This is a genomic window from Pseudomonas sp. MF6755 (assembly GCF_016405635.1).
GTDB classification, from domain to species: domain Bacteria; phylum Pseudomonadota; class Gammaproteobacteria; order Pseudomonadales; family Pseudomonadaceae; genus Aquipseudomonas; species Aquipseudomonas haemolytica.
Genome location: NZ_JAEKDA010000009.1, coordinates 1 through 57,671 on the forward strand (window position 1 = coordinate 1; position 57,671 = coordinate 57,671).

General features: G+C 59.4%; 46 protein-coding genes. 21 read left to right on the forward strand and 25 right to left on the reverse strand.

Features of this window, described 5'->3' with window-relative positions; translation table 11 throughout:
• Positions 1–272: 272 nt before the first annotated feature.
• Entirely contained in the window at positions 273–2,165 is a 1,893-nt protein-coding gene (gene mrdA / locus JFT66_RS13315; RefSeq protein ID WP_153838506.1) for a penicillin-binding protein 2, read from the forward strand.
• Here mrdA and JFT66_RS13320 read toward each other — a convergent pair.
• The gene (locus tag JFT66_RS13320; protein ID WP_034118965.1) at positions 2,162–2,569 is read right to left on the reverse strand and encodes a GFA family protein; all 408 of its coding nucleotides are present in this window, start codon (positions 2,567–2,569) and stop codon (positions 2,162–2,164) included. The two genes, mrdA and JFT66_RS13320, sit on opposite strands and share 4 nt — an antisense overlap.
• Positions 2,570–2,668: 99 nt before the next feature.
• On the opposite strand from JFT66_RS13320, the gene JFT66_RS13325 reads away from it, so the two are divergent.
• Positions 2,669–3,136, forward strand: a complete 468-nt coding sequence (locus JFT66_RS13325) for an SRPBCC family protein (RefSeq protein WP_034118966.1) — start codon at positions 2,669–2,671, stop codon at positions 3,134–3,136.
• 40 nt (positions 3,137–3,176) lie between these two features.
• Here the strand turns inward: JFT66_RS13325 and JFT66_RS13330 are convergent, their stop codons facing one another.
• Entirely contained in the window at positions 3,177–5,390 is a 2,214-nt protein-coding gene (locus JFT66_RS13330) for a TonB-dependent receptor (protein ID WP_153838504.1), read from the reverse strand.
• Positions 5,391–5,608: 218 nt separating this feature from the next.
• Here JFT66_RS13330 and JFT66_RS13335 point away from each other — a divergent pair, with 218 nt between their 5' ends.
• The 3 genes from JFT66_RS13335 (at position 5,609) to JFT66_RS13345 (ending at position 9,406) form a co-directional block, all read left to right on the forward strand.
• A complete protein-coding gene (locus JFT66_RS13335; protein ID WP_034118968.1) occupies positions 5,609–7,966 on the forward strand; it encodes a DNA polymerase II in 2,358 nt (785 codons plus the stop codon).
• A gap of 87 nt (positions 7,967–8,053) precedes the next feature.
• Positions 8,054–8,686: a glutathione S-transferase family protein gene (locus tag JFT66_RS13340; RefSeq protein WP_034118969.1), complete on the forward strand. Its 633-nt coding sequence runs from the start codon at positions 8,054–8,056 to the stop codon at positions 8,684–8,686.
• Positions 8,687–8,839: 153 nt separating this feature from the next.
• Positions 8,840–9,406: a DUF4174 domain-containing protein gene (locus JFT66_RS13345; protein WP_198859393.1), complete on the forward strand. Its 567-nt coding sequence runs from the start codon at positions 8,840–8,842 to the stop codon at positions 9,404–9,406.
• Between the two features lie 71 nt (positions 9,407–9,477).
• On the opposite strand, the gene JFT66_RS13350 is transcribed toward JFT66_RS13345, so the two are convergent.
• From JFT66_RS13350 to JFT66_RS13420, 15 genes are all read right to left on the reverse strand, one after another.
• Complete coding sequence (locus JFT66_RS13350; protein WP_198859394.1) at positions 9,478–10,884, reverse strand: lipid II flippase MurJ; 1,407 nt, start codon at positions 10,882–10,884, stop codon at positions 9,478–9,480.
• The gene (locus tag JFT66_RS13355; RefSeq protein ID WP_198859395.1) at positions 10,884–11,705 is read right to left on the reverse strand and encodes an acyltransferase; all 822 of its coding nucleotides are present in this window, start codon (positions 11,703–11,705) and stop codon (positions 10,884–10,886) included. The genes JFT66_RS13350 and JFT66_RS13355 overlap by 1 nt, the downstream gene beginning before the upstream one ends.
• Positions 11,702–13,105, reverse strand: coding sequence for an O-antigen ligase family protein (locus JFT66_RS13360; protein WP_198859396.1), 1,404 nt, complete (start codon positions 13,103–13,105; stop codon positions 11,702–11,704). Before JFT66_RS13360 ends, JFT66_RS13355 begins: the two co-directional genes overlap by 4 nt.
• Positions 13,105–14,208 (reverse strand): glycosyltransferase family 4 protein, encoded by a 1,104-nt coding sequence (locus JFT66_RS13365; RefSeq protein ID WP_198859397.1) that lies wholly within the window; start codon positions 14,206–14,208, stop codon positions 13,105–13,107. The genes JFT66_RS13360 and JFT66_RS13365 overlap by 1 nt, the downstream gene beginning before the upstream one ends.
• Positions 14,199–15,413, reverse strand: coding sequence for a glycosyltransferase family 4 protein (locus JFT66_RS13370; protein ID WP_198859398.1), 1,215 nt, complete (start codon positions 15,411–15,413; stop codon positions 14,199–14,201). Before JFT66_RS13370 ends, JFT66_RS13365 begins: the two co-directional genes overlap by 10 nt.
• Positions 15,414–15,435: 22 nt before the next feature.
• A complete protein-coding gene (locus tag JFT66_RS13375) occupies positions 15,436–16,776 on the reverse strand; it encodes a beta-xylosidase (protein ID WP_198859399.1) in 1,341 nt (446 codons plus the stop codon).
• Positions 16,773–17,954: a glycosyltransferase gene (locus tag JFT66_RS13380; protein WP_198859400.1), complete on the reverse strand. Its 1,182-nt coding sequence runs from the start codon at positions 17,952–17,954 to the stop codon at positions 16,773–16,775. Before JFT66_RS13380 ends, JFT66_RS13375 begins: the two co-directional genes overlap by 4 nt.
• On the reverse strand, positions 17,954–19,933 hold the full coding sequence (locus JFT66_RS13385; RefSeq protein WP_034118978.1) for an exopolysaccharide transport family protein: 1,980 nt from the start codon (positions 19,931–19,933) through the stop codon (positions 17,954–17,956). Before JFT66_RS13385 ends, JFT66_RS13380 begins: the two co-directional genes overlap by 1 nt.
• 76 nt (positions 19,934–20,009) lie before the next feature.
• Positions 20,010–20,831 (reverse strand): polysaccharide biosynthesis/export family protein, encoded by an 822-nt coding sequence (locus tag JFT66_RS13390; RefSeq protein WP_153838494.1) that lies wholly within the window; start codon positions 20,829–20,831, stop codon positions 20,010–20,012.
• Positions 20,832–20,837: 6 nt separating this feature from the next.
• Entirely contained in the window at positions 20,838–21,749 is a 912-nt protein-coding gene (locus tag JFT66_RS13395; RefSeq protein WP_034118980.1) for a glycosyltransferase family 2 protein, read from the reverse strand.
• The gene (locus tag JFT66_RS13400) at positions 21,749–23,209 is read right to left on the reverse strand and encodes a mannose-1-phosphate guanylyltransferase/mannose-6-phosphate isomerase (protein WP_198859401.1); all 1,461 of its coding nucleotides are present in this window, start codon (positions 23,207–23,209) and stop codon (positions 21,749–21,751) included. The genes JFT66_RS13395 and JFT66_RS13400 overlap by 1 nt, the downstream gene beginning before the upstream one ends.
• Complete coding sequence (locus tag JFT66_RS13405) at positions 23,209–24,648, reverse strand: undecaprenyl-phosphate glucose phosphotransferase (protein ID WP_153872746.1); 1,440 nt, start codon at positions 24,646–24,648, stop codon at positions 23,209–23,211. Before JFT66_RS13405 ends, JFT66_RS13400 begins: the two co-directional genes overlap by 1 nt.
• 426 nt (positions 24,649–25,074) lie before the next feature.
• Positions 25,075–27,561, reverse strand: coding sequence for a TonB-dependent siderophore receptor (locus JFT66_RS13410; RefSeq protein ID WP_198859402.1), 2,487 nt, complete (start codon positions 27,559–27,561; stop codon positions 25,075–25,077).
• Positions 27,562–27,666: 105 nt separating this feature from the next.
• The gene (locus JFT66_RS13415; RefSeq protein WP_198859403.1) at positions 27,667–28,617 is read right to left on the reverse strand and encodes a FecR domain-containing protein; all 951 of its coding nucleotides are present in this window, start codon (positions 28,615–28,617) and stop codon (positions 27,667–27,669) included.
• Entirely contained in the window at positions 28,604–29,119 is a 516-nt protein-coding gene (locus JFT66_RS13420) for a sigma-70 family RNA polymerase sigma factor (protein ID WP_153838492.1), read from the reverse strand. The genes JFT66_RS13415 and JFT66_RS13420 overlap by 14 nt, the downstream gene beginning before the upstream one ends.
• Before the next feature lie 179 nt (positions 29,120–29,298).
• On the opposite strand from JFT66_RS13420, the gene JFT66_RS13425 reads away from it, so the two are divergent.
• From JFT66_RS13425 to JFT66_RS13435, 3 genes are all read left to right on the forward strand, one after another.
• Positions 29,299–29,931, forward strand: a complete 633-nt coding sequence (locus tag JFT66_RS13425; RefSeq protein WP_153838491.1) for a LysE family translocator — start codon at positions 29,299–29,301, stop codon at positions 29,929–29,931.
• A 508-nt stretch (positions 29,932–30,439) separates the two neighbouring features.
• Positions 30,440–31,450 (forward strand): L-tyrosine/L-tryptophan isonitrile synthase family protein, encoded by a 1,011-nt coding sequence (locus tag JFT66_RS13430; protein WP_198859404.1) that lies wholly within the window; start codon positions 30,440–30,442, stop codon positions 31,448–31,450.
• Positions 31,447–32,319: a TauD/TfdA dioxygenase family protein gene (locus tag JFT66_RS13435; RefSeq protein WP_198859405.1), complete on the forward strand. Its 873-nt coding sequence runs from the start codon at positions 31,447–31,449 to the stop codon at positions 32,317–32,319. Before JFT66_RS13430 ends, JFT66_RS13435 begins: the two co-directional genes overlap by 4 nt.
• A 2-nt stretch (positions 32,320–32,321) precedes the next feature.
• Here JFT66_RS13435 and JFT66_RS13440 read toward each other — a convergent pair whose 3' ends face one another.
• On the reverse strand, positions 32,322–33,323 hold the full coding sequence (locus tag JFT66_RS13440) for a GlxA family transcriptional regulator (RefSeq protein WP_198859406.1): 1,002 nt from the start codon (positions 33,321–33,323) through the stop codon (positions 32,322–32,324).
• 88 nt (positions 33,324–33,411) lie between these two features.
• Here JFT66_RS13440 and JFT66_RS13445 point away from each other — a divergent pair, with 88 nt between their 5' ends.
• Both JFT66_RS13445 and JFT66_RS13450 read left to right on the forward strand, forming a co-directional pair.
• Complete coding sequence (locus tag JFT66_RS13445) at positions 33,412–34,095, forward strand: DJ-1/PfpI family protein (RefSeq protein ID WP_198859407.1); 684 nt, start codon at positions 33,412–33,414, stop codon at positions 34,093–34,095.
• Between the two features lie 442 nt (positions 34,096–34,537).
• Entirely contained in the window at positions 34,538–35,986 is a 1,449-nt protein-coding gene (locus tag JFT66_RS13450) for an FAD-binding protein (RefSeq protein ID WP_034118991.1), read from the forward strand.
• A 49-nt stretch (positions 35,987–36,035) separates the two neighbouring features.
• Here JFT66_RS13450 and JFT66_RS13455 read toward each other — a convergent pair whose 3' ends face one another.
• The 4 genes from JFT66_RS13455 to JFT66_RS13470 form a co-directional block, all read right to left on the reverse strand.
• A complete protein-coding gene (locus JFT66_RS13455; RefSeq protein WP_198859408.1) occupies positions 36,036–36,944 on the reverse strand; it encodes an alpha/beta fold hydrolase in 909 nt (302 codons plus the stop codon).
• Positions 36,932–38,758, reverse strand: coding sequence for a glycoside hydrolase family 15 protein (locus JFT66_RS13460; RefSeq protein ID WP_198859409.1), 1,827 nt, complete (start codon positions 38,756–38,758; stop codon positions 36,932–36,934). The genes JFT66_RS13455 and JFT66_RS13460 overlap by 13 nt, the downstream gene beginning before the upstream one ends.
• On the reverse strand, positions 38,751–39,551 hold the full coding sequence (locus JFT66_RS13465) for a glucose 1-dehydrogenase (RefSeq protein WP_034118995.1): 801 nt from the start codon (positions 39,549–39,551) through the stop codon (positions 38,751–38,753). Before JFT66_RS13465 ends, JFT66_RS13460 begins: the two co-directional genes overlap by 8 nt.
• Positions 39,552–39,621: 70 nt before the next feature.
• A complete protein-coding gene (locus JFT66_RS13470) occupies positions 39,622–41,316 on the reverse strand; it encodes a hypothetical protein (protein WP_198859410.1) in 1,695 nt (564 codons plus the stop codon).
• 80 nt (positions 41,317–41,396) lie between these two features.
• Between JFT66_RS13470 and JFT66_RS13475 the strand changes: the two genes are divergently transcribed.
• The 4 genes from JFT66_RS13475 to JFT66_RS13490 all read left to right on the forward strand — a co-directional run bounded on the left by JFT66_RS13475 (position 41,397) and on the right by JFT66_RS13490 (position 45,870).
• Entirely contained in the window at positions 41,397–41,792 is a 396-nt protein-coding gene (locus JFT66_RS13475) for a c-type cytochrome (protein ID WP_152612340.1), read from the forward strand.
• Between the two features lie 97 nt (positions 41,793–41,889).
• A complete protein-coding gene (locus tag JFT66_RS13480) occupies positions 41,890–42,390 on the forward strand; it encodes a sigma-70 family RNA polymerase sigma factor (protein ID WP_034118997.1) in 501 nt (166 codons plus the stop codon).
• A gap of 26 nt (positions 42,391–42,416) precedes the next feature.
• On the forward strand, positions 42,417–43,367 hold the full coding sequence (locus tag JFT66_RS13485) for a FecR family protein (RefSeq protein ID WP_198859411.1): 951 nt from the start codon (positions 42,417–42,419) through the stop codon (positions 43,365–43,367).
• A 97-nt stretch (positions 43,368–43,464) separates the two neighbouring features.
• Positions 43,465–45,870 (forward strand): TonB-dependent siderophore receptor, encoded by a 2,406-nt coding sequence (locus tag JFT66_RS13490; protein ID WP_198859412.1) that lies wholly within the window; start codon positions 43,465–43,467, stop codon positions 45,868–45,870.
• Positions 45,871–46,404: 534 nt separating this feature from the next.
• Here JFT66_RS13490 and JFT66_RS30025 read toward each other — a convergent pair.
• Positions 46,405–46,686, reverse strand: a complete 282-nt coding sequence (locus JFT66_RS30025; RefSeq protein ID WP_198859413.1) for a hypothetical protein — start codon at positions 46,684–46,686, stop codon at positions 46,405–46,407.
• A gap of 29 nt (positions 46,687–46,715) precedes the next feature.
• Between JFT66_RS30025 and JFT66_RS13500 the strand changes: the two genes are divergently transcribed.
• The 3 genes from JFT66_RS13500 to JFT66_RS13510 all read left to right on the forward strand — a co-directional run bounded on the left by JFT66_RS13500 (position 46,716) and on the right by JFT66_RS13510 (position 48,750).
• Positions 46,716–47,213 (forward strand): hypothetical protein, encoded by a 498-nt coding sequence (locus tag JFT66_RS13500; protein ID WP_152612342.1) that lies wholly within the window; start codon positions 46,716–46,718, stop codon positions 47,211–47,213.
• A gap of 289 nt (positions 47,214–47,502) precedes the next feature.
• Positions 47,503–47,667, forward strand: a complete 165-nt coding sequence (locus JFT66_RS29755; RefSeq protein ID WP_080752957.1) for a type III secretion effector protein — start codon at positions 47,503–47,505, stop codon at positions 47,665–47,667.
• Positions 47,668–48,201: 534 nt separating this feature from the next.
• Positions 48,202–48,750: a hypothetical protein gene (locus JFT66_RS13510; protein WP_034119002.1), complete on the forward strand. Its 549-nt coding sequence runs from the start codon at positions 48,202–48,204 to the stop codon at positions 48,748–48,750.
• Between the two features lie 24 nt (positions 48,751–48,774).
• Here JFT66_RS13510 and JFT66_RS13515 read toward each other — a convergent pair whose 3' ends face one another.
• Positions 48,775–49,926, reverse strand: a complete 1,152-nt coding sequence (locus JFT66_RS13515; protein ID WP_034119003.1) for an MFS transporter — start codon at positions 49,924–49,926, stop codon at positions 48,775–48,777.
• A 668-nt stretch (positions 49,927–50,594) separates the two neighbouring features.
• On the opposite strand from JFT66_RS13515, the gene JFT66_RS13520 reads away from it, so the two are divergent.
• From JFT66_RS13520 to JFT66_RS13530, 4 genes are read left to right on the forward strand one after another with little or no spacing between them, the layout of a single operon-like run.
• On the forward strand, positions 50,595–52,610 hold the full coding sequence (locus JFT66_RS13520) for a type VI secretion system Vgr family protein (RefSeq protein WP_198859414.1): 2,016 nt from the start codon (positions 50,595–50,597) through the stop codon (positions 52,608–52,610).
• Positions 52,610–53,446 carry a DUF4123 domain-containing protein gene (locus JFT66_RS13525; RefSeq protein ID WP_198859415.1) on the forward strand — a complete coding sequence of 279 codons (837 nt, stop codon included), beginning with the start codon at positions 52,610–52,612 and terminating at the stop codon, positions 53,444–53,446. The genes JFT66_RS13520 and JFT66_RS13525 overlap by 1 nt, the downstream gene beginning before the upstream one ends.
• Positions 53,447–53,450: 4 nt before the next feature.
• Positions 53,451–54,218 (forward strand): hypothetical protein, encoded by a 768-nt coding sequence (locus JFT66_RS29760; RefSeq protein ID WP_442963606.1) that lies wholly within the window; start codon positions 53,451–53,453, stop codon positions 54,216–54,218.
• Between the two features lie 13 nt (positions 54,219–54,231).
• A complete protein-coding gene (locus tag JFT66_RS13530; RefSeq protein ID WP_198859416.1) occupies positions 54,232–56,382 on the forward strand; it encodes a lipase family protein in 2,151 nt (716 codons plus the stop codon).
• 9 nt (positions 56,383–56,391) lie between these two features.
• Here the strand turns inward: JFT66_RS13530 and codA are convergent, their stop codons facing one another.
• Complete coding sequence (gene codA / locus JFT66_RS13535; RefSeq protein ID WP_198859417.1) at positions 56,392–57,627, reverse strand: cytosine deaminase; 1,236 nt, start codon at positions 57,625–57,627, stop codon at positions 56,392–56,394.
• Positions 57,628–57,671: the final 44 nt, after the last annotated feature.

The following is a 57,671-nucleotide window of genomic DNA, read 5'->3' on the forward strand; positions in this document are numbered from 1 at the left end:
AGTGAAACGATGCATCGCCGATGGTAGTGTGGGGTTTCCCCATGTGAGAGTAGGTCATCGTCAAGATTAAATTCCGAAACCCCAATTGCGAAAGCAGTTGGGGTTTTGTTTTGGGCGCTTGAAAAGTCGGCAGCCTCGCCTAAATAGCGTGCCGTTGGGGAAATCAATGCAAAGTGTTTCTGCATTTTTGGTATGGTGCAGCACATTTTCACAAGGATTGATCTTTATCCGCAGGAAGTGGCGTCGACCTTTTTCAACGAGATGCTGTAGAAATGCCTGAACCAATACCTATCAAGGATCACGAAAAAGAAAACCGCCTGGTCAACAAGCGCTTGCTCGCCTGTGCGCTGCTGGTGATTGGTATCACCTGCGCCCTGGTGGGGCGCATGTATTTCCTGCAGGTGGTGCAGTACGACTACCACTCCACGATCTCGGAAAACAACCGAGTCCATGTGTTGCCTATCACACCGACTCGCGGCTTGATCTACGACCGCAATGGTGTGGTCCTGGCCGACAACCGCCCGAGTTACAACCTGACTATCACCCGTGAGCGCACCACCGACCTGAAGGGTGAACTGGACGCAATCGTGAATCTTCTGCACTTGCCTGCCGAAGACCGCGCCGTCTTCGATAAGGCGCTTAAACAGGCCCGTCACCCGTTTGTCCCCGTCACGTTGTTCTATGAGTTGACCGAAGAGCAGATCGCTGTGTTGGCCGTCAACGAGTTCCGCCTACCTGGCGTGGACGTCGAGCCACAATTCGTCCGCCACTATCCGCTGGGCGCCCACTTTGCCCACTCCATCGGCTACGTCGGCCGTATTAACGAAAAAGAATCCAAGACCCTCGACTCCGTGGAATACCGCGGTACCCAATCCATCGGTAAAACCGGGATCGAGCGCTTTTACGAGTCTGAGCTGCACGGCCATGTCGGTTATGAAGAGGTCGAGACCAACGCCCAGGGTCGCGTATTACGGGTGCTCAAGCACACTGATCCGGTTCCTGGCAAAAACATCGTCCTGAGCCTCGACGTCAAGTTACAGGAAGCCGCCGAAGAGGCCTTGGGCGACCGTCGTGGTTCGGTGGTTGCCCTGGACCCACAAACCGGTGAAGTACTGGCGATGGTCAGCAAGCCGAGTTTCGACCCCAACCTGTTCGTCACCGGTATCAGCTTCAAGGAATACGCCGCGCTGCACGACTCGATAGACCGGCCGCTGTTCAACCGCGTACTACGCGGGCTCTACGCCCCGGGCTCAACCATCAAACCGGAAGTGGCCATCGCCGGCCTCGACAGTGGAGTTGTCACCCCACAAACCCGGGTGTTCGACCCCGGTTATTACCAACTGCCGGACTTTGATCACAAATACCGCAACTGGAACCACAGTGGCGATGGCTGGGTGGACATGGACGCGGCCATCATGCGTTCCAACGACACTTACTTCTACGACCTGGCCCATAAACTCGGCATCGACCGCCTGCACGACTATCTAGCCGAGTTCGGCCTCGGTCAGAAGGTGTCCCTGGACATGTTCGAAGAGTCCGCCGGGCTGATGCCATCCCAGGCCTGGAAGCGTGCGACCCGGCGCCAGCCGTGGTTTCCAGGTGAAACCGTTATCCTCGGTATCGGCCAGGGCTATATGCAGGTAACGCCGCTGCAACTGGCCCAGGCCACTGCATTGATCGCCAACAAGGGTGTATGGAACCGCCCACACCTCGCCAAGACCATCAATGGCGTGCCTCCCGTGGATGAGAACCCGATGCCCAACGTAGTCCTCAAGGATCCGCGCGACTGGGAACAGGTCAACCATGGCATGCAATTGGTGATGCACGACCCACGGGGTATCGCCCGGGCCGCAGCACAAGGTGCCCAATACCGCATCGCCGGCAAGAGTGGTACTGCCCAGGTGGTGGCGATCAAGCAGGGTGAACGCTATAACCGCAACAAGACTTTGGAGCGTCATCGCGATAACGCCTTGTTCGTTGGCTTCGCGCCGGCCGAACATCCGACAATCGTGATTTCAGTCATGATCGAAAACGGTGAGGCCGGTGGCCGCGTGGCTGGCCCGGTAGTGCGACAGATCATGGACGCCTGGCTGCTTGACCAGGAAGGCCATCTCAAGCCGCAGTATGCGACACCAGCCAAGGCGCCAGGCGACCCACGCGTCTAAGTCAGACCTTCCCACTCTTCCCAGCGCGCGACGCCGTCATAGGCAAGCCAGGGCACCTCATGGGCCGTCCAGATATGCGAGGTGGGCCTGACTCCCGGATCATCGTCCAGCGTCGCCACCCGCACAATCACATGAGGCTGATACCCACGTTCGGCGATCAAATGTGAGCCGCAGCGTGAGCAGAAATGCCGGCATTTGCCCGGTGAAGATTCAAAGGACGACAGCAGCTCTTCACCGTGCGTCCAGCGAAAATGCTCACGCATCACCCCGGCCGTGGCGACAAACGCGGCCGCATGTGCCTTGCGACAGCTTTCGCAGTGGCAGTGGCTGATGGGCATGTCCAGGCTGTCCACTTGGTAGCGCACACCTTTGCACAAGCAACTTCCGCTCAATGGGTCAGTCATAACCTAAGGCCAGGTCAAGGATGGGGTCATCATCATGGCGCACAACTGAAGGTTGCGCATTGGTTGATGTCGCCTACTGTTCAATGGAGGAGGTGACTTATGCACGTATTAGATCGCATCGAACGAAAGGTCCTGCTCAACGCATCACGTAAACAGGTGTGGGAGGCACTTACGCAGGCCGAGCAATTTGGTGATTGGTTCGGTATTGCGCTCAGGGGTAAAAACTTTGTCGCCGGGGAAACCATCCAAGCGCCGATTACTTACCCAGGCTACGAACATGTGGTGTGGAAGGCCAGGATCGAGCGCATCCTGCCGCAAACCCTGTTCTCTTTCTGGTGGCATCCTTTCGCGGTAGAAGAGGGTGTGGACTACGACAAGGAAACACCGACCCTGGTGGAGTTCACCATTGAGGATCGCGCACCGGGCATCCTGCTGCGGGTCGTCGAGTCGGGCTTCGACAATGTCCCCGAGGCTCGGCGCCAGAAGGCTTTCAAGATGAATTCCCGCGGCTGGGACGAGCAAATGGGCAACATTGAAAGCTACCTGAGCCCAGCCGGACCAAAGTGATGGAATGCAGGGGGAAATCATCCCTCACATGTTTAAGCGTTTAGAAATCAATCGTCGCCGACAACTTCGCCACCCGCGGATCGCCCTGGCTCAGGAAGCCGCCCTGGGCCGACTCCCAGTACTTCTCGTTGGCGACGTTCTCTACCGTGGCGCCAATTGTCACATCGCGCTGGTCCAGCGTGAAGGTATAGCGCGCGCCCACGTCGAAGCGGTTCCAGGCCGGCAAGCTAAGGTTGTTGGCTGCGTCGGCGTACTGGCCGCCGGTGCGCAACATGCGCCCGTTGAGGGTCACACCCTGCAGGCCAGGCACATCCCAATCCACCCCGGCGTTGAGCTGGAATGAAGGTACGCCGATGGCCCGGTTGCCGTCGTTGGCGCCGTTGAGGGTGCCCTTGAGTTCGGTCTTCATCAGCGTCACCCCGCCCAGCAAGCGCAGGCCACTGACCGGTTCACCGAAGACGTTCAGTTCGACGCCCTTGTTGATCTGCTGCCCCTCACGCACGTAGCGGGCCGTGGTGGCATCGATGGCCTCGGCATACCCCGCGCCGGGTTGCTCGATACGGTAGACACCCAAGGTCGCGCCATAAGTACCCATGTCCACCTTGACGCCTGCTTCGATCTGCTTGGAGCGAGCAGGCGCATAGGCTTGCCCGCCACCGATGACCGTCAGTTCTCCTGATTTGAGTGGCGATGTCGGGCCCTGGGCCAGGCCTTCGATGCGGTTGGCATACAGCGACACATGCTCCCACGGCTTGAACACAATGCCGTAGACCGGTGTAGTGATCGATTCGTCATAGTTGGCCGTGCGGGTACCGCTCATGTAGTTGTAGCTCTGCACCACCATCTGCTGGCGACGTGCGCCCACAGTCACCAGCAGGCGGTCATCGAAGAAGCCCAGGGTGTCGGAAACCGCTGCACTACGTACGAAGGTCTTGCCGGTGATGGTCGGGTCGCTGAAGTCAGTGCCCGGGGTATTGCGTGGGCTGTTCAGGGCCGGTGGCGCGCCGGTCACGGGGTTATAGATATTGGTCGGGGTTTTGGCGCTGGCGAACACATAGGCGTTGCGCGCCTCGGTCCAGATGCCGGCCAGGCCGAAGTTGAGCCGATGGCTGACGGGGCCGGTCTGGAACTTGCCGTTGAGGCCACCCATCGCACTGGTGTTGTTTTCTTCGTGGGCAATAGTCGAGCCACTGGCGCTGGCATTGCCGAGATTGTCGCTCAGGGTCACAGACGAATAGCGCCCCATTTCACGGCTATGCTTGGCACCGGCTGCCACATAGGCGGTCCAGTTTTCGTTCAGGTCGTACTCGGCACGCAGCATCCCCAAGGTGTCTTCAAGGTTGGTGCTGCTCCAGCTTGGCGCGTAGTTGGTGTCTGCCGACGGTGCATCCGGCACATGGGTGATCTTGCCGAGGAATACCGAGTTGCGTCCGCCGTTGATACGTTGCTTCTGATACACAAAGTCACCCGACAGCCGCAAAGCATCGCCGCGGTAATCGAGGCCGACGGCAAACAGCTTCGAGCGCTGGTTTTCATCGTCAATGCCGGTATCGCCTTCGCGCTGAGACAGGTTGACCCGTGCGCCGAATCGGTTGTCTTCGCCGAACCGCTGACCAATATCCAAGTGCTCGCCAATCCGGCCATCGCTACTGATGTCGGTGCTGAAACGACGCAGCGGCACATCATCGGCACGCTTGGGTTGCAGGTTGACGCCGCCGCCAATCCCCGAGCCCGTGGGCGTGACGCCATTGATAAAAGCGTTGGGGCCCTTGAACACTTCCACGCGCTCCAAGGCGTCAGTGGACATGATCTGGCGCGGCAGGATGCCGTACAAACCGTTGTATGAAATGTCGTCGCCACTCAACGGCAGGCCACGGATCATGAAGGTCTGGGCCTGGTTCGCATACCCCGAAGCCTGGCGCACTGAGGAGTCATTGAGCAGCACGTCGCCGACGGTTTCCGCTTGCTGGTCGCGAATCAGCTTCTCGGTATAGGAGGACATGCTGAAGGGCACATCCATGATGTCCTGATTACCCAGTACACCCAGTTGGCCGCCGCGCGCAACCTGGCCACCTGCAAACTCGGGTGGCAATGCAGTGGGCGCGGGCGCTTCAGCATTGATGCTGGTGGCTCCTAGCTCCAGTGCGTCATCCGCACCCGCTGGCGGTGCTGCATGTGCAGCAAAACTCAGGGAGCAGCAAAGGGCGAGCAGAGTGGGGCGAAACGGCAAAGCGGGAGGGTTACTGATGGGCATGGTCGATCCTGACGGCGAACCGTCAATGGTGAGGAAGTGGGCAACAACGTTGCGCTTCCTCACTGCGCGGATACGACTCCGGCGCAAATGATAGTAATTATTATTATCGGCGTGCAACAAAATTTTGAGATTGCGGTCTGCGTGCGCGTTAACGTGCCGCGTTTGCACGGATGCCGAGTAGAATCACGCCCTTAAAGCGATTCTTGAGGTGCGGTACGGTGGATTTACAGCAGGGTTTTGTTCTGACCCGGCATTGGCGCGATACCCCGGCGGGCACGGAGGTCAGTTTCTGGCTGGCCACCGACCATGGGCCTCGCTGCATTCGCCTACCCGCGCAAACCTCGGTGATGTTCATCCCCGAGGCGTACCGCAAGCCGCTCGATTGGCTGCTCAAGGGCGAGCGCGATCTCGAGTTGCGCCCGTTGCAACTGTGCGACTTCCACCACCGCCCGGTCCTGGGCCTCTATGCTCGCCAGCATCGCCAGTTGATGGACATCGAAAAGCGCCTGCGCAGCGCCGGGGTCGATGTCTACGAAGGCGACGTACGCCCACCCGAGCGCTACATGATGGAGCGTTTTATCACCGCCCCCGTATGGTTCGGCGGCACGCCCGACGCGAGTGGCACGTTGCTCGACGCGCAGATGAAGCCCGCCCCCGACTACCGCCCGCCCTTGAAGCTGGTGTCCCTGGACATCGAGACCACCGCCCAGGGCGACCTCTATTCCATCGCCCTTGAAGGTTGTGGCGAGCGCCAGGTGTACATGCTCGGCCCGCCGAACAAAACCGACGCCGTAGACTTCAAGCTCGACTATTGCGACACCCGCGCCCAACTCCTCGAACGTCTCAACCAATGGCTGGCCACCTTTGATCCCGACGCGATCATCGGCTGGAACGTGGTGCAGTTCGACTTGCGCGTTCTCCACGAACACGCCCAACGCCTGAACGTGCCGCTGTTGCTGGGCCGTGGCGGTGAAGCCATGGCCTGGCGCGAACACGGCAGCCGCAATCACTACTTCGCGGCGGCGGCGGGGCGGTTGATCATCGACGGCATCGAAGCCTTGCGCTCGGCCACCTGGAGTTTTGAGTCCTTCAGCCTGGAAAACGTCGCGCAAACCCTGCTCGGCGAAGGCAAGGACATCTCCACGCCGTACCAGCGCATGGACGAAATCAACCGCATGTTCGCCGAGGACAAGCCCGCCCTGGCACGCTACAACCTCAAAGACTGCGAACTGGTCACGCGGATTTTCGAGAAGACCGAGCTGCTCAAGTTCTTGCTGGAGCGAGCCAGCGTCACCGGCTTGCCGGCCGACCGTAACGGCGGTTCGGTCGCCGCATTCACCCACCTGTACATGCCGCTGATGCACCGCCAAGGCTTCGTCGCGCCGAACCTGGGCGACAAACCGCCCCAAGCCAGCCCTGGCGGGTTTGTCATGGACTCACGCCCGGGCCTTTATGAGTCGGTGCTGGTACTGGACTACAAAAGCCTTTACCCGTCGATCATCCGCAGTTTCCTGATTGACCCCGTGGGCTTGATCGAAGGCCTCAAGCACCCTGACGACAACGACTCGGTGGAAGGCTTTCGCGGTGCGCGTTTCTCCCGCACTCGACACTGTTTACCGTCCATCGTTACCCGAGTGTCCGAAGGCCGCGAAGAGGCCAAGCGCGAACACAATGCGCCGTTGTCCCAGGCCCTGAAAATCATCATGAACGCCTTCTATGGTGTGCTCGGTTCCAGCGGCTGTCGGTTCTTCGACACCCGGCTGGCGTCCTCGATCACCCTGCGTGGGCACCAGATCATGCGCCAGACTCGCGAGCTGGTTGAGGCCCAGGGTTACGAAGTGATTTACGGCGACACCGACTCCACCTTCGTCTGGCTCGGCAGTGCCCATTCCCCGCAGGACGCCAATCGCATTGGCCTGGCGCTGGTGCAGCACGTCAACGACTGGTGGCGTGCGCACCTGAGCAACGAATACGGCCTGCAAAGCGCTCTGGAACTGCAATACGAAACCCACTTCAGCCGCTTCCTGATGCCGACCATCCGGGGTGCCGAGGAGGGCAGTAAAAAACGCTACGCCGGCTTGGTCGTGCGCGACGATGGCAGTGAAGATATGGTCTACAAGGGCCTGGAAACCGTGCGCAGCGACTGGTCGCCCCTGGCCCGGCAATTCCAGCAGGAACTCTACCAGCGCATCTTTCATCGCCAGCCCCACCAGGAATACATCCGCGACTATGTGCGGCGTACCTTGAGCGGCGAATTCGACGAGCTACTGATCTACCGCAAACGCCTGCGCCGGCCCTTGCACGACTACGAACGCAACGTCCCGCCCCACGTGCGAGCGGCGCGCCTGGCGGACGAGTACAACGACCGTCTGGGACGCCCGCGCCAATATCAGCGCGGCGGGTGGATCAGCTATGTGATCAGCGTCAACGGCCCGGAACCGCTGGAAGTGCGGCAAGCGCCCATCGACTACGACCACTACGTCACCCGTCAATTGCAGCCCGTGGCGGACGCGATCCTGCCGTTCGTGAATGACGATTTCGGCACCCTGGTGGGCGGGCAGATGGGTCTGTTCTAAAACCCTTGCGAGGCATTGCGAGATTCGCAATGGCCCCAGGTGAAGGCCCACTTACAGATCAAGCTATTGCGATAGGAGGAAATGCCCATGTACACGCTGTATGGCACTGACGAGTCCGGTTCCTGCATGATCGAAATCGCCCTGCAGCGCTGCGCGGTGCCCTGGCATCGCGTGGACGCCAGTTCATGGCAGGACGGCGAGGGCAGTGATGCCCTTGCACGCATCAATCCGCTCAAGCAGATCCCTACCCTGGTGACTCCCGATGGTCAGGTACTGACCGAAAGCGCCGCCATCCTGATTCACCTGGGCCTGGAGTATCCCGACGCCGAGCTGCTGGCCGGCAATCGTGCGCAGATCCTGCGCGGCTTGCTGTACATCGCTGCCAATTGCTACGCGGCGATTGGCATCATCGACTATCCGCAGCGCTGGCTGGGCAACGCAGATGAGGCATTGCAAGCGCAATTGATCACGGGCACGCGGCGCTATCTGCACCAGGCGTGGGTGGTGTTTGCCGAGCAGTTTGCCGATCAATTGTTCACGGCCAACAACGCACCCAACGCACTGGGCATCATGGCCGCGGCGGTGTCGCGTTGGGATGAGGCTCGTGAGGTGCTGAGCAGGCTGGCGCCGGGGTTTGCCCAGACCCTGGAGCGGGTGGATGCCGACCCTGTCGTGGCACCCGTTTTTGCCCGGCATTGGCCTGATTGGACCGCCTCGTAATCAGAAGAAACAATGACACTCGCTACTACCCAAGCCCTTGCGTAGCGGGCGTCCTAACCTACGCTTCTTCAAGTGATGTAGGAATCATCCTTGAATTTGACTGTCGCAGACATGAAACTCAAGAACCCTGCATGGAATTCAAAGGAGGTGCGCATGCTCATCCGGTCGCTGACCCTGGCTACCTTGATGGCTTTTACGGGGCCGTTGTTGGCCGCTGATGATAATCCGCTCAAGCAGGAGTTGGGCAAAACACGCCCGCTGGTGGTCGTGGAACTTGATGCTGGAAACCCGACACTGGCAACGCTGAAGAAACAACTGGAAGAGGCTGCCACCAAGCAGTCCTTCGAAGAGCGCAGCATGGTGTTCTACACCGTGAAGTTCGGCAGCATTGGCGCCGAGGGGGAGAAGTTCGCCAAGGACGCCAAGGACAACAAGAAGCTCACACCGCCGGAAACCAACGCGCTGATCCGTGCACTCAAGCTCGGCGCCGGCAGCGGCACCAAGGTGATCCTGATTGGCAAGGACGGCGAGAAGAAACTCGAGAAGACCGTGCCACCGGATAACCTCGACCTGAAGGACTTCTTCGGCGCCATCGACCAAATGCCGATGGCCGAGAAAGAAGCGGCTGCGCCGGCTGCGCCAGAACCTGCGCCTGCCAAGAACCCTACCAAAGCGGGTAAGGCAACCAAGCCGGCTGCGGCTCAACAGCTGGATGACTGAGTCTGCGCAGGGGCTGGCTTACCAGCTCCTGCACCGGCGTATGCAGCAGTGGTTCTATAGGTGTGCGGACTTCACTGTTTCCACGGCTTGAACCACCCAGCCAATCCCCCCAATACCAATGCACCCGTCAAGGTGCTCAAGCCCAGTTGCCAGCCATCATTGTGCAGCGGGTGCAAGATGACCGCTGCAAAGCCCAGTAGTACAGCACTCAGCCCCCATTGCAGCGGCCAGCCAAGTTGCCCAAGCAATTGCTGGCGCTGCATCAGCAGCAGGTTGGTGACGACAACCCCGCCCAACGCCGCCAGTGCGATACCCGACAAGCCAAAAAAATACGGCAGCAGCACCAAGAGTGTGGCGTTGATCACACTGCCCAGCAGTTCGCACCGCAAGGGCAGACGCGTGTCGCCGCTGGCATAGGCGTAGCGGGCGAGCATGGCGTTCCAGGCGCCGAACACCAATGGCGTCGCGAACCAGGCAAGCAGTGCCGGCAGTGGGCCGTCGGCGCTTTGGGCGGGCATCAGCAGGTGAATCAGCACAGGGCTGGCGCCAATCAGGCCGAGGGCGGCAGGCAGGCTGAGCAGGGTCGCTGCATCGAGGCCCCGGCGTAGCAGGGCCAGGCGCTGTTGGCCTTGTTCGCCGCTCATCATGCCCAGCAGCACTTGGTTGAGACTCATCAGGGCGATCAATGGCAGGTTGATCAGTTTGCGTGCAAGGTTGACCCAAGTGACGGCGCCTTCCCCCAGGTAACTGGCGATCAATCGCTCGAGCAACGCCAGACCCTGGCTGGCGACATTGCTCGCCAACAATGGCCCGATGCGGCCCAGCAGTTCGCGGCCCGCCAGCGCATCGCCAGTGACCTGCCACGGCCGCCAGCCGAAGGACCAGACCGGCGCCAGCAACGGCAGGCACATCAACACACTGCCGGCAAAAAAACTCATGGCCAGTTCGGCGCTGTCGCTTGCGCTGCCACGGATAAACAGATACAGCACGGGCGGCAGGTTGAACAGTAAAGAGCCCAGCCCGGGCAGGACAAAACGTCGGCGTGCCTGCAATGGAATACTGAACAAACCATGCATTACCAGGCCCGGCGCACAGGCGGCCAGCCAGCGCAAGTTGGCGGCGGCTTCGGCATGGGCCGCAGCGTCCAGGCCGGGGCCGATCAGGCGCACCCACAGCGGCGCGCCCAGAGCCAGCACGGCAAACAGGCCCAGGCCCACGCCCAGCAGGCGTGGAGACAAGCTGGCCAGCCAGGCTTGCTGGCGTTGTGGGTCGCGTTGTTGATAGAGGGGCAGGGCGGCCGCTGCGAGCAAGCCGGCGGCCAGGGTCATGCGCAACGCCTCTGGCAAAAACACCGCCACCAGAAACCCATCACTGCGACCGCCTGCGCCCCAGGCCGCCACCAGCAGCCATTCGCGGGCAAAACCGGCCACCAGCCCGGCGAGGGTCGCCACGGTCAGCCAGAGGGTGCTGCCGAACATCAGTGGAACAGGGTGAACAGGCCCTTGCCACCCACCTTATAGTTCAGATCATGGCAACGTTCGGCCATGATTTTAGCGCCGGAACCGCCAATGATTTTGTAGGGGGCTACGGCTTTGGCCACCACGGTATTGGCGCTGATCACCGAGCCATGACCCAGGTGCGTGCCGTAGCCGATCAACGCACGGCTGCCGATCCAAACGTAGTCGTCGATGTAGATCGGCCCGGAAACCGACCAGAACTCCGGCGCTTGCAAATCATGACTGCCAGCGATGATCAGAACGTGAGAGGCAATCGCCACGTGGTTGCCAATCACCAGCCCGGCGCGGGCGTCCACCTGGCAGTGCCAGCCGATTACCGTATCGTCACCGACCACCAAATTGTGCATGCCCAACACTTCGGTGTTACGCCACAAACTTGAGCCCTTGCCGATCTTCGCGCCACCCAGGCGCAGCCAGGCAATGCGTACATGGTGGCTGGGGATCTTGTTGATCAGAATGTTGTAGGCCATGTCCCAGGCGTTGCGCCATCGGTCTTTGACGGTTGCCCAGTTTTTGCCGTAGCGCGGCAGTAGCTTGCACGGGATGTCCTGTTTCAGACGGTGGAACAGGCGGCGGGCCACCGGGTGCTCAATGGCGGCTTCCAGGTCGATGGAGCTTATCCAAAAACGCTTGTTATCTCCTTCGCCCTCTTCAAACACCACGTCATTGGCCAGGCACCAGTCCAGCGCCTCTTCCAGGTCTGGCAGGCTTACGCCTATTTCACCGGCCAGCGTTGGGAGGCGGTCGCGCAAGTCGGTGGAGTGAATTATCCGGTGCTTCATGGTTGGTTATCCTTTGGCGCAGTAACAGGAACAGTACCGGTAACGGTGGGGCGCAGACGCACCTGTTGCAGGCTCATGCCCATCAACAGCCAGAACAGCGCGATCAGTACAAAGGTGAAGCTGAAATAGTGGTCGAAAATCCCCGTCAACAGCGCTGCCATCACGCCGCAGATACACCCCAGCCATAGGGCGTTGTCGGCGGTGACCTTGCGCACCTGGCCCAGCGGCCGCACTTCCCGCCACCACAACACAGTGACGGTGATAAACAACAGCATCCCTGGAACGCCGACCTTGTAGATGAAGTTCAGCCACAGGTTGGAGATGCCCAACAGGTTGGTGCCGGGCACGGGCGGGTCGATCTTGAAGCCGATCCCCAGGGGGAATCTCGACATGGCGTCGGGGAACCTGGCGTACTCGTCGAAGCGGATTTCGGTGCTGGCGTTGGTGCTTGAAAAGATGGTCATCAAGCGGTCTTGCAACGGCGGATAGAACATCACCAGCGCAATTGCAAACGCCAGCCCGAGCCCGATGATGCGTCCGCTGTTAGGTACGCGCTTGTAGGTCAGCCAAATCAGGACCAGCGCCAGGGCGACGATGGCGCCACGGGAAATGCTCAGCAACAGGCCGGCGCACCCCAGCACCGCCACCGCCAGGCCCAGCGCGCGGCGCCAGCCGCTGCGGGTCCAGCCATAGAACAGCGCCAGTGGGATAAACAGCACCAGCACGCCACCGGTCAGGTTGGGGTGCACCCAGGGCGAGGCCATGCGCGTGTAGTTGGCGGAGAAAATATCCTTCACAGCTTCCGGGTGGGCGTACTTGAGGGTGGTGAGGATATCGATCATCGACATCGCGTTGCGCGTCTTCAGGAACATGAAAATCGACAGCAACAGCATCGCCAGGTTGCCCAGCAGCAGGGCGACCACCACCTTGTCGCGGTCGGCGTCGGTGCGCAGCAGCAACGGCACGATAAACAGCAACGACAGGTTCATCAGCCAGCGTACCCAGTTCACCGGCCCGTTGCCTTCAGCATGGATGATGACCATGCCCCAGATAAACGGAATAGTGCTGAACAGCATCAGCCACATCAGCGCGCGTTCGGTCGGACGCCACAGGATCAAGCCGCGGGTCTTGCCGATAAACGACTGCCAGAACACCCCGACCCAGGTCAGCCCCAGCACCGCTTCACTGATGGTGGTGCGGATGCCCAGTTCCAAGGTGGTGTAGGGAATGCTGGTGGCCAACACGGCGAAAATCAGCAAGCCCCACAGGGGAAAGCGGATCAGCGTCAAGGCCACGCCCATGCCGGCCACCACCAGCAGAACCTTTATCGGCGACAGGGCCAACAGCAAGCTGCCGAAGACCAGGCCCAGGAGCAGACTAACGAGTTTTCCTGGCAGCATCAGCGGTCCAATTCCTTGAGCAAAGTGTCCAGACGCGAGCGATAGGCGGGTTCGGCAAATTGTCGGGCCCAGGCGCGCTGCGTTTCGGCGTCTGCCGTGTTGCCTGCGGTTGCCAGTTGCTGCATGACGTTCTGCAATTGCCCGGCATCGTGTGGGTCGAAGCGCGGGGCGCCGGGCGGCGCGACTTCGTCCAGGGCGGAACCGCGTGCCACCGCTACCGGCGTGCCGACACTCAAGGCTTCCACCACCGGCAGGCCAAAGCCCTCGGCATAAGACGGCTGCCATAGACAGGCGGCATGACGGTAAAGGGCTTGCAGTTGGCCGTCCGATAAACCGCTGCACCAATGCAGGCCCGGCAGTTCGCCTAGGGCTGGCGGTACATCGCTGGCGTGGCCCACCAGAACCATGTCTGGTACGTCAGGGTTCACCGCGCGGCAGGCCTGCCATTGGCGCAGGAAAAACGCCATGTTCTTGCGCGGCTCCCGCGTGCCCACTACCAACCAGTAACGCGCCGGCAGGCTTGCTGGCAGAGGCTCTGGCGCTGCATTCAATTCGGGTACCAGGTTGCTCAACACCCGGAACTTCGCCCGGGCCCAGGGGAACACGCGGGCGGCTTCGTTGCAGGAAAACTGCGAAGGGCACCACACCCGATCCGCCTGCCACACCGACCAGGCAATCGAGGCGCCGTCGATCAAGCGATAGGCCAGGGCCTTGAGCCTGGAGCGATGGAAGTTACGGTGAGTCAGCTGAAACAGGTCGTGCAGCACCAGGACATAGCGGGTGCCGGCGGGCTTGCGGCACAGCGGCAAGCCCATATTGGCCGTGGCGATGTACAGGTCGACCTGCTGCTCGTGCAAGGCTTTGGGCAAAAACCTGCGCTCGAACCGCATTCGGACTTGCGGCCGTTGCAGACCATCCAGCGGGCTGGCCCAGGCTGGGCAAATTGCGGTCTGGCGTTGCGGGTGGTCCAGGGGGGCTTCGCTGAACAGCAGCACCTCGGTGTTGCCCCGTGCGCGCAGGGCCTGCTCCAGGGCCAGGAGCTGACGAGCGATGCCCGACGACGGCGCAACCGTGGCGGGGCGATAGTCCAGGGCTACGCGCATGGCTGAGGCTCCTTAGGGGTAAGCAGGGTGCGGTAGATGTGCTCCAGTTCGTTACCGGCCACCGCCCAGTCGTGATATTGACGTGCATAGTCGCGCGCCGCATCGGCCAGTTGCCGGGCCAGCGACGGTTCATCCAGCAGGCGCACGATGGCGTCAGCCAGGGCCTCGGTGCTTTCGCCCGCCAGGTAATGCGCCTGTGGCTGTACTGCCAACCCGGAGACGCCCTGCGCGGTGCTGACCAGCGGTAAGCCGGCGGCCATCGCCTCCAACACCTTGAGCTTGGAGCCGCCGCCATGGCGCAATGCGGCGACAAATCCGGCGCAGCGGCGTTGCAAGGCGCACAGGTCGGGAACAAATCCCAGCCACTCGATACGTTCATCCGGCCAACGGGTGCGCCAGTGTTCGGGCAAGCCGTAACCGGCTACCGCCAGGCGCGCATGCGGGCACTGCAGCCAGACCCTGGGGAAAATCTCCTCGGCCAGCCACTGCACGGCGTCCAGGTTCGGTGCGTATTCGTAGTTGCCGACAAACAACAGGCGCTGGCTTTGCGCATCGGCACTCACCTCGGCGAAGGCGCGGCTGTCGACCCCATTGACCACCACGCTCACCGGTGTCGAGGACAACGGCCGCATGGCCTGGGCGTCCGCCTCGGTCACCGCGATCACATGGGCTGCGCCATCGAACGCCTTGCGTTCCCATTGCCGGCAGCGCCATTGGTCGTACTGCACAAACGGCCCGGCCCACTTGGGGAAGCGGTCGTAAGTGGCGCCGCCGAGGCTCGATTCCAGGTTGTGTTCGGTCAGTACAAATTCACGCTGGCGCTGCTGCAAAGTACGCAGAAACGGCTGCAGACTGTAGCTGTGTTCCACCTGAATCACGTCCCAGTGTTCGTTCAGCAGTTGGGTAAAACGGGTCTGCAACGGTGCGGACAGACCGTTGACTGTGGTCAACAGCGGCCACGGTGCGAACACGCCACCGAGCAGGGTCAGCGGGTGTTTCAGCGGGCGGCGCGGCACCACGATCAAGCGTTCGAGTAACGGCTCAAGCGCTGCATGCACCGCGTCATCGGCCAGCGTCTTCGATTGCGCCAGCAGCGTGATGCGATGCCCGCGCTCACTCAAGGTGCGCAGCAAATGGTACTGCCGGGTCTTGCCGCCGCTGGTGGTCGGCCACGGCAGGTAGGGCACAATCCAGAGGATTCTCATGTGTCGCTCTCCATGCCCGGCACTACCACACCAGTATCTGCAAGCTCGGCTTCACCACTGGGCGAATGCCGTTGTCGTCACTCAGGGTCTGGCTGGTCCCGGTCAGCGGGTCCAGCAGTTCTGCACGTTTAACCCCTGGCAGGCTGATACTGCTGCCTTCGGCGCTCCAATACATCAACAGGTGCTTTCCGTCTGGGCGGGTCCAGGCCACGCTGTAGAAGGTGTCCGGTATATCTTTGAGCTGCGGCGTCGCGCCTGGTTGAAGCGTGGGGCCGGTGATCTCGAGGAAGCGGGCGAGGGCGGTGTACACCGGCTTCGGTTCGCCGTCGAGGTTCAGCAGGCCGTAATGCTGGTCCCGCGCCGAGGCGCGTTGGTCGAGGTCGGACAGGGCGAACAGGAAAATCTTCTGGTAGTCCTGGGACGCCATCAAGGCCAGGCGGCGCAAGGTGTAATCGGCCTGCCCATCGATACCGATCAGGTCCTGCATCTCCTTGGGGCCGGCATAGCTGGACCAGCCCCATTCAGTGGCCCATACCTGCTTGATCCCGGCGCCGTGCAGCATTGCATTGAGTTGATCGCCGCGCAGCAGCACTTCGTTCTTGCCCGGCTCATCGGTTTCCGGGGTCATCGAATAGGGGTGATAGGCCGCGACCATGCCCAGGTTTTGCACGCCCAGCGCGCCGAGTGCTTCAAACATCAGGGTTTTGCCACGGCGCGGCATTTGGCTGTAGTACGCCATGCCGCCCATGACCTGCAGTTTGCCGGGCGCGGCACTATTCAAGGCTTGGTGACTGGCCAATAACAATTGGCCGTACTCCTTGGCGTTGACGTTGGGGCGCCAGTTGTTCGGCAGGTTCTGTTCGTTCCACACCTGCCAGGCATCAATATTGGGGTAGCGTTTGGCCAGGAGCGCCAGGCGCATGGCATAGACTTCGACGTCCCGTGGTCGATACTGATCCTGGAACGGCGCGCCCTTGGGGGCGGTGGTGATAAAGGGCGCCGAGCCCACCAGGTAAAACACCGAACGGATTTTTTCGGCAGTCAGGGTGCGGTCCAGTTCATCGAACGTGCTGAGCTGATAACCGTCCTCCTTGGGCTCCAGGCGATCCCAGTGCAAGTCGACCCGCACCCATTCCAATCCAAGCTTCTGATATTGGTTGATCTGCTTGCGGTACTGCTCGGGTTTGAACCACAGAAAGTGCGCGTTCACGCCCAGAAAGTCTTTCCAGACTACGGTGCGCTCCGGCGCCAGGTTCACCGGTTGCGCATCGACGTTTTCACTCAACAGCAGAGCGCCACCGATGGCGATTGACAGCACCAGCGGCAGATAGCGCCACATGGGGCGAACGGATGAAATGTTCATCGCAACGGCTCCTTACAAGCATCCCGAAATAATTCGGCAAAACGTTGGGCCGTGTTGGCCCACTGGCGCTGGCGGCCGATTTCCCCCGCTTGAGCGGCCCATTGCTGGGCCTGTTGCGGGTCGAGAATCAAGCGGTTCAAGGCGTTGCTCAAGGAATCTATGTCGCCCTGCTGATAGGTGATGCCATTGCCGCCGGCCACCTCTTCGGCAAAGGCACGGGCGTTGGAGGTGATCACCCCGCGCCCGCAGGCATTAGCCCACGACAGCGCGCCACTGGTGCCACGCATCTGCCCTAGAAAGCCGAGTTTTTTCGATTCACGGTAGGGCAGTACCATCACGTGGTGCGCCTGGATCGTAGGGGATATCTGGGTCGATGGCAGGTCGAGTTGCCAGTCCACCACATCCTCCAGGTGCAGCGCGCTGATCTGTTGGCGCAGGCCATCGAGGTAGTTACCCGCCGGGTCAAAGGTCATTTCCGGGGCGGTGCCACCGGCCAGGGTCAGGCGTACCTGGCCGCGGCATTGAGGGTGGGCGGCCAGTGACTGGGCCAGGGCCTGGAGCAGGTCCTCAATGCCCTTGCCGCGATAGATAAAGCCGAAATACAGCAGACGTAACGGCGCAAGCGGCGGCAACGCCTGGGGCGCGATGGGCAGGTTGCCGTGGGCAATCACGGCCAGTTGTTCCGGGCGCAGGCCCATGCGTTGGCGCAGGCAGTCGCCGCCCAGGCGGGTGAGGGTGATCAGGCGACGCATGCCTTTGGCCAGGCGCCGTTCTTCGTGCAAGGTCAGCGGGTCGGCCAGCAGCGCCGCCGCCTGGGGCAGCGGGTGGGGCAGGTGTTCGAGCAGGGTCAAGGGGAAAAACAGCTTGGCCCGACGCCAGATCAGGCGCTCCGGATCATGAACCGTGGCGGTCAGAGGCAGGTGCGGTTGCGCCCGGCGCAGGTAGTTCAGCGCCTGGAACTCGCCGAAACGCCCACCGCCCAATTCGCCATGGACCAGGTCCACATCGCTCCAGTCAAAGGCCTGCAGGCGCCGCAACTGTTCAGGCAGGTCCTGGCAGCCCTCAAGAGGGGTCACCACCTCAAGGCCCAGTTCGATCAACGCAGTGCGCAGGTGCGCGGCGTAATCAGCGATCCCGGTTTGCTCCGGTGGCAGGGGGGCCAGCAGCGCGATACGCATCAGGCCGCCCCGCGCCAGCTGTTGATTCGCGCCAGGACCTTGGCCGGCACTTCAAAGCGGCGGCGGTTGAGGATCATGCCGTCCACTTTGCCGAATGCGGTGGTCAGCAGCGACACGGCATTTTCGAGGGTCGGTACGGTGCTGGTGCGGGCCTCGATCACCAGCACGATCTGGTCGGCGCGGCGCAGAATCAGGAAGGCCTGCGGGTTGGACGACAGGGCAGAAGCGTCCAGCAGCAGCACTTCACCCGGCGTTGGCGCGTGCGCACCATTGACCGAGACGCGGTGGCCACGCTCCTCCAGCAGGCGCTTGAGCTGCTCGACGATAAACGTCACGCCCTCGCCATGCCGCGCCGAGGTCAGGCCCAGGGCAAAGCCTTCAGTGGCGATGCGCTCCAGGGGAAGCAGGCTGTACAGGCGGTAGAGGCTGGCGGTGACGGCTGCCGGCGTTGCGTCCTGCACATCGGGGATGCTGCTCCACAGCGGCACATGGAACATCTCCTGCAACCGTGTGCCATCGTGGATACGTTGGTCCAGCAGGTACAGCACATAGATGGTCAAAAAGCCCACGGCCACGCCGGCAGGAATGGCGAACAGCAGAATCAGCAAGCTCTTGGGAAACACGCGTGCCGGGTTCAGGGTGGCGTGTTCGATCAGGGCGATGTTGCTGATCTGACTGTTATCCAGTTCGTAGTCGATTCGCGCCTGTTCGAGGTTCTCCGAATACAAGGCGTAGCTCTTTTCGGCCGTGCGCAGTTGTTGGCTCAGCTTGTTGAGCTCCGGCTCATCGGTCATTGCCTTGTCACGCTGGGCACGCAGCTCGGCAAGGGTCTTGTCGTAGTTCTCGATTTCCCCGGCCAGTTTGCGCTCTTGCAACTGCGCGTCGATCATCTGCTGTTTGACGTTGATCACCAGGCTGTTGGGCGCAGTGTTTTGCGAGCGTTCCAGGCGTGTGGCCTCCTGGGCGCTGAGTGCTTCCATATCGCGGATGTTCTGCTCGATCTGGTTGACCTGAGGCGTGCCCGGCAAGTAGGTGCGCAACAGGCGTGCCCGCTCCACTTGCAGCGCATTGAGCTGACGCTTGAGGTCGAGTTGGGTGGGGTTGAGGCTGGTTTCACGCATCGTGACCACGTCCGCCGGCTGGCTCTTGATCTGCTGGCTGGCGTTGGCCAGGAGGCTGCGAATCCCCGAGATCTGGTTTTGTGCGCTGACCTTGGCGTCGGTGACGCGGTCGATCTGGCTGGTCAGGTTCTTCAGGCGCGCATCGACACTGATCGAGTCGATCTGCTTCAAGCGGCCTTGGAGTTGGTCCTTCAGACTCTGGATGTTATCTGCAACCTTGCTGCGTTCGGTTTCATAGAAAGTGTGCAGGCTCTTGCGTCCGAGAATCCGCGCACGTTCCTCAAGGTAGGCGTTGACCCATTCCTCGACGATTTTTTGTGCAACTGCCGGGTCGTCCCAGGTGAAAGAAATTTCAATCACCGAAGAGCCCGGCTCGTGACCGGCTGTGAAGTTTTTTTCCAGTGAGGTCGCCAAGCGCTCCAGCGGGCTTTGTTTCTCGGCCAGGCCGATGAACTGCAACACACTCCGCACGCCATTGATGACTTCGCCAACGCCCTTCTTGATGTAGAACTTGGTGACCTTCCAGAAGCCTTGCGGCGGTTCGGCGGTCATCGCCATATAGCGCTCGGCAACGATATGCACGATAGGCCGGCCCGTGAGCATTTTTTCTTCGTCGACAATCGGGTCGTGCTGGGTGCTCGGGGCAACTAGCGTCTGGCGGTTGGCGGCCTCGATCGGCAACGTGGTGTTATCCCGCCCCGGCTTGACCAGCAAGCGTGCGTCGGACTCGTAGCGAGCCGGCAACAGGAAGGCACCCAGCACGGCGACGACGATGGTCGTGATCACTGCCAGTTTGAATTCGCGGCGATAGATGAAAAACAGCCGCAGCAGGTCGCGAAGAGAGCGGATTTCGATCACAGGATCACTCCATTGAATATGGGGTTTACGAAAGACGGGAACGGTTGGTTCGAGTGATACGACGCCCGCTTCATAATCATTGGCCTGCGTTGATGGTTGGGTTGTTGTAGATGGTGTTGCCGCTATTTTTTACGTCACTCTTGTTCAGGTCGTAGTTCAAGCCGATGCCAATCCCTTTGTTGATCGGAAACAGCCGCGTGAAATACATATCCACGGCCTCCACCGTCGCGCCGATGCCCGACTGCGGAACAAAGATCAAGTCGCCGCGCTGCAAGGCCACCCGCGGGTGATTGGGGTTGGTCAGCATGCTTTCCAGGCTGATGAAGTAGGTCCTGTACTTGCCATCCGGGCCGGTGCGCATCAAGGCCACATTGGAGGCATCCGCCGAGGCCAGCACACCACCGGAACTGAGCAGCGCCTGCTCGACGCTGACGTTGCCGGCCAGGTCGAAGAACGCCGGGTTAGGCACCGCACCGCCGATAAACACCTTGTTGCTCGGCGCGCTGGCGATGTTCACCGTGACTGCCGGTTCGCGGTAGATGCGCTTGTACTTCTCGGTAATTTCTTTGCCCAGGTCTTCGGGCGTGCGCAAGGCCGCCTTGACGCGGCCAATATTGGGTACCGAGATCACGCCATCGGGGCGCACGACGAACACGCTCATGTCATCGGCTGCCGCCGGTTCCTGGGCATCACGCACGATACGCAGCGAGTCGCCGCTCTGGATCAGCACTTGCGGCGGTGGCAGGTCAGCCAGGGTCAGCGCCGCTTGATGGCCGGCCTTGAGCGTATCGTTATCAGGAAGCGGTACCCGCGCGGGGGTCGAACAGCCAGTCAGCCAGATCGAGGCACTCAAGAGGCCGAGCAGGGTAAGACGGGAACGTCGGTTGATAGTCTTCATGACGGCTCAAGTCCAGTAGGTGGAAAACATGCCCAGGCGCCGTTTAAGCGAGTTGGGCAAGTAGCGTTCAAGGTGGCCGAGGCGATAACCCAGCAATTTAAAGGCGCTGCGCACGACCACTTCGGGGGCGCGGTGCAGCGCGTTGGCCTCGCGCAACGCGCGTAATTCGGCCAATACATAACGTTTGCCTTCGCCGCCGGCGTCGCCAAACGCTTGGCGAATCCACGGCTCGCGACCGTAGAACACACCGATATCGAAGTAGCGGTGAAACTCTTCCAGCAAGCGGTAATCGTGTGAGTGATAAACCTGCGCACTGGCGGCGTAGCGCACCTGGTAGCCGGCTAGCAGCATGCGTGCGGCGACGTAGGCGTCTTCGCTGCCAATCACATCCTGGGGAAAGCCGTCCACCGCGTGCAGGGCGCTGCGCCGGTACACCGAAAACGAATCGGAGCTGAAGCAGGTCTTGATCCCCAAGTGCGGTGCATCGGCCAGGCTTTTGCTGCGGCTGGCCGCCGGGTAATTGAAGTGTCGCGATTGTGCCCCCAGCACCCCTGCGCCGGGGTGCGGCAGTTGTCGGCCATAGGCCACGCCATTGAGCGGGTCCAGTTGCAGTTCGCTGATCAGGTTGGCGAAGGTCTCGGCTGTGGCGGGGATCGCGTCCTGGGTCATGACGATCAAAGCGTCGCCACCCACCTGCTCACTGGCCCAGCGCCGGGTGCCGCCGTGGTTGAAGTCACGCGCATCAATCACCTCCACACGCGCGCCAAACTCGCGAAAGCGCGCCACCGTGTCATCGCTCGACGCGCTGTCGACCACCAGCATCTCGTCCGGTTGCAAGGTCTGCATGCGCAGGGCAGGTAGCAGGCGGTCCAGATGGCTGGCCGCGTTGCGGGTGGGGATGATCAAAGACGTACGCATCAGGGTTTGCCTTCCACCGGCGCACGGCCGTAGATGTCGTCATAGCGCACGATGTCGTCTTCACCCAGATACTCACCGCTCTGTACCTCGATCATCACCAGGTCGATGATGCCGGGGTTGGTCAGGCGGTGCTTGTGCCCGGCGGGAATGTACGTGGACTCGTTCATGTTGAGCAGGATCTCCTGCTCGCCATTGGTGATCATCGCCGCGCCGCTGACCACTACCCAATGCTCGCTGCGGTGATGGTGCATTTGCAGGGACAGCGAGCCTTTAGGCTTGACCACAATGCGTTTGATTTTGAACCGCGTGCTTTCTTCCAGCACCGTGTAGGTGCCCCAGGGGCGGGTGACGGTGCGATGCAGGCTGAACGCCGGGTGATTCTGGCGCTTGAGTTCGGCGACGATATACCGCACGTCCTGGCTGCGGTGGGCGTCGGCAATCAGCAGTGCGTCCGGGGTGTCGACGATGATCAGGTCACGCACGCCCACTGCACCCAGTACACGCTTGGGCGAGTCGATATAGCAGTTATGGACGTCGTGCAGGATCGCCTCGCCATTGATCTGGTTGCCATTGTCGTCACTGGGCGTCAGTTGGCGCAGGGCTTCCCAGGAGCCGATATCGCTCCAGCCAATGTCGCAGGGCACGACTGCGACCTGTGCGGATTTTTCCATCAAGGCCACGTCGATGGAGATATCCGGCGCGGTGCCGAAACCTTCCGGGCTCAGTTCGCGCTGGCGACTGCTGCTGTTTTGCAGGCTCTGGCTGTGCTCCAGTGCGGCCTTGGCCGCGTCCAGGACGGCCGGGGCGTGGCGGGCCAATTCGTCCAGCACGGTGGCAGCCTTGAAGCAGAACATTCCGGCATTCCACAGGTGCTTGCCGCCGTCCAGATAACCTTGGGCGGTGGCCTGGTCGGGCTTTTCGACAAAGCGCTGGACCTGGAACCCAACACCCAAAGCCGCGCCTTGTTCGATATAGCCAAAGCCGGTTTCCGCTCGGTCAGGCTGGATGCCAAAGGTCACCAGGTAACCGGCCTCGGCCAGTGCGCGGGCTTTCTCTACCGCTTGGGCAAAGGCGCTTTCATCGAGGATCAGGTGGTCGGCGGGCATCACCAGCAACTGTGCGTCTGCGCCGAAATGTTCCTGCACATGCAAGGCGGCCACGGCGATGGCGGCGGCGGTGTTACGGCCAAAGGGTTCCAACAGCAAGTCGAGGGCCAATCGCTGGGTGTTCACCGCGCGGTAGTCATCGAGGGTGCGAAACAGCAGGTCGCGGTTGGTCACCGTCAGAATGCTGTCCACTCCGGGCAAGTGACTGGCCCGCAGGAAGGTCTTCTGCAACAGGCTCTGATCATCGCGCATGCGCATGAAGGGCTTGGGCATGTTCTGCCGCGAAACCGGCCACAGCCGCGTACCCGAACCACCGGAGATGATGCAGGGAATCAATCCGTTAAGTGGGTTCATCAATAGACTTCCTTGGTGGAAAGGACGGCAGGAACCGTCATGAAAACGATGTACAAATCCAGCCACACCGACCATTTGGCGATGTATTCCAGGTCGTATTCGACCCGTTTCTTAATCTTGAACAGTGTGTCGGTCTCGCCGCGGTAGCCATTGATCTGCGCCCAGCCGGTGATGCCCGGCTTGACCCGGTGGCGCGAGCTGTATTCGCTGACCGCTTCCTCGAAAGGAATCCCGGCGGCCTTGGTGGCCGTGGCGTGGGGGCGCGGGCCGACCATCGACATATTGCCCAGCAACACGTTGAACAGTTGTGGCAGCTCATCGATGCTGGTCTTGCGGATGATCCTGCCTACCCGGGTGATGCGTGGGTCCAGGCGCGTGGTCTGGTTCTCGGCGTTGAGGTCGGTCTGGTCGACGTACATCGAGCGGAACTTGAACACGCGGATCAGGTTGTCGTTGTAGCCATAGCGTTTCTGGCGAAACAGCACCGGGCCCTTGGAATCGAGTTTGATCGCGATGGCGGTCACCAGCATCAGCGGTGACAGCAGCAGCAGGCCCATGCTGGCCAGTAGCAAGTCTTCGCAACGCTTGATAAAGGGCGACCAGCCGCGCAGTGGCAACTGCGAGGTGTTGAACATCAGGATGCCGCCCACATCGGTGATGCGGTTATGGCCATAGCGCAAGGCGGCCATTTCCGGCACCAGCATGACGTTCACCGACATTTGCCGCAGGCGCTTGACCAGCCCGTTGATGCGCTGCTCGGCGGCCCAGGGCAGGGTGATCATGACCTGGTTGACCTGTTCGGAGCGGATCAGCTTTTCCAGGTCGCGGGTATTGCCCAGCAAGGGCAGGCGGCTCAATTCCTTGGGAATGCGCTCGGTACGGTCGTCGATAAAACCGATCAGGCCGGAGCGGATATCACTGTTGCGCGACAGGTGTTCGGCCACATGGACCGCTGTCTCGGTAAAGCCGAGGATCACCGTGCGCTGGAGAAATTTGCCGTTCTTCATCAAATGGCGGTACAGGCGCAGCATCAATATCCGCTCCACGCCGAACAGCACCAGGCTCATGGAAAACCAGGCCACCAGATTGCGCGGGCTCAACTGCGGGAACAGCAGCAGGATCTGGTACATGAACAGCAGGATGCAAAACGCCGAGATCCAGGCCACCAGCATCACTCGAAAACGCAGGCGATTGCTGAACAGATCCTCGGAGTACACCCCCAGGGCCTGGAACAGGATGATGGTCAGCAGCGCAAAGAATACCAGCAGGCCCAGGTAGTGGTTACGCATGTGCTCGGCGACTGGGTCCGGGTAGAACAACAGGAGAATCGCCGGCAACACTGCAGTCAGGCCATGGATCAATTTTACGAAAACAACAAAAAACTCAACGAAACCGGGACGAGTCAAAAACAGGCTATCGACCGACGATTTACCGCGCATAAATCAGATCCTCAATACACCACCAGAACGTTCCTATTCGTTTGCTCATCCATAAGGCAGGCTTGCTTTACAAGTGGTGCAAATCGAACGACTGCTGTTGCTGGGTAATACGTAATGCCTGTCTAGACGCAGGAATTTACCGAGTGATGGCTAAATAGTGGCTCTCTTGAGGTCTTCTGTCAATGATTTGGCGTTTTGGCCCGCGGCCATCGATATCTCTCATAAGGCCTCCATGATATGACAGTTTGTTGACTTCTTATGATGGCTTTCAGAAAAATCGAGAATCGATGATGGCTTTTTGGAGTGTAGGAACAAATCTGGGGATTTTCCTGCTAGCCATAAAAGCTTTGTGACGGAGGGAGGGCGGGGGAGGGCAGTGTCGCACCAGAGCCGGGTTGTCGGCTCCGGTGCAGGGACTTGTGGGGCTTAGAAGTTGCCTTTGAGGCTTAGCGTCAGGTTGCGTGGCTCCCCGTAGAGATTGCCCCAACCCGCTGTGCCCACGGTTTGGTAGTAGGTTTTATCGAACAGGTTGTTGCCGTTGAGCGCCACGGTCCACGTGTCGTCCACCTGATACGCCAGGCGTGCACTCCACAACGCATACCCGGCCTGTTCCAGCTTGATGGTTTGCAGCCGGTAGTTGCTGCTTTGGGCGTTGACTCCTGCGCCGACTGTCCATTTCGACAGTGCACCGTCCAACTGGTAGTCGCCCCACAACCTGAGCATATGCCGTGGTACGTAGGTGTTGGACACAGCGCCTTCGGCGGTGCTATCGATGTTCTTCAGGTTTTTGGTTTGCGTGTAGGTATAGCCGCCGAACACTTGCAGGCGTTCAAGCAGTTCACCGCTCAACTCGGCCTCGACCCCCTGGGCGCGAACTTTGCTCGTGTCGGTATAGCAGTAACCGTCGGAAGAACTGCCGCAACGGGTCATGAAGTCTGTTTGAGCGGCGTTTTTTTCGATTGCGCGGAACACCGCCAGGGAGCTGTTCAGGCGTCCGTCAAACCATTCGCCCTTGATGCCCAACTCATAATTCTCACCCATTTTCGGCTTGAGGGCCGAACCGCTGACCGTGGCGTAGGAGCTTTGCGGCTGGAAGATATCGGCGTAGCTGGCATACACCGAAAGGTTGTCATTGAGGTCGTAGATCAACGCGGCAAACGGCGTAACTACGCCGGTTTCCTTGGTGCGAGCGTCTTGATCGGCCCACTCGTCCCAGGCCAGGTTCAGGGACTGGCGGCGGTTTTCGTACCAACTGACGCGACTGCCGACAACCAGCATCAAAGGCTCAGCCAGGCGCAGGCGCAAGGTGGCGTAGGCGCCGTATTGCGTGGCGGTCTCGTTGACGGTGCCGCCACGGTACATGTTGGGCCAGAAGGTATCGTCGGCAGGTTCCGGGAAGTGGTGATTGGGGTTGAAAACGCTTTGGCGCTGGGGCAGGTTGCGGATCGCATAGACATCGTCTTGGGTGCCACGACTGCCATTGGCGCCGAGGATCAACTCATGTTGCAGGCCAAACGCTTCAAATTGACCGTCGATATAGGCATCCAGGCCGTAGTCCTTGTGATCGTAGTTCAGCAGCGCGGCGTAGCTGCTGACGGTGGGGGCCGGGTCGCCATAGTCCACGGTGTCTTGGCTGGCAGCGTATTTGATATCTTGCAGGTTGCGGCTATGCACGGCGCTGACTTTGAGTTTCCAGGCGTCATTGAAATGGTGGGTCACATCAGCGAACAGCGTGGTGCGCTGGCTTTGCCAGTCGTTCCAGGCTTGGCCCAGGCAGGTGGAGCGGCTCAGGCCGAGGCTTTTACCGTCGCGGTAGCGCGGCAGGCCGCTCCAGCACGGGGTGGCGTCGACATCCTCATGGCTGGCACCGAAGCCTAGGGTGGTGTCGGGCGTGACATCCACGTCCAGGGCCGCGTAAAACGCTTGGTCCTGGCGCTTGGCAAGGTCCATGTAGGAACCACGATTCTGTTGACTGACCGACGCGCGGCCACGCACCGTGCCGCTGTCGTTCAACGGGCCGCCGGTGTCGAGTTCGGCGTGGTAGTTATCCCAGGTGCCCGCCGACAGCCTGAGGCTGGTGGTGGGGGTGGCCTGGGGCCGCTTGCGCACGAAGTTCACCGCACCACTGGCAGTGCCCGCGCCCTTGAGCATGCCGGCAGCCCCCTTGAGAACCTCCACTCGGTCATAAATCGCCATGTTCGCGCTGAAACTGTCGGCCTGTATGTAGTCCTTGCCGATGTCCAGCGGTACGCCATCGAACTGGTACTGGCCGAGCATCTTGAAGCCGCGGGAGTAAAAATACTTGCCGCCCATGGGCGACTCATAGCTGGTGATGCCTGGCGTGCGCTCCAGCAATTGGTCGATGGTGGTGATGTTCTGGTCATCCATCAGCTTGCGGGTCATCACGCTCACCGATTGCGGGGTGCGTCGCAGGCTGTGTTCGCCCTTGCCGATGGTCACTGCGCCAGTGGTGTAGGAACCGCTGCCTTCGGTGGTGGCACCCAGGCGCTCGCCGGTGACGGTGGTCGCGCCCAGGTTTAGCGCCGAGCCGTCTCGCTGCTGGGGCAACAGTAACCAAGCGTTTTGGCCCTGGCTCTGAGCCTGCAACCCCTGGCCTTCAAGCAACCGGCTCAGGGCCTGTTGTGGGGCCAGGGTGCCGCTCAGCCCAGGACTGCTTTTGCCGGCCACGCTGCCCGCGTCATACGACAGGCTGATACCGGCCTGCCGTGCAAATTGATCAAGGGCGCCGGCCAGAGGGCCAGGAGCAATACTCCAGGCGCGGGCCTGGCGCTCGTTGCCGGGTTCCTGGGCGCTTGCGGTATACGGCAGGGTGCTGGCCGCCACGCACGCGCCGAGGAGGGTGGCGTTGACGGCGTGTCTAAAAGGTGAACGTTTGGAGGGGAACGCTTGCATGACCGCGGGATGCTCCTGAGGGAAATGGACAACACCGGCCTGTTGATCGGCCTTTCCTTACAGGTCGAACGGCAATGAGAATTCACCTCATTTATTTCTAGTCAGTTAAACCCGAGCGGAGACGGACACCCAATAGCGGCTGCGGTAGGTCACATCGATGGGCAGCGATTGGGCCACCAGCTTCAGTACTTGATCGGTGTCATCCAGTTGATAGGTACCCGAGACCCGCAGCCCAGCCACCGCCTCGCTGCAACGCACCAACCCATTGCGGTAACGGCCCAGTTCGGCCAGGAAGTCATCCAGGCGCATATTCTGGGCGCTGATCACGCCGTCACTCCAGGCCCAGGGGTCAAGGCCGTTGGTGGGCGAGGGGCGTATGCCGCTACGGTTGAACAGCACCTGCTCGCCGGGCTTGATGACTTGGCGTGCGCTGGCGTCATGGCTGTCGGCAAACACCGCCACCGCACCCTTCTGCACGGCCAGTAGCGTACCTTGGGATTCTTCGCGCACCAGCAAGCGCGTGTCGAGGGCACGCAGGTAACCGTCACGGGTATGCACCCAGAATGGGCGGAGGTCGCCGCCGGTATTGACCAGTATTTCACCCTGGTGCAAGTTCACAAGCCGACCCTCGGCATTCAACGCGATATCAATGGCGCTGGCGCTGTTGAGCTGTACCTTGCTGCCATCGTTCAACGCCACCCAGCGCCGCTCGCCGACCGCGGTGCGGTAGTCGGCCAGCAGGGCAGGCAAGGGGGTGTAGTCGCGACCCAACCAGGTTAAGCCGGCAGCGCCGGCAAACAGCCCCAGCACCTTCAAGCCTTCACGACGACTGATGCGGTGGCGTGCGCCAGTGAGCGCATGGCGGCTTACCTGCGCTGACAGTTGATTGAAATCGTCATTCATTGTGGCCACTCGCTGCCACGCCTCTTGATGCGCAGCACTGGTCTGCAGCCACTTCTCAAAGGCCGTAGTGCTGGCGTCATCGGCGCTGTTGAAGCGCAGCTTGATCATCCACTGGATGGCCTGGTCCACCAGGCGCGGGTCAGAGCTCGGCATAACGCAACCGATAACAGGCATGCAGCGCCTTGGACAGGTCGCGCTCCACCGTGGCCTTGGAAACGCCCAGGCGCAGGGCGATCTGTGGGCAGGTCAGGCCATCCAGTTGCGCCAGTAGGAATGCCTCGCGCACCCGAGGCTTGAGCTGGTCGAGCAAACGGTCGATGCGTTCCAGGCTGTCGAGGATCAGTAGCCGGGTTTCTTCGCTCGGCACCTCGACTTGCGGGAAGTGCGTCAGGCTTTCCAGGTAGGCGCGTTCCAGCTCGCGGCGCCGGTACTGGTCGATCATCAAGCTGCGCGCAATGCTGCTCAAGTAAGCCCGCGGCTGTTGCAGGGTTTGTTGCGCGCGCGCGTTGAGCAGGCGCACGAAGGTTTCCTGCGCCAGGTCGGCGGCGTGTTCACGGCAACCGGTACGCCGGCTCAACCAGCCGCGCAGCCAGGAATGGTGGGCTTGGTAAAGCTGGCCGATGGCGGCAGGGTCCAGAGGGGGATCGCTCGACATGGTCATCCTGGCGCAGCAGGCTTAATTGATAATGTTTCGCATTCTAGACGTTGGTCGTGGTAATGAGCAATCATCGCTGCGGTGAAGCAACAAGGCCGCTGAAATTGTATCCCGCACAATTTTTTGTTTGTGTCAGTTGCGCTGATTAACCTGCAGGCTTTGTCGGCGGATGACTGGCCATGATTGATCTTGCAACGTTGGCAATTTTTTCAGGCGCGGTTTTACTCCTGCTGTTGTCGCCCGGGCCGAACATGGCGTTTGTCATCAGCCAAGGCGTACTCCACGGCTGGCGTGGCGGTGTGGCCTCTGGCCTGGGCATCGGCGTGGCGGACTTGATACTCACGGCATTGACCGCCACCGGGGTGACCGCCGTGGTCGCCAGTTGGCCGCCCTCATTCGACCTGATCCGCTACGCGGGGGTGGTCTATCTGTTGTGGCTGGTGTTCAAGACCTTGCGCAAAAAACCTCGCCGGGCGGCTGCCAAGGTTGAGCCGGCGCGCCTTGGCCTGGTGTTCTTGCAGGCCGTGCTCAACAGTCTGCTCAACCCCAAGGCGCTGCTGTTCTTCGTGGTGTTTTTACCGCAGTTCGTGCGCCCCGAGGCAGGATCCATTGCTGGGCAGCTGTTGGTGTTGGGAGGCATCCTGACGTTGATCGCCGCCGTATTTCACATACTCCTGGGGATTTTTGGCGGTGCCGTGAGCCGCTTTTTCAGCGCCCGCCCAGCGGGCGCCGCCCTACAGAAGTGGGGGCTGGCAAGTGTATTGATGGTGTTGGCGATACGCCTGGCGCTGATGTCGCGGCCCACCGCATAAAAATGTGTGTAGGTATTTTTCGTTCAGGCCTGGTAACAAATCAGCGAAAGCGTCAGCGGAAATTTCATATCGCTCGTATTGTAAATATATTAACAACTTGAAATAAGTCAGCCCGAATAAACACGATACTCAAAATTCTTACATATTCTTTTGCGGTTTTTGTTTTTTACAGAAATCAAGCCTCAGCATGTGTTGTAAAAAAATAATTCCATTAGCTGCCGCACTTTAAGTTATGGCGACTGACACGGTGGTTTAAAAAAATCGCCAGAAACCTAAGCCGTTTCCTACATGAGAAAAACGTTTATACCCTGATGTATCTGCCCTCGCGCTACCTGCCAGTATAGGTTTCAAAATGTTTATCTGCGATTGCTTGAAATATAGTTAACCTATTAACTATGTCTCACGCCTAGCGACACATGGCGCTAAGCATCGGTATTGAACACTCGGAAATTAAATTTCGCGCCTCTCTACAAAGTTGCGTGTTACGGGCAATTAATAGGTATCTAAAATGAATAATCCCTCGTTCGACATCTCGGTAAACATCTTGAATGAAATCCTCAAAGTACATCGTCGTGATATACAGAGTGATAAATCGGATATGCACAGTCATGAACTAGAGCTGATTCGGTCTGTACAGATTCCGCGGATTCAGCACTTTGTGGAAGCGGGAAAACCTATTGAATTCGTATTGCCGGCTTTCCCCGCCAAATCACCCAACCCCGGCAAAGTAATCGGCCGGCTGCCCGATCTGGCAGAACGGCTTTCCTTGCAGTCCCTGGATAAATTGTGTGCTGACATCCAGCGTTTCTATACCCCGGGGGCTCATCTGACTATCTGCTCGGATGGCCGGGTGTTCGGCGATGTGATCGGTGTCGACGACAATGATATCAGCCAGTATCAGGCGGTTATCGGCCGGCTCATCGCGCAAAAACACGCCGATCATCTGCGGCTCTATAACCTTGAAGACTGCACTCGGTTCAACGCGCCCAGCCGTGACTTTGATACGTTGCGCCAATTGATGATCGATAACCATGCTGATTCGTTGTTTGCAATCAAGAGCACACTGATGAAGTCTGATGAAGGCGTGGCGTTATACCGTGCAATCTCACGCTTCATGTTCGAAGACGGCCTGACTCCGGACTACTCCGGAAGCCGAACGGCCTTGCAGCGAAAAGCCAAACTCATGGCGGTTGAAGTCATTCAACGCAGTTGGGCGTGGGGAGATCTTCTGGCAAAAGAGTTTCCACACGCAATACGATTGTCCATTCATCCGCAAGCACCCAGCAGCCTTAAGATCGGCATTCATATGATGCCAACACACGATTGCTGGATAACGCCCTGGCATGGCATAGCGGTAGAGACGGGCGGGCGGGTTGTATTGATGAGTCGCAAGAACGCACAACTCTGTGGTGCCCGGTTGGTGATGCAGGACGGCCAGCCCAGTCACTATGTTATGGCGGCTTCTCAAGTCGACGAGTTAACCCCAGCCATCGTGCAATGGCAGGGAGCGCACGCATGATGGACTTGAACCTGCATCACCTGATCACGATGACACCACTGCCAGGGGCCCATGGCTCGCCTGAGTTTGGCGTAATGCTGACTGCTCGGCGTGAGTTGCATATTGGGCAACTGTCACCGGCCTGGTTGCGCATGCTGGTGTACAGCCATCAACTGGTGATCCTTCGCGGTTTCGAAGGTTTCAACTCGTCCGAGAGTTTCAGTCGTTATTGCGCCTCGTTCGGCGAAATCATGATGTGGCCTTTCGGGGCAGTGCTGGAGCTTGTGGAGGCCCCTATGCCCGATGACCACATTTTTTCCAATAGCTATGTGCCTTTGCATTGGGACGGAATGTATCTGGATACCGTGCCCGAATTCCAGATCTTCCACTGTGTCAATGCGGGCGATTTCGCCCACGGCGGCTGCACCACGTTTGCCAGTACCCCTCAGGCATTACGCATTGCATCGCCTGAAACGCTGGACTTGTGGGGCCGGGCACAAGGCAGCTACAGCCGGACCGTCAAACTTTACAGCAACCAGGCTCAAGCGCCGATCATTAACATCCACCCACGGCGCGAGTTTCCAGTACTGCGGTACTGTGAACAGCCGCTCGCAGGCGACAGTAGCTTTATCAACGCGTCGCAATATGAATTCAGTGGAATTGAAGCCAGTGAGCAATCCACGTTGCTCGACAGCCTTCACGCTGCGCTGCATGACCCCAGCGTTTACTACGCACATCAATGGCAAACCGGGGATGTGTTGCTGACGGACAACTTCAGCCTGCTCCATGGCCGTGAGGCTTTTACCCACGGTGGGGGACGGCATTTGCGTCGGGTGCATATCCACAGCACCCCGCCATTGCGCAACCCGCACATTCCATCGGCCGCGTGACGTCATGCTTCGCAACGCAACGCAGGCATGTCTGGCGCGCACACACCTGAGAATCGCTGTCGATAGGTCTGCGGCGTGACGGCCAGTATGCGAAGAAAGCTGCGGCGCATGGTTTCTTCGCACTTGAATCCGCATTGTGTAGCGATTCGCTTGATCGGCGCATCGCTATCGGCAAGGCGCCTTCTTGCGGTTTCTACCCGTAACAACTCCACCGCCCGGGCGGGTGTCTGTCCGGTGTCGGCGCGGTAATGGCGGATAAAGCTGCGTTCACTCATCCCGGCCTGCGCCGCCAGGGTTGATATATTCAGGTCCTGCGTCAGCCGCTCAGCAATCCAGGCGTGCAACTCGGTAAAACGGCTACTGCTGTTCTGCAGCGACAACGTCACGCTGAATTGGGATTGGCCGCCCGGGCGTTTTAGAAACACCACCAGATGCCGTGCGATCTCCAGAGCTACCGCACGGTCCAGGTCTTGCTCCACCAGCGCCAAGCACAAATCAATCCCGGCCGTGACGCCGGCGGAGGTCCACAATGCCCCTTGCTGGACGAAGATAGGGTTGGTCTCAACCTGCAATTTCGGATATTGGCGGGCCAGTTCCCCACAGCGCGTCCAGTGGGTTGCCACACGACAGCCGTCGAGCAGACCGGTGGCCGCCAGTAGGAAGGCGCCGGTGCACACCGAGACTGTTCGACGCGAATGGGCGGCTTTTCTGCGCACCCAATCCACCAGCGCAGCGTCCTCGGCGGCACCATACACGCCCCAGCCCCCGGCGATCACCAGGGTATCGCACAGCGCATCGATCGCCGGCAACGGCTCAGCCACCAGCGCCAGGCCCGCGGACGTCATCACCGGTGCCGCCTGGGCAGCCACCACATTGACCGCATAGGGCACGCACAAACCTTGCTGTCGCGCCAGGTCGTTGGCCGAAGCAAAGACTTGCAGTGGGCCGGTAACATCCAGCACCTGCGCATTGGGGAAGGTGAGCACATGAACGATTCTTGGCATGTTGGCGTGATTCGTGGGCGGAATGGCGTGTAGGCCAAATCCTGAATCACTAGAGTGAAACCGTCTACTCCCTTACAGGAAAATCGGCATGACTCTACAGATTGGCTTTCTGCTATTCCCTGGCATCCAGCAACTGGACCTGACTGGCCCTTACGACGTTCTCGGTTCTCTGCCGGACGTAAAACTGCATCTGGTGTGGAAGGATCTGGCGACCGTGACCTCCAGCACGGGACTGGTGTTCACCCCGACGATAACCTATGCCGACTGCCCGAACCTGGACGTGATCTGCGTACCCGGCGGCGCCGGTGTCGGCCCGTTGATGGAAGACCCCCAGACCCTGGGTTTCCTCAAGGACCAAGCCCATACCGCACGCTATGTCACCTCGGTGTGCACTGGCGCGCTAGTACTCGGCGCAGCGGGTTTGCTGCGCGGGCGCAAGGCAACTACGCACTGGGCTTACCATGACCTGCTCGCCGCGCTCGGTGCCACTGCGGTTAAGGCGCGAGTGGTGCGCGATGGCAACCTGCTGACCGGCGGCGGTATCACCGCCGGGATCGACTTTGCCCTGTCCCTGGTAGCCGACCTGTACGGCGAGGCTGCCGCGCAACTGGTGCAGTTGCAGATTGAATATGCACCCGCACCCCCTTTCTATTCGGGCAGCCCGCAGACTGCGCCCGCGCATGTGCTGGCGCAGGCGCTTAAGCGCACGGCGCAATCGCATAAGGACCGTGCAGAGATCGTGGCACGTGCCGCTGCGCGTCTGGACCGCTGAGATAACGGTACGCTTGATGGTGTGAGCCTGAAACGAACTTTTCCTGGCTCACGCTGACACGGGGTATTGTTATTGAATTAAATAAGACGTTGCCTATAGATGTCGACTTTTATATTGGCCCGCGCGCAGAGTGAACTAAGAGTTTTGCGAGCCAAGCAGTAAAAAAGTCGATTGATTAAATGTCTGTGCTGCAATGTTCGGCCAGTTACAAATTTTAAGTATCATTTGCGTAATTGAAGACAAGTTTAAGTAACTTATGATGGTCGGCCCATTGTGAGAGGTCGGCCATCATGCCGATGAGTACTTTCAACTTGATCAAGGCGATTGCCAGCCAATATCGTCTATGTAATATAAATCCTACGTTCGTAGGTCTGGTTGGTTTTCCAATACTTCGCTGTTGTGAAACGCCTGTTCGTATCAACGCCTGCCGTGGAGTTCGTCCATGATGGCGCAGAAAACTGATGTCGTCATTATTGGAGCGGGCCCTGTGGGGCTTATGTGTGCCTATCTCGGTCGCCTATGTAACCTCGAGGTAGTGATCATCGATAAATCGCTCGAGCCCTTGCAAGTGGGTAGGGCCGATGCGCTCAACGCCCGTACTTTGCAATTGTTCGAGAGCGTTGGTCTGTTCGACCAGTTGCATCCTCTGGGCAAGCCTTGCAATACCAGTTCGGTATGGGCAGACGGGAAGTTTGTCTCGCGTAAGTCAGCCTGGTGGGACGAATTGGAAGGCTGTTTTCATAAGTATTATCTTATGCTCGGGCAATCGTTCGTCGAGCAGGCACTGGACGAGCGGATCAAGACGTTGGGCTGCCCGGTCCACCGTCAAACCTCCGTGCGTGATATCAAAATCCTGGAGGAGGGTTGCATGACGACACTGTCGACAGGCGAGACCATCCAGTCGGAGTTCGTCATCGGTGCCGACGGTTCCCGTTCGTTTGTGCGTGATTGGTTCAATGTGCCTTTCGAGGTGACCTATCCGCAGCTGATTTGGGCGGTGCTGGATGGCATCGTCGACACCGACTTCAATAAGGTGCCGGAAATCATCGTCTTTCAAGCCGAGACCTCGGATGTGGCGTGGATTCCGCGGGAGGGCGAGATCGACCGCTTTTACGTGCGCATGGATACCCAGGACTTTACCGTCGAACAGGCCGTTGCAAAGATCAACCGCGCAATGGCGCCACACACCTTGCGATTCAAGGAACTCGTTTGGTCTTCACAGTTCACGGTGCGCGAGTCAGTGGCGCAACACTATGCAATCGAGGGCAAAGTCTTTATCGCCGGTGACGCCTGCCACATTCATTCGGTCAATGGCGGCCAAGGCTTGAATACCGGTTTGGCTGACGCCTTCAATCTCATGTGGAAGATGAGCATGGTGTTGAAACACGGTGCGTCGAAGGCGTTGTTACCGACCTATGAGCAGGAGCGTAAGCCGGTTGCCCTGGGTGTGATCGAGACGTCCGGCGAACTGGTGCGCACTACCAAGTACTCGGCCCAAGGCACCCACGCAGAGGACTATCTGAAGGTTGTCGAGCGGCGCGCAGGCTTTATCACAGGAATGGGTATTCGTTACGGCCAGCACGACCTCGATGGCCAGCGGTTGCTCGATTTCAAGCTTCGCGAACCTGTCAGTGGCGAACTGACCGCTACCCGCATTTATTCCCTGCTCGACTATCGGTTTTTCACCCTGCTGGTGTTTGGTGACGCGCCGATAACCGCGGATCTCCCTGCCTACGTCAAGCAGATCCAGATTAATGATGAAAGCAGCCCCTACGCCAATCAACTGATCCTGGTTCGGCCCGATACGTATATTGCGGCGTCTTCTGCCCTGAACGACCTTGCACCGATAACGGCTTATCTGGATTCAGTGGTGTACCCGCGCACGACATGACGCCATCCCGGTGCGCAAAGCAAGGCAGCTATAAAAGTACCGGGTGGTATCAAGCCAGCAATTCCAGCAGCGCATCAAGGGTGGCCTGGGGCGCTTCCTGGGGAATATTGTGCCCCACACCTTTCAATATCCGGCGCCGATAAAAGCCGCTGAAATGTTCTGCGTCGTCGTCCTCTTCAGGGGCTGGGCCCACTCCATCATCGGCGCCACACAGCGAAATGCTCGGCACGCTGATCGGCGGTTGCAGCGCCAGTGCCTGCTCGATGGTTTCCAGGGCCGGGTCGCCGGGGGCATACATGAAACGATGGCGATAGGAGTGGATCACGACCGCGACAAAATCCGGGTTATCGAACGATGGCGCGGTTTTGCCATACAGGCTCGGCCCTTCGACCCAGGACGGTGACCACAGCGACCACAGCAGTTGGCAAAGCTCGCGGCGGTTGGCGGTCAAACCGTCGACCCCGCGCTGGGTGTGAAAGTAGTACTGGTACCACAATCGATGCTCAGTTTCCGGTGTTCTAGGCTTGAGCGACTTGGCGATGTCCTGAATGTTGTAGCCATCGCCGGTCATTAACCCGCGTACCCGTTCCGGCCACAGCGCCGCGACAATACACGCGGCGCGCCCACCCCAGTCAAACCCGGCGAGGGTGGCCTGCGGGATCGCCAGGGCATCCATGAAATCCAGCAAATCCTTGGCCAGCGCTGCCTGTTGGCCGGAACGAATGACCTGAGCGTTGATAAACCGCGTCGGCCCATAACCGCGTAAATACGGGACCAACACCCGATAACCACGCTCGGCCAGCACGGGTGCGATCTCGTCGTAGCCGCGCGGGTCGTAGGGGAAGCCATGCAACAGGATCACGGGCTCACCCTCGACAGGGCCGTGGGTTTCGTAGGCTACCTCGAGCATGGGCGTGCGCACATACAACAGCGGGGTAGGGCGGCTCAGGGTTGCCATACGGTCTTCTCCCCGCTGAGCTTGCGGTCCAGGAACGTCGCTGCACTGATCAACGCCAAATGGCTCAAGGCCTGAGGCGTATTGCCCAGGTGCCGGGCCTGGCTGTCGAACTCTTCGGCGTATAACCCCAGCGGGTTGGCGTAACGCAGCAATTGTTCGAATTCCAGATGGGCTTTTTCCACCTGCCCGGCGCGGGCCAGGCATTCGACATACCAGAACGAGCAGGCGGCAAACGCGCCTTCGGTGCCTTGCAAGCCATCGATCTGACTGTCGTCGTTGCGGTAGCGGTAGACCATGCCGTCGCGCACCAGGCTTTTCTGGATCGCTTCCAGTGTCGACAGCCATCGCGGGTCGGTCGCCGCGACGAAGCGCACCAGTGGCATCAACAGCATCGAACCGTCGAGCGCAGTGCTGCCGATATACTGCACAAAGTGCCCACGCTCCTCGTTCCAGAAATTGCTCCAGATGTCGGCGTAGATCGCCTGGCGCGTCTGGTCCCAACGCGCGAACGGGGCCGGCAGTGAACGTTTAGAGGCCAGTCGGATGGCACGGTCCAGGGCCACCCAGCACATCAGGCGCGAATGCAGGAAGTGGTGCTCTTCACCGCGCATTTCCCAGATGCCTACATCCTTGCGGTTCCAGATCTCACACACTTGGTCGGCGACGTCCACCGTATGTTTCCAGCCTTCGTGGGAGATGGCTTCGCCATACTTGTTGACCAGGTACACCGCGTCCATCAGCTCGCCGTAGATATCCAGTTGGATCTGGTCGAACGCTTCATTGCCCACGCGTACCGGTTGGGCGCCGCCGTGGCCACTCAAATGGTCGAGGGTGGTTTCCGGCAGTTCCTGGCGACCGTCGATGCCGTAGAGGATATTGATCTTGGTCGGCTGGCCGCAGCAGTCGCTGACCCGGCCTTTGAGCCAGCGCATATAGGCATTGGCTTCTTCGACAAAACCCAGGCGCATGAATGCGTAGACGGTGAACGAGGCGTCGCGGATCCAGGTGTAGCGGTAATCCCAATTGCGCTCGCCACCTGGGGTTTCCGGCAGGCCGAAGGTCGCAGCGGCGATGATTGCGCCGTGTTTGCGCGAGGTTAAAAGCTTCAGCGCCAGGGCCGAGCGGTTGACCATTTCGCGCCAGCGCCCACGGTAATTGGACTGAGAGATCCAGCCGCGCCAGAACTTCAGGGTGCGCTCCAGGTAGAGGTCCGTGCAATCGTTGATCACTCGCGGATCATCCTGGCCGCCGAGCACGAATTCGGCGCCTTCGTCCTGGGCCAGGGTGAAGCTGGCGACGGCTGCATCCTCTTCGAGGGTCAGCGGGTGACTGCCCACCAGGCGCAGGCCGGGCTGGCCGTCGGCGTTGAACAACACGCCGGTGTCGTCAGACCTGGCCTTAGTCTTGGCGCGGGCATAGTCGTGACGCACGGCGCAGCGCAGGTGCAGGGTAGCCTGGCCACTGACCACACGCACCCGGCGAATCAGCAGCGGCAGCTCGTCGACGTCTTCGCTGACGGCCAGCAGATCGGTGACCTCCACTACCGCTGCATCGCTGAGCCAGCGGGTTTGCAGCACGTTGGTGTCGGGCAGGTAAATCTGCTCGCGGCGGGCATTGGGCAAGTCCGGGGTGAGCTGGAACGTGCCAGCCTCGGGCGTGTCGAGCAGTGCGCAGAAGATCGACGGGCTGTCGAATTCCGGCCAGCAGAAAAAGTCGATGCTGCCCCGGTCGTTTACGAGTGCCGCACTGCGCATGTCGCCGATGATGCCGTGGGCATCGATGGCGCTTTGGGGTTCTTTCTTCAAGTCAACCATTGCCACGAAACTCCGGATACAGGCTCATGCCACCGTCAATAAACAGCGTACTGCCGACCACATAATCAGACGCATCGCTGGCCAGCCACACCACCGCATTGGCCACGTCTTCCACATCCCCGACGCGGCCATAAGGAATCAATTTGAGCAGCTCTTTTTCCGCCGCGCCTTCAGTGGCCGCACGGTTGATCGCCGTACGAATGGCCCCCGGCGCAATGCCGTTGATGCGAATTCGTTGCTCGCTGACTTCCTGGGCCAGGGTGCGCATCAGCATCTCCACGCCGCCCTTGGATGCGGCGTAGTTCACATGCCCGGCCCAAGGGATGATTTGATGCACGGAACTCATATGGATGATTTTGCCGGCGGCGCGGGACACGCCGTCCCGAATGCCCTGGCGATTGAAAATACGCACCGCCGCACGCGCACAGAGAAATTGCCCGGTGAGGTTGACGCCGATTACGGTGTTCCAGTCATCAAGGGTCATGTCGACCAGGTTGGCGTCTTTTTGCAGGCCGGAGTTGGCCACCAGGATATCCAAGTGGCCGAAGGCGTCGAGCGTCTGGGCGAACAGGCGTTCGACGTCAGCCTCTTTGGATACGTCGCCACCGATGGCAAGTGCCCGGCCGCCGTTGGCATTGATCTGCGCGGCGAGGGCCTCGGCCGGTGCCGCCTGGGAGTTGTAGTTGAGCACCACCGCCGCGCCCGCTTCGGCCAGGGCTTTGGCCGCGCCCGCACCAATGCCGGAACTGGCGCCGGTGACCAGGGCCACTTGTTGCTGCAAGGAAATCTGCATCGCCCACCCACTGTGTTTATGAGAGTCCTTTCAGCTGACTGGCGGCGGGCAGTGGAAGTTCACCGGCAGCTCACAGGCCCAGGCCGTGGGCGACAACGGTGAGCGCGCCGTTGCAGGCTTGTCGCCTGACCCTGGCGGCCGTATCGAACCGGGACAGGTGTTGAAACAGCGGATCGGCTATGTAGGTATCAATGGCCGAATCCGGATCATGCGGACTGGGAGGCGGCCCTTCGCGCGCAGCAGCCGGCCGGTTAATGATTTGCCCGTCGAGCATGCCGATTTCTACCGCGGCCCTACCTGCCATCAGGTTTACGAACGTGTGCATGTCATACAGCAGGATGCCGTTCTGCAGTGACCACATATCCATGCTGCCGACATTGTGTAGACCGACGGGGATGATGCGGTCGCATTCGGCAGGTGTGAGCCCGTTGCTGATCAGGCATGCCCGCGATTTCTCATCATCACGGGCAAGCAGCACCAGGTTCTCCAACTGCCGAACCAGGTTACCCAATCCGCTTGAGGGCTCTCTGAGCAGGCTGAGCCATCCCAGTAAGCCGCTATGGGAGCGCTTTTTGAGGTGTTTGAGCTGTACGCCATAAATCTGGCTGTGCACGTGATCCCTGATGAAGAAATCGACATCCACTTCAACGGCATTGTCTTTTGTGTGGTGTTGCAGCAGTTCGAAATCGAGCACTTCAATATGAGCGCAGCGTTTGAGCCGGTTCACCAGGTAGGCCTTCTGAGCATCTGATGTGGCCTTGCCGTGCCAATTGGTGCCCAGCTTTATTTCTGCGAGTTTTTCGGCTGTCTCGATGGCGCCACTCGCCAAATTGCGCGTTCCCAGTACCAGCCCGCCTCCAGAGAAATCGAAAAGCCGGTCAACCACGGGGAGTTGCGTTTGAATTCGATGGACATGTTCGTAGACCTGCGTAATGCCCTTTTGCGCGGCGTGGCGATGATCGAAGGGTGGGGTTCCAGGATGCTGTGTTGCATGGACCGCGTGAATGATCATCAGCAGCAAGGGTTCAAGTTGATCGAATAATAGGCCGGCCACGGGACCATAGTCTGGCGGCAGCCGCCAATGCTGGGGAAATAGAGTCAGTGCCGATACCCTGGCATTTTGCAGTTGGTTTCGTCGAGCCGGGTCGGCAGCCACGATGGCAAGGCTTTGGATGGCCAGCGAGGCGGACGCAAGAGATGCCTGTTCCAGGGCTGAACCAAACCATACCCTGCGAAGGTGCGCGCGCATGGCGTCCGATGACGGCGTGATGGTGCAATTGCCAGTCTCGTCAACGGTTGCCCTGGCGATGCCCAGGATGACCAAGGCCAATAGTTCTGAAAGCCAGACGCAGTGGCACGCCAGGCCGACAGTGTCTTGTGAGGATGGAGCACCCTGGGGGTCGCATGGCATTGTCGACAGCACGGTTTCAAGCAGTTGCAGGTCGTACAGTCGCGCAACATCGGTGAGGGTTCCGTCGGGTAGAGGTGCCGTGTCGAGGGTGGTTTGTATCTGGGTTTGCTGCAGCCACACCTCGCGGGATTTCCACAGTGTGGTCGTGCCAGTGAGTGGGAGCTTCTGCGCTAGCATCGCCTGCATTGGGTACAGCCGTTCGACCAATGTCTGCACGCCTGGGCATTGATCGGTCAGGGAGGTGATGAGTATTCGATTTGGCTCGCTCAAACAGAACTTATGCGGGTAAGTGCTGACGTTGCAGGCAAGGCGTAAAGCATGGTGGCAGCGGGTGTCGATAAAAGGCGTGTGCATAGACGTAGCGCTCGGCCGCAAGGGGAGTGTTATCGTATTATGCTGAAAATAAAGGGAATACAAGGGGCGAGGGAATGTATATGCCGACAGGCACCGGACGCGTGAATATCGTACTCATCGGCCTATCCGCAGTTTTATCACTGGCTCAAGCATCAGGGGCCTTTGCGGAAAACATCAATGGCAAGACGCTCTACTTACAAAGGTGCGCTGTGTGTCATGGGCTCGATATCAAAGCGACAGGGCCATTGGCTAAAAAAAGCAATCCTCCAACGCCTGACCTTACAACCACCGTTTTCAAGAAACGACTCAGTGATTATCCAGGCGTTATCGTGTCGTCAATCATACTTCGCCCAAATGGAAATCTGATTCCAAAGACGTTGCAGGAGAACGGTGTAAAGATAGCGCCGCACGCGTGGAGCGTTAAGGATTTACGAGACCTGCATCAGTACATGAGTGATGTCATTTCAAAAAAATAACGCTCTTGATAGGGGATAGGGTGCAGCGACAGGCAGCAATTGCCCTGCTTAATAGGAAGCATTACTATTCACGCCCCGCCTTCCCAGTGCATCCGCGATGATTCCCCAGCCGCCCCGCAGAACAGGCTTTTTCGAGCACTACGAAGAGTTGATCGGAACCTGGACGCGCCGCCTGAGAAACCGTCAGCAGGCCGAAGACCTGGCCCATGACACCTTTGTGCGAGTGCTGGAGTCGAGTACCAGCGAGGTTGCGCAACCGCGCGCCTACTTGCATCAAACGGCGCGCAATATCGCAGTGGATGCCCATCGCCGCGAAGACCGCCGCGAGGCGCTGACGCTGCAAGCGGTTGATCACAGTGCGCCCCATAGCGGCGACCCGGAGCATTACATGCACGCGATCCAGTTGGCCGACTCCATCGAGCGGGCGTTGGCCGAGTTGCCGCTCAACTGCCGCAAGATTTTCATCTGGCAGAAAATCGAGGGACTCACCCAGCTGGAAATCGCCGAACGCCTGGGCCTGTCTAAAAATATGGTGGAAAAGTATATGATCCGCACCCTGCGGCATCTGCGTGATCGTCTGGATGCGATGGCGCCATGACCCGCTTTGAAACAGGATCTTCCACGATGGATACCCGTGTCCGTGATGAGGCCGCGCAGTGGTTTGTGCGCCTGCAGGACGGCCAGTTGAGCGCCGAAGAGCGTCAATGTTTCGATGCCTGGCGTGCTGAGCAGCCCGAGCACCAATATGAATTCGATGTGTTGCAAGGGCTGTGGAGCGCCACGGATCTGCTGCCCAAGGCTCGCTTGCAGGCCCTGTGTGAGGCGCCGGTCGAGCATCCCAAGCGCCGTGCGGTGTTGCGCTATGCCGTTGCCGCCAGTGTGGTCGCCGTTGCAGTGGGCGTGGGTTTATTCAGCGGGTTGGGCCAGCCAAAGTCGTACAGTGCCGAGTTCAGTACCCGGTTGGGCGAGCATCGCCAGGTGGCCTTGCCCGACGGTTCGGTGATGGACCTCAACAGTCGTAGCGTGGTTGCGGTTCACTATGAAAAAGGTCGGCGTGGCGTGGAACTCAAGCAGGGCGAGGCGATGTTCAGTGTCGAGCATGACGCCAGTCGTCCGTTTGTGGTGGCCGCCGGCGCAGGGCAGGTGACGGTTACCGGCACACGCTTCGATGTGCGTAGGGATGCTGACCAGACCCGCGTGGCAGTCGAGGCCGGCACGGTCAAGGTACAGGGGCGCCTGTTGGATCAGACGGTGATGCTCACCGCTGGTCGTGGCACCCATGTCGATACCCAGGGCCAAGTGGCGGCGGCCTACGCAGTGAATGCTGAAGAACTGACTGCATGGCGCACCGGCAAGCTGGTGTTCAACAACGCCACCCTGGGCGAAGTGGCGCGGGAAGTGTCGCGCTACCGTGAGCAACCGCTGCGCGTCAGTACCACAGCGGTGGGCAACCTGCGCCTGACCAGCGTATTCAAGTCCAACGATACCGACGCCTTGCTCAAGGCCTTGCCACACATCCTTCCCGTCGCCTTGCGTACCTTGCCGGACGGCAGCCAGGAAATTATTTCACGCTGACATTCAGGTTTTTTTCGAGTTCTTCGTCTTCTCCTGCAACTGCAACTGGTTTGCGTTAACAGCCGCGCACTCTTGCCATCACAGGACTAGGTTCGACGTGAAAAAACTCGCCCTCTACAACTATAAAGTTTCTCGCTGGGCGCCCCTGGCCCTGGCCCTGGCAGTCAGTACCGCGCTGCCTGCCGCGTATGCTGGTGATGGCATTCATATCCGCGCCCAATCCCTGGGCGCAGCCTTGAGCCAACTGGGCCAGCAGACCTCGCTGCAAGTGTTCTTCAGCCCCGACATGGTCGCCGGCAAGCAAGCCCCGGCGGTGGATGGCAACCTCACGCCCGAACAAGCCCTGCGCCAATTGCTGCAAGGCAGCGGCCTGGATTACCAGATCGATGCCGGCTCCGTGACCTTGCGCCCGGTAAGCAACGGCACCGGCGAGGCTGGCTCGCCGCTGGTGCTGGGCGTCACCGACATCAAGGTGGTGGGCGACTGGCTTGCCGATGCCGATGCCGCCGTGGTGCAAAACCACCCGGGCGCGCGTACGGTGGTGCGCCGCGAAGCCATGGTGGAGCAAGGCGCGATGAATGTCGGCGATGTGCTGCGACGTATTCCGGGTGTGCAGGTACAGGAATCCAACGGTACCGGTGGCAGCGATATTTCCCTCAACGTCGGTGTACGCGGCCTGACCTCACGCCTGTCGCCGCGCTCCACCGTGCTGATTGACGGCGTACCGGCAGCGTTCGCCCCGTACGGCCAACCGCAACTGTCGATGGCGCCGATTTCCGCCGGTAACCTGGAAAGTATTGACGTTGTTCGCGGTGCAGGTTCCGTGCGTTATGGGCCGCAGAACGTGGGTGGCGTGATCAACTTCGTGACCCGCGCGATTCCGGAGAAATTCTCCGGTGAAGTCGGCACCACCCTGCAAACCTCCGCCCATGGTGGCTGGAAGCACGTTGAGAACGCTTTTATCGGCGGCACTGCCGACAACGGCATTGGCGCCGCGCTGCTGTACTCCGGGGTCAATGGCAACGGCTACCGCAACAGCAACAACTCCAACGACATCGACGACGTGATCTTCAAAACCCACTGGGCGCCGACCGATCAGGACGACTTTTCGCTGAACTTCCACTACTACGATGCCAGTGCCGACATGCCCGGCGGCCTGACCCAGCAGCAGTTCGACGCCAACCCCTACCAGTCGGTGCGCGATTGGGACAACTTCAGCGGCCGCCGCAAGGATGTGTCCTTCAAGTACATCCGCCAGATCGACGACCGTACCCAGGCCGAAGTGCTGACTTATTACTCCGACAGTTTCCGTGGCAGCAACATCGCCAACCGCGACCTCAAGACCATCAGCTCTTACCCGCGCACCTACTACACCTTCGGCATCGAGCCGCGGGTGTCACATGTGTTCGACGTGGGCCCGAGCACCCAGGAAGTCAGTGTTGGCTATCGCTACCTCAAGGAAGGCATGCACGAGCAAGCCACCAGTCTCAACCTGGTCAACAACGTGCCGACGCCGGGCGGGCAGAGCGATGGCCATGTGTATCAGGACCGCACTGGTGGCACCGAAGCCAATGCGTTCTACATCGATAACAAAATCGATATCGGCAGGTGGACCATTACCCCGGGCATCCGCTTTGAAGACATCCGCACCGAATGGCATGACCGTCCCGTCGTGGCCCTGAACGGCAAGCGTACCGAGGAGAAACGCCGCGAGGTCCACAACAACGAACCGTTGCCGGCCCTGAGCGTGATGTATCACGTGTCTGACGAATGGAAACTGTTCGCCAACTACGAAACCTCGTTCGGCAGCCTGCAGTACTTCCAGCTGGGGCAGGGCGGCACCGGCAACCAGACCGCCAACGGCCTGAACCCGGAAAAAGCCAAGACCTACGAGATCGGTACGCGCTACAACGACAGCGTCTGGGGCGGCGAAGTGACGCTGTTCTACATCGACTTCTCGGATGAGCTGCAATATGTCAGCAACGACGTGGGCTGGACCAACCTCGGCGCCACCAAGCACGCAGGTATCGAAGCGTCGGCTCACTACGACCTGTCCAACCTCGACCCGCGCCTCGATGGCCTGACCGCCAACGCCGGCTTCACCTACACCAAGGCCACCTCTGAAGGTGACGTGCCATTCAAGGGCCGCGATTTGCCACTGTACTCCCGTGAAGTGGCGACCCTGGGTCTGCGCTACGACGTCAACCACTGGACCCACAACCTGGACGTCTACGCCCAGTCCGGCCAGCGTGCGCCAGGTACCGGCACCACCTACATCACCCAAGGCACCGCTGACGGTCAATACGGTGATATCCCAGGGTATGTCTCAGTCAATGTGCGCAGTGGTTATGACTTTGGCGCGCAACTGTCGAACCTGAAACTGGGTGTGGGGGTGAAAAACGTGTTTGATCAGCTGCACTACACGCGCTCCAGCGACAACAACTCCGGGATATACCTGGGTGAGCCGCGTACGTTTTTTGTACAAGCAAGCGTCGGATTCTGATCTTTAGCTGATAGGAAAAATCGCAGCACAAGGGCTGCGATTTTTTTTGCTTGGGCAAGGCGTGCCACCCATTTATTGCTGGAAGACCACCGCCTGCCAATCTGTTTCCTACACCTGCACAGCACATATTGTTGCTGGATCAGGAACTGGTTCCGACACAAAACCACATAGGGAAGAGCTGATGGGCTTCGACGTTACGTTGGAGCGACAAGCCGAAAATTGCGCCCACTGTAATGGAGAAACTTATGTCGGTATCGATGTCGGATACACCCCTACCTACTTCATCAACTTCTGGCCTCCCACAGGCCGATGCCAAAACGGAGTCTAAGGTCAGTCGCGAGGCGCCTGCCGCGCCTTCTTTCAAGGGGCAGAATGCGGCCAACGTCAATTTCCAATCGCAGGCAAACAAGGGCGGACCGATGTTTGGTTCTGATCAGTCACCAGCAGGCAGTACCGACGCCCTTGCTCGTCACTATAACGCTCCTGCGAAGCAGAGCTTTCTGGATCACTTCAAGCAGTGTAGCAGCCATTGGTTTACTGGGCATCGGCCACCCACGCACCCTGGATGCGGCAATCCGCCGGCAAGGCCGAATCCTGGCTGGAGTAACCCACCGCCAAGACCGAACCCCGGTTGCAGTAACCCACCGGCAAGGCCAAATCCTGGCTGGAGTAACCCACCGCCAAGACCGAACCCCGGTTGCAGTAACCCACCGCCAAGGCCGAATCCTGGCTGGAGTAATCCACCACCACGACCAGACCCCACTGCAGGCAGGCCTTACCCGGTGGCGCCAGGCAGGCCTGATCCGCAGTATTCACTCAAGAGTCGTGAAGAGCTGGTACAGCAGTTGCGTGATAGCTACCCAGCTTTCCTGGATCCCAATAACCCAGGGTATATCAGTGTTGACAGTATTCTTGCGATGGCACAAAGAGGTTGGTCATCTAATCCCGCCATGCGCGAAAACATTCGCTTGGCCAATGCGCTGCTGCGGGATCCGGAATTGATCGCAACCCTTATCCGGAACAGCGCCACGGGTGCATCGGGCAATCTTGTTGATTGGAATGGCGTGAACTCGGTTCTCCATGGGCAAAACTACTTCAAGTACAAAACTGACAAGGAGCTTGCCGGTGAGATGATTGAGCATTACAAAGAGTTGAAAGGCTGGGGATTCAGCCTGACAGTCAAAGATATGCGAAAGCTGGCTAGCCAAGCCCTGACGGGCGATGCTGCCAAGGATCACCTTAGACAGTTGGCCCAGGAATTTCTTAATCGCCCTGAATTCATCGCGTGTGTCACTTCTGGCGGCAAAGTCAGCCTCAAAGCACTGTATTCGGCTTCCCATTGACTGATCTTCGGGCGTCGTAACAAGTGGGCGGCGCCTTACTCAATTGTTTGAGGAACGGCTTACGCTCATTTGCCACATAGGTGGTACCAGCGGTGGTGATTAACGTGCCGCTCTTGAGATTTCGAGTGAGGGAAAACATATGACTTCAACCTCGTTTAATTCCCCCAAACCCGGCCGCCTTGAACACCTATGCAGTACTCAGCGAGCCAATTTCGCGGTCTCTGAGGAGGGCGCAGCATCACGAGGCCTGCCCCTCCCGTCGAGGGCGTATGAGGTTGAGACCCGGCGCATGAAGGCCTTCGCCGGCCAGCGCAAATTCCAGGCCCCCGTTTCCGATGACTTTTCCCGGGGATTGCTCTCGGCCAAGCAGTCGCCGAGTGAAAACGCCGAGCCAAAACACACCGGCCTGATCAATAGCCTGACGGCCTGGTGGCGTCGGCAAATGCAGGGTTAACTCAGCCCTCGACAACGTTTTTACATGTTGTCATGGCTATTAGCTGATCTTCCGGAACTGTCGTGATCTTCCAGCCACACATGAGGTGCTCGTCTGGCTGGAATTCATTCGACAGTTGCAGCTTTTTGGCAGCGCTCGCCAGGCAAGTCCGGATCCTGAATAGTGGGAAGTGAAGCATGACAATCAATAGCGCAATACCTCGCAGCCTGCTACCTCCCGTGAGTGGGCAAGAGGTGCAACCGACTTCGCCACCACCGATTGATCATTTCGCTCATGGGGTGAGCACATCGGATGCACTGTCGCGCCGGCCAGCGGTGCTATCAAGCGCCTTGTCCGCGCTGCGTTCCCATCGATTGCAAAATGCGCCGGACATTCGCGTGAATGCGATCCCTCCAGGCTCGCACTCAACCGATAGCCAATTAGTGGCCGAGTTGGAAAAAGGCTTTGGCGAGCTGCACGCTTATTTCAAAGAGGGGCGTGGGTCGCAGTCTTCCCTTCTACAGGTCGCTGCGCAAAGACTGAGTGGAGAGTAATGTGCGAGATCGCCTGATCCTGGTCGTCAGGGAGATTCTAAAACGCCCGTCCTTGAATGACGCAATCATGGATTGCGAAGGGTACATTACCCGCGACAGTCTCAGGATTGCTGCGACGACTTTGCGAGGTAACAGTTCTTCCGACACCTTCAGTCAAGACCCTTTCCATGGTCTGGACAATGCCGCGGTTGTTCGGGCTCTTCAAGGCTATTTCAAGCATCTGCGGGACGCGACCAAAGATCGCAGGAGCTTTTTTGAAGAATTCGAGTACGTGGAAATCGCCCTCCTCAAAGCGGTGATGAATGACCCTGATGAGGTTGATTCCCAGGGCCTGCCCATACTCGAGCCTTCCACCGGCCTACCCAGAAAGCAATACAGCGAGCACTGCGTCTACACGGCCAAAAACATCATTGAGCGTCCGGGCTTGTTACGCTCGTTGGTACATATAAATAGCATGCGCCTGTTTGGCCGGCTCAAATCTACGGAGTGGCTCAGCAATACAAGCCTGGAGCGCTGGCTGGAGCGATACAAGCTGCACAAAGCCAGGTAATACCGGCCTTGTGCACCGCGTGGTTTACACCTTGAGGATCTTGCCACTGATTGCCACACCGGCCAGCAATAGTGCGACCAATACAAACGCTGTACTCAGGCTGCTGCCATGGGCGATAAAGCCGATCATGGCCGGGCCGGCAAGAATGCCGGCATAGCCCAGCGTGGTGATAGCCGGCACAGCAATGTGTTCGGGCATGACCTTCTGCTTGCCCACGGCGGTGTACAGCACCGGCACGATATTCGAACATCCGGCGCCGACCAATGCGTACCCGAGCAGCGCCGTTTCCCAGGCCGGTAATAGCGTCGCGAGCAGCAGACCAGCACAGGCCAATGTGCCACCGATCACGATCACTCGTGTGGTGCCCAAACGTCGGACAATCGCATCACCGGTCAGGCGTCCAGCCGTCATGGTCAAGGCAAATGCCGCATACCCAAGGCCTGCATAAGCTTCATCCAAGCCGCGCTCGGCGCTCAGAAACACAGCACTCCAATCCAGTACCGCGCCTTCAGCCAGGAACACAATGAAACACAGGCAGCCGATAAACAGCACCACACCATGAGGCACCGCAAATGCCGGGCCTGAGCTTTCACTGCCATACGGCAACAGGTGCGGTGCGGCCTTGAGCAGTGCCGCCACCATGATAACCACGACCACCAGGGTTGCCTGCAATGGCGACAGGCCCAGGCCCAGCAACCCGGCCACTCCTGCCGCGCCGACAATGCCCCCCAGGCTGAACAACCCATGGAAACCCGACATCATGGTTTTGCCACTAGCGCGCTCAACGATCACGGCTTGCAGGTTGACGGTGGAGTCCACAGTGCCCAGGCCCGCGCCAAACAGGAACAGTCCAGCGATCAGCAACGGGATCGAGCTGACGGTGGCCAGCATCGGCAGGGCCAGGCAGATCATAAGTGTCCCTGCGGTAAGCACGCGTCGGCAGCCATAGCGCGATGCCAGTGCGCCCGCCGCCGGCATCGCGATGATCGACCCCACCCCCAGGCATAACAGCAGCAGGCCAAGCGTGCCTTCATTCAGGTTCGCGCGCGCTTTGGCATAGGGCACCAAGGGCGCCCAGGCGGCGATACCAAAACCGGCGATAAAAAAGGCGATACGGGTCGACATTTGTTCCAATCGCCCGGGAACCACGGGCGCTGGGGTGGGAATGGCAGTCATGAAAAATCCTTGGTTTTGCGTTCAACGAACGATGTCCGGCCTGACATCCTTGCACATCAGGCCCTCTCGAGCGAGCCGGGTTCCCGTTGCGTTCAAGATTAAAAGCACGGACTTCGAACATTATTTTTTACAAACGTGGAACGCTTGGGGCCTTGGTAACCACCCAGGAATTATCGAACGTGTAGGAGGTGGTCTGGAAGGTGCTTAATCCCCGTGAGCATGGCTGAACCCCAGGTTCTTGCGGTGGGTTATCACCTTCCAGGCCACCTCCTGCAGGTCGACTGTTCTGTAAAATGATGCTGTGCCAGTAAGTAGGTATCTGAACGGACGAGGTATCACGACAAACCTGATGCGGTATCGCCCGTGGTCACTTATGTCGAGCCGGCGGTGGATGAACAGGTGTCAGCTATTTCCTTAAAACCTAGTCATGTAAGTGCAAGTTTGAGTCAGAATTTTCTTTTTGTTATTAGATAGGTTATTGGCTGCATTACTTTTATGTAAAAGACAATTCCATCCTCGTCGTACGAAACTTCTTTTTTAGTTTTGAAGATTTGAAATGCTCCTGAAATCGCTAAGCTTGAGCATGTTCAGGTGCTTTTTTTCGCAATCCAATGGGTTTTGGCGGGGGGAAGTAGTTCAGTCGAAAAATTGATGGCGGGTAACAAAGGATGGTTAACGCGTTTGCTTCGTCACGTTTCAAATTGGTCCTTGCAAGGATAAATACAGGTTTTCAAGTATTAGGGTTCAAAGGCAGCGAGGCCCTTGATCAACCCTACTTCATACATGTGCAGTTAGTCAGCGAAGACCCTGCCCTTGACCTGGAGGCGTTGCTTCATCAACCCGCCTACCTGGACTTTGGCGAAGCGGGTCAGGGCCTGCATGGGCAGGTCTACGCCATCGGTCGAGATGGTCCAGGTGCGCGGCTCACCCGTTACCACCTGACCCTGGCCCCGCGCCTGGCATGCCTTGCCCATCGCCGGGATCAACGGGTTTTCCAGCAGCGCAGCGTGCCGCAGATCATTGCGACGGTCCTTGAACACCACGGGATTCTCGCCGACGCCTATACCTTCGAGCTCGGGCCGGTGGTGTATCCGCCACGAGGATTTTGCGTGCAGTACAGGGAATCCGACCTGCACTTCATCCAGCGGCTGTGTGAAGAAGAGGGCATTCACTACCACTTTCGTCACCGCGTGGACAATCATCTGTTGGTGTTCGGTGATGACCAGACGGTGTTTCGACGGTTGCCGGTGCAGCATTACTGTTCATCGGCTGATCCGGCGCTCGAGACCCGGGTTGTCCAGCGTTTCGACCGGCGCCTGCAAATGCGTAGTCGGCGAGCCGTACGCCGTGACTATGACTTTGAGCATCCTTCGTTTTGCCTGCAAGACAAGGCGGGTACTGGGGGGGTGGATCCTTTGGAAGACTATCGTTACCCCGGCGGCTTCAGCGGCCATGCACGGGGAGCACAATTGGCGCGACGCGCCCTGGAGCGCCATCAGCGTGATCGCCATCGGGTCTTGGGCAAAAGTGATCAACCGGCATTATGCAGTGGCCATTTTCTTGAGTTGCGCGATCACCCGGATCCAGTCTGCAATGACTTATGGCTGCTGACGTCGGTGCGTCATGAGGGCTACCAGCCTCAGGTATTGGAGGAGTCGACATTTGAGGCCAGTGGATTCCAGGGGTATCGCAACCGCTTCACCGCGACACCCTGGCGCGCAGTGCATCGGCCAGCGCTCAAGCACCCCAAGCCGACGATCAGTGGCAGCCAGACCGCAACGGTAACCGGGCCTGCGGGAGAGGACGTGCATTGCGATGCCTATGGTCGGGTGAAGGTGCGCTTTCATTGGGATCGCCTGGACAAAAACGATGATACGAGCAGTTGTTGGCTGCGAGTGGCTTCCGGTTGGGCGGGTGATGGGTTTGGCGCCATGCTCATTCCACGGGTAGGCATGGAAGTGCTGGTGAGCTTCCTGGAGGGCGACCCGGACCAACCCCACGTCAACGGCTGCCTGCCCAATGCGTTGCACCTGCCTGCCTATCCCTTGCCGCAACACAAGACGCGCAGCGTACTGCGTAGCCGCAGTTCTCCACAGGGTCTGGGCGCCAACGAGTTGCACCTAGAAGACAGGCGCGGTGAAGAACTTATCTACCTGCGCGCCCAGCGCGACATGGAGCAACAGGTGGGCCATGACAGCCGGCTGGAGGTGGCCGGAGAGCGGCACGAAATCATCCGGGGGTTGAGCACGGCTCGCCTGGAAAGCGAAGAGCATCGCCACGTCGCCGGTGATCGCAAGGTCACGCTCAAGGCGCATGACCACCTCGACGTGCAGGGCGATAGCCTGACCCAGGTTGGCCAGACCCTGGTGATCGAAGCCGGCCAGCAGGTTCATCTCAAGGCGGGTGCCAGCCTGGTTATCGATGCGGGGTCGCAACTGAGTCTGAAAGCCGGTGGAGAGCATTTGGTGATTCACGCCGGGGGCATTTTCAGCAGCCGGCCCATCACACAGGGCGGCTCGCCAACCCCAACACGTTCGGTTAGTCCCACGGCGGTTGCCCGCCCGCAAGTCTCTGCTGCACAAGGCGTCATCATGGACTTGGCCAGGCAATTGGGCGCGGACTTCTGCCCCCTGTGCGAATGCTGCCGTGACGGCCTGTGCGATCTCACGGGGAGGGCGGCTTGATGGACAGCTTGCCCATTCGATGGATGGCCCAACAGCAGCAGAGTGGGTACCCACTGTGCCTGATGCTTGAAGGGAGCAACGAGGCTCGCCAACCGCTGCTGGCAGGGCGCGACCAGTCGCAATATTGCAACCTCTACAGCGAGACCGCTGCGGCGCAGTTGGCGAGTTCAGGCCCGGCCATCCTGCTGCTGGAGCAGATGAGTGAGCCCGCGTTGGTCGGCTTGCTGCAAAACCCTGAGTCGAACTGGGGTTGGCTGGGTAGCTTGCCTGCTGCCGACTTGAGCGGTGTGACACGACATTGGCGCGAGAGGCTGCTGGTAGGACCAAAGGGGCAACAGGCGCTTTATCGCATTCACGACAACCGCACCCTGGCCCGTGCCTTGGCTTACCTACCGAAAGAGCATTGGCCGAGCTACCTCGGGCCGTTGATCGGTGTGTGTTATTGGCATGAAGGCCGCTGGTGCCACCACCAAAACCCCGCACCCGGCGACTACCCGGTACCTGACCCCGTGCCTTGGCTCGGCACACCCAACCCCCAGGCCCAAGCCATCCTGCACGCCAATATCCTGCGCTACCTGCTGGCGGAGCACAGTGAAGACCTGGCGGCATTGGTCGAATTCCAAGACCCGAAGGTCTGGCTCGCCCAGGTACTGGAACAGGCGCGCACCTGGCAATGGCGCGGGCCGGAGCAGTTGGAGTTTTTGGTGGTGCGCCGGTTGGAAGAAGCCACCCGCAGCAGTGTTGTTCGTTGGCAACCGAGGATCGGGGAGGCACCAGGGGAGCATTTTGAACGAGTGGTGGAGCAATGGCGCAGGGAGGAAGGCAAAAGTGAATAGATGGATGGGAATGGTGTTGTTGGTGGTTGGGGGAGTGGGGCTTTCGGCATGTACGGGGAGGGCGGTGGAGAGTTTTACGTTGGAGGTGGATTTGCCGGAGCAGTTCGAACTTAAAACGGCGGCTAATTATCGACCCGCGACGGGTGAGACGTGTGTGTTGCCGAGACGTCGAGGCGAGAGGCCAGAACGGAAAGTCTTTTTTACGGACTACAAACCTGTAGCGAGCAGGGTGAGTTATGAGTTGCCGCTGACTGAAACGGTAGAAGGGTGTCCGTTAGTCCTGCGTAGTGTGGAGTTTGATTTTTACGCGAAGTGGGGAACGCGGGATACGGATGTGGGTGGGAGCTTTGCGAGTATTTCCGTTCGCGATCGTGTGGAGGACGGGATGTCAGGGATGCCTGAGTCGGGTGTACAGAAAGTACTTGGGGAATGTAAGTGGCATTTTCGAACGGTGGGACCCTTGCATGCAATCAGGAAACTCCTGATATGTAGTTCACTGGATTCAATTGGGACGGTACGGGAATCACGGGTGGGGGGCGTTGCGCAACGTTCGCAATTATCGGGAAAAAAGCTGAGGTTGGCGCTGACTGTCAGTGAGGATGAGTTGCCTGCGTTTGGTGACAGATGGATAGCCGTTCCGGGTGGATGGAGACGTTGCAGGGGGAAGAGTTTTGAGGACCTGTTTGGGTATTGCACAGGTAACACCACGGAATTTAAACCCATAAAAATGCCGGACGGGCGCATATGTAACATCTATCCGACATGCCAATAACGAGGACGAAGTCATGAAGCTGGACGCATGGAAGCAAGCTTATTTTGGTGAACAAATGCCTGCTTGCGCATTGCAAGGGCACTGGGCAAGTTTTCGTTTGGTCGATGAGACGGGCAGTGGAAAGGCTTATGGTGGGCTTCCATTCACGGTCCATGACAGTACAGGGCGACGGTACGTCGGTAAATTGAATGGTGAGGGGTTCGCCAATCTGCAAGATTTTTACTGTGGCCCTGTCGTTTTGACGTTGGATGATTTGTACAACGGAATTGAGGAGCCGTATTACCTGCTTAGTACTCGCAAAACGTACAAGTTACCTATTACTGAGCTGCAAGTTCGCGCCGAACGAACGTTTTACTCTGGCAATGACGGTAGACGTGCTGAGCGGAGTTCTGCACACCACCAAACAGATAGATTCTACCAAGTTGAAGTGAGCGATTTAGTACGCCATAGCGCTCACTTGCCACCACTGGCTTCGTCAGTTCATCGCCCCAAGCGTCATGTATTGAAAATGATGGCTGATCTTGGCTTCGGTCCACCTCAGCCCTCATTGTCAGGCGTCGTATTGTTCCCTAACCAACATTCCGTTCTGGAAGTACGGCCGTTGCGAGCCTTGCGCCCAGTGCTATCGACCGAAGACAGCATCTGTGCCCTGAACCTGTACCAGTTGGCACTATTTTCTGCGTTGAGTTATTGCGACTTTGGGCAAGTTCCCTCAGAGAAACCCTTAGATGAAGTCCTGTTTCCGTTGGATCCAAGTGTTGGAAATTTGTTCGCTGAACAGCTGTCGGTGTATCACGAAGCCTGGCAAATTGATCCGGAGCAAACGCAGCGTTTTTATCCGCTCTATGAAGAGGTCCCTTACTCCCAGCGTTTCGAAATCCTGCCTTTTGACCCTGAGTTGTACCCCCAAAATCGCCCGGAACTAAACGAAGAGCAGGAACATCCCGCACGCTTGCACTTTTTCGATGACGAAAAATTCGGTACTGATACCCAGGCTTTCATCATCCACCACGATGAAGTAATCCTGATCTCTGTGCGTGGAACCGTCAGCCGTGCTGACGTATTACGTGATGCAGACGCCCATCAAGTGGCTTTTGTAGACGGCGTTGGTAAGGCGCACGATGGTTTTCACCAGGCCTACCGGGCTATGCGTAATTTCGTCTTGCAATACCTTGATCGGTTTCACATCGGCCAGCGCATTGTGATTTGTGGCCACAGCCTCGGCGGCGCCATTGCGTTGCTTTTGGCCGAGGGACTGCGTCGAACCCCAGACGCGCACTACAACATTCTCCTCTACACCTACGGCGCCCCCCGCGCCGCCGACACTGAATTCACCGCCGGCGCCTCATCCCTGGTCCACCACCGTATCGTCAACCACAACGACCCCGTTCCCAGCGTCCCGGCCCCCTGGATGAACACCACCGCCAAACTCTGGATCCCCGGGGCGATCACCTTGTTCAGCGCCCCCGCATCTGGTGGCCTGCTGTTCGCCGCCGGGTTGGTACGCGTGGGCGGCAACCCCTATCAACATCACGGTGAGCAACATCACTTCATGCCGATCACGCTCCCGGACGGCACGCATTCTTCGGTGCTATGGAAACCCGGCTGCGAGTCCATCCAGGAAGCGGGCTGCAATCGCACATTGCAACTGCAGGGCGATATGCCCGACCGTGACAATTTGTTGAGGCAGCTTTTTCAGGCCGGCCAACATTTCATGACCACCAGCTATATCCCCGCAGCCTGGGCCACACTGCGACGCTGGCAGCAAACCCTGGATAGCCAGGGCCCTTTGGTTACTCCAAGGGAGTTTGAGTTGCTCGACCGGGCTCTCGAAGACATGCGCGAGAAACTGAGGGCCAAGCGGCGTGAATTTGCCCGCCAGCGCCCAGCCAATGACCGTAGCTACGAACCTATTGATGCCTTGAATGCCGAGATCGACCGTTTGCACACCAGCCGCGAGCGCCTGGCAACCCTGCGCTGGCGTCGCCTTGAAGCGCGCGACGTCTACGGCAGTCATGCACAGTCTGCGCACCTGCAATCGAGCCTCAAACGCTGGTTCAGCCACCGTGAAAACTGCGAGGTTGCTCAATTCGCCAGCATCCCGCCGCCCTCCCACAATGATCAGGGAAGGGTGCAAATGCTGGACGTTGACTCCATCGTCTAGCTAACCGGGTTAAACAAACTCCACCTGTGCCGGCTGCCGTTTCATCAGCACCTTGCCGTTGCGGATCGAGTACAGCGGCAAGCCCTGGCTACGTATGACTTCATAGTCACTGTCGGCCGACAGGATCAGCAGGTTGGCGGGGCGGCCGGCTTGCATCCCATATCGGTCGCCCAGGGCCATAGCCTTGGCGCTGTTGTCGGTAACCAGGTCCAGGGCGCTTTGCAGGTTGCGGTAGCCGAGCATATGGCAGATGTGCAGGCCGGCTTCCAGCACTCGCAGGATGTTGCCGTTACCCAGGGGGTACCAGGGATCGACGATGGAGTCCTGGCCGAAGCACACGTTCATGCCTGCTTCGAGCAGTTCGTTGACGCGGGTAACGCCGCGGCGTTTCGGGAAACTGTCGAAACGGCCTTGCAAGTGAATGCTTTCAGTGGGGCAAGAAACAAAGCTGATGCCGGAGTGCCCCAGCAGGCGAAACAGTTTGGCGCAGTAGGCGTTGTCGTAGGAGCCCATGGCGGTGGTATGGCTGGCGGTCACACGGGCGCCCATGTCGCGGCTGCGGGCTTCTTCGGCGAGCACTTCAAGAAAGCGTGAATGAGGGTCGTCGGTTTCGTCGCAATGCACGTCCACCAGGCAACCTGTGCGTTCGGCGAGGTCCATGAGGAATTTCACCGAACTCACGCCCTGGTCGCGGGTGTATTCGAAGTGGGGGATGCCGCCGATCACGTCGGCGCCCAAGCGAATGGCTTCTTCCATCAGTTCACGCCCATTGCGGAACGACTCGATGCCCTCCTGGGGGAAGGCGACGATTTGCAGGTCGATCAGGTGCGTGCTTTCTTCACGCACTTCCAACAGGGCCTTGAGCGCAGTGAGGTCCGGGTCGGTGACGTCGACATGGGTGCGCACATGCTGGATGCCATGGGCGGCAAGCGCCTGGATGGTTTTTTTGGCGCGGGCTTTGGTGTCCTCCAGGGTAATGGTGGCCTTGCGTTCACCCCAGCATTCGATGCCTTCAAACAACGTACCGCTCATGTTCCAGCGCGGTTCGCCGGCGGTGAGGGTGGCGTCGAGGTGAATGTGGGGTTCGACGAAAGGCGGTATTACCAGGTTACCGGCGGCGTCCAGGTCGCCGTTTGTTAGCGTCGGCACCGCGGTTTGCGCAGTGATGCTGGCGATCCGGCCGTGTTCCAGGTGCAGATCATGCAGGCCTTCACGGTTGCGCAGGCGGGCATTGATGATGTGCATGGTCAAGTTCCTCTTGGCTAAAAACAATCAGGCAGACAGCCGCC

Excerpts from the sequence above, each read along its gene's own strand:
- mrdA (WP_153838506.1), top strand. The coding sequence starts at position 273 with ATGCCTGAACCAATACCTATCAAGGATCACGAAAAAGAAAACCGCCTG.
- JFT66_RS13320 (WP_034118965.1), bottom strand. The coding sequence starts at position 2,569 with ATGACTGACCCATTGAGCGGAAGTTGCTTGTGCAAAGGTGTGCGCTAC.
- JFT66_RS13325 (WP_034118966.1), top strand. The coding sequence starts at position 2,669 with ATGCACGTATTAGATCGCATCGAACGAAAGGTCCTGCTCAACGCATCA.
- JFT66_RS13330 (WP_153838504.1), bottom strand. The coding sequence starts at position 5,390 with ATGCCCATCAGTAACCCTCCCGCTTTGCCGTTTCGCCCCACTCTGCTC.
- JFT66_RS13340 (WP_034118969.1), top strand. The coding sequence starts at position 8,054 with ATGTACACGCTGTATGGCACTGACGAGTCCGGTTCCTGCATGATCGAA.
- JFT66_RS13345 (WP_198859393.1), top strand. The coding sequence starts at position 8,840 with ATGCTCATCCGGTCGCTGACCCTGGCTACCTTGATGGCTTTTACGGGG.
- JFT66_RS13350 (WP_198859394.1), bottom strand. The coding sequence starts at position 10,884 with ATGTTCGGCAGCACCCTCTGGCTGACCGTGGCGACCCTCGCCGGGCTG.
- JFT66_RS13355 (WP_198859395.1), bottom strand. The coding sequence starts at position 11,705 with ATGAAGCACCGGATAATTCACTCCACCGACTTGCGCGACCGCCTCCCA.
- JFT66_RS13360 (WP_198859396.1), bottom strand. The coding sequence starts at position 13,105 with ATGCTGCCAGGAAAACTCGTTAGTCTGCTCCTGGGCCTGGTCTTCGGC.
- JFT66_RS13365 (WP_198859397.1), bottom strand. The coding sequence starts at position 14,208 with ATGCGCGTAGCCCTGGACTATCGCCCCGCCACGGTTGCGCCGTCGTCG.
- JFT66_RS13370 (WP_198859398.1), bottom strand. The coding sequence starts at position 15,413 with ATGAGAATCCTCTGGATTGTGCCCTACCTGCCGTGGCCGACCACCAGC.
- JFT66_RS13375 (WP_198859399.1), bottom strand. The coding sequence starts at position 16,776 with ATGAACATTTCATCCGTTCGCCCCATGTGGCGCTATCTGCCGCTGGTG.
- JFT66_RS13380 (WP_198859400.1), bottom strand. The coding sequence starts at position 17,954 with ATGCGTATCGCGCTGCTGGCCCCCCTGCCACCGGAGCAAACCGGGATC.
- JFT66_RS13390 (WP_153838494.1), bottom strand. The coding sequence starts at position 20,831 with ATGAAGACTATCAACCGACGTTCCCGTCTTACCCTGCTCGGCCTCTTG.
- JFT66_RS13395 (WP_034118980.1), bottom strand. The coding sequence starts at position 21,749 with ATGCGTACGTCTTTGATCATCCCCACCCGCAACGCGGCCAGCCATCTG.
- JFT66_RS13400 (WP_198859401.1), bottom strand. The coding sequence starts at position 23,209 with ATGAACCCACTTAACGGATTGATTCCCTGCATCATCTCCGGTGGTTCG.
- JFT66_RS13405 (WP_153872746.1), bottom strand. The coding sequence starts at position 24,648 with ATGCGCGGTAAATCGTCGGTCGATAGCCTGTTTTTGACTCGTCCCGGT.
- JFT66_RS13410 (WP_198859402.1), bottom strand. The coding sequence starts at position 27,561 with ATGCAAGCGTTCCCCTCCAAACGTTCACCTTTTAGACACGCCGTCAAC.
- JFT66_RS13415 (WP_198859403.1), bottom strand. The coding sequence starts at position 28,617 with ATGCCGAGCTCTGACCCGCGCCTGGTGGACCAGGCCATCCAGTGGATG.
- JFT66_RS13420 (WP_153838492.1), bottom strand. The coding sequence starts at position 29,119 with ATGTCGAGCGATCCCCCTCTGGACCCTGCCGCCATCGGCCAGCTTTAC.
- JFT66_RS13425 (WP_153838491.1), top strand. The coding sequence starts at position 29,299 with ATGATTGATCTTGCAACGTTGGCAATTTTTTCAGGCGCGGTTTTACTC.
- JFT66_RS13430 (WP_198859404.1), top strand. The coding sequence starts at position 30,440 with ATGAATAATCCCTCGTTCGACATCTCGGTAAACATCTTGAATGAAATC.
- JFT66_RS13435 (WP_198859405.1), top strand. The coding sequence starts at position 31,447 with ATGATGGACTTGAACCTGCATCACCTGATCACGATGACACCACTGCCA.
- JFT66_RS13440 (WP_198859406.1), bottom strand. The coding sequence starts at position 33,323 with ATGCCAAGAATCGTTCATGTGCTCACCTTCCCCAATGCGCAGGTGCTG.
- JFT66_RS13445 (WP_198859407.1), top strand. The coding sequence starts at position 33,412 with ATGACTCTACAGATTGGCTTTCTGCTATTCCCTGGCATCCAGCAACTG.
- JFT66_RS13450 (WP_034118991.1), top strand. The coding sequence starts at position 34,538 with ATGATGGCGCAGAAAACTGATGTCGTCATTATTGGAGCGGGCCCTGTG.
- JFT66_RS13455 (WP_198859408.1), bottom strand. The coding sequence starts at position 36,944 with ATGGCAACCCTGAGCCGCCCTACCCCGCTGTTGTATGTGCGCACGCCC.
- JFT66_RS13460 (WP_198859409.1), bottom strand. The coding sequence starts at position 38,758 with ATGGTTGACTTGAAGAAAGAACCCCAAAGCGCCATCGATGCCCACGGC.
- JFT66_RS13465 (WP_034118995.1), bottom strand. The coding sequence starts at position 39,551 with ATGCAGATTTCCTTGCAGCAACAAGTGGCCCTGGTCACCGGCGCCAGT.
- JFT66_RS13470 (WP_198859410.1), bottom strand. The coding sequence starts at position 41,316 with ATGCACACGCCTTTTATCGACACCCGCTGCCACCATGCTTTACGCCTT.
- JFT66_RS13475 (WP_152612340.1), top strand. The coding sequence starts at position 41,397 with ATGCCGACAGGCACCGGACGCGTGAATATCGTACTCATCGGCCTATCC.
- JFT66_RS13480 (WP_034118997.1), top strand. The coding sequence starts at position 41,890 with ATGATTCCCCAGCCGCCCCGCAGAACAGGCTTTTTCGAGCACTACGAA.
- JFT66_RS13485 (WP_198859411.1), top strand. The coding sequence starts at position 42,417 with ATGGATACCCGTGTCCGTGATGAGGCCGCGCAGTGGTTTGTGCGCCTG.
- JFT66_RS29755 (WP_080752957.1), top strand. The coding sequence starts at position 47,503 with ATGAAGGCCTTCGCCGGCCAGCGCAAATTCCAGGCCCCCGTTTCCGAT.
- JFT66_RS13515 (WP_034119003.1), bottom strand. The coding sequence starts at position 49,926 with ATGACTGCCATTCCCACCCCAGCGCCCGTGGTTCCCGGGCGATTGGAA.
- JFT66_RS13520 (WP_198859414.1), top strand. The coding sequence starts at position 50,595 with ATGGTTAACGCGTTTGCTTCGTCACGTTTCAAATTGGTCCTTGCAAGG.
- JFT66_RS13525 (WP_198859415.1), top strand. The coding sequence starts at position 52,610 with ATGGACAGCTTGCCCATTCGATGGATGGCCCAACAGCAGCAGAGTGGG.
- JFT66_RS29760 (WP_442963606.1), top strand. The coding sequence starts at position 53,451 with ATGGGAATGGTGTTGTTGGTGGTTGGGGGAGTGGGGCTTTCGGCATGT.
- JFT66_RS13530 (WP_198859416.1), top strand. The coding sequence starts at position 54,232 with ATGAAGCTGGACGCATGGAAGCAAGCTTATTTTGGTGAACAAATGCCT.
- codA (WP_198859417.1), bottom strand. The coding sequence starts at position 57,627 with ATGCACATCATCAATGCCCGCCTGCGCAACCGTGAAGGCCTGCATGAT.